Source organism: uncultured Cyclobacterium sp., assembly GCF_963977555.1.
GTDB lineage: Bacteria > Bacteroidota > Bacteroidia > Cytophagales > Cyclobacteriaceae > Cyclobacterium.
Window position 1 is genome coordinate 57,672 of sequence record NZ_CAXBPD010000013.1, and the last position, 57,671, is coordinate 115,342.

Sequence of the window (57,671 nt, forward strand, 5' to 3'; positions counted from 1 at the left end):
TCCTTTCTCCCTTCTTTGATCTTGTCTACTATTTCTGGATCCAGTAAAGTGGAAGTATCTCCTAAACTGTCCATATTGCCTTCAGCAATTTTTCTCAGTATCCTTCTCATTATTTTACCCGAACGTGTTTTAGGAAGTCCCGGTACAATCTGAATCTTATCTGGTTTTGCTATCGGACCTATCATATTGGTAACAGATGCCTTGATCTCATTGACAAGGTTGGCTTCCGTTCTATTGGACATGTCACAGATAACATAAGCATAGATACCTTGACCTTTGACTGAGTGTGGATAACCTACTACAGCAGATTCCACTACCAATGGATGTTCGTTGATGGCATTTTCTACTTCAGCTGTTCCCATTCTATGCCCGGAAACGTTGATCACATCATCTACACGTCCCAAGATACGGTAATAACCATCATGGTCCCTTTTTACACCATCACCTGTAAAGTACATCCCCTTATAGGTAGCAAAATAGGTTTGTTTACACCTTTCATGGTCACCATAGGTAGTACGGATCATTCCTGGCCATGGAAATTTGATGCAAAGGTTCCCCTCAACAGAGTTTCCTTTAAGTTCTTTGCCTTCTGGATCCATTATGGCCAATTGAACACCTGGCAAAGGTAGTGTGGCAAATGCGGGCTTATTAGGGGTGATGCCTGCCAAAGGCGACACCATAATTCCACCTGTTTCAGTTTGCCACCAGGTATCTACTATTGGGCATCTCGTCTTGCCAATATGGGTATGGTACCAATGCCAGGCTTCTTCATTGATAGGCTCACCTACTGATCCCAGAACTTTAAGAGAATCAAGTTTATAAGGTGCGATAGGCTCAGTACCATGCACTTGCAATGCACGTATGGCTGTAGGGGCCGTATAAAATTGATTTACTTTGTACTTGTCCACAATTTCCCAGAATCTTCCAGGATTAGGATAAGTAGGTACACCTTCAAACATTATCGTCGTGGCTCCTGTCAATAAAGGGCCATATACGATATAGGAATGACCAGTAATCCACCCAACATCAGCAGTACACCAGTAAACATCACCAGGAGTATATTGGAAAACGTTCTCGAAAGTATACTTAGAGTAAACCATATAGCCGCCGCAAGTATGGACCACACCCTTAGGTTTTCCTGTGGAACCTGAGGTATATAGAATGAATAGCTCATCTTCGCTGTCCATTTCCATGGCTTCATGGCTGCTGCTTTTTCCTTCAATGGCTTCATGCCACCAAAAGTCCCTACCAGCTTTCATGGTTACTTCCTGACCAGTCCTTTGGAATACGATCATGGTTTGAATCAGATCTGTACTTTCCAAAGCCTCATCTACTACCGATTTTACAGGAATCTTTTTCTTACCTCTGAAATTTCCATCTGAAGTAAGCACCACCTTGGCTTTGCAATCTTCAATCCTGTCTGCCAATGCATTGCTAGAGAATCCAGCAAAAACAACTGAGTGAACGGCACCTACACGAGCACAAGCAAGCATTGCGATGGCTGCCTCAGGAACCATCGGCATATAAATAATGACTTTATCGCCTTTTTCTACACCCTTTTCAACCAATACATTTGAAAATCGACATACTTCCTCATGCAATTCCTTGAAAGTAAGTATCCTGTTTGGATCTCCAGGCTCATTTGGCTCCCATATGATGGCGGGCTTATCACCCATGGTATACAAATGTCTTTCTAAGATATTTTCGGTAATGTTAAGTTTACCGTTTAAAAACCACTTGACATCTGGTCCTTCAAAATCCCACTCCAGGGTCTTGTCCCAGCGTTTTTTCCAATGAAAAGAATCTGCAATTCTAGCCCAGAAGTTTTCTGGATCTGCAACACTTTTTTGGTACTCGTGGAAATAACCGCTTAGCGTATGAATTCTATCGCTCATATTATCGATATTTTAGGTTGTATTAAACGTAAAGTTAATTAAACATACAAAGGATTTAATGTCTCATAAAACCTTTGCATTCATTGATTTAGTGTTCTTGGGCTTCACCAGCTCCTCGAGGGATCCTGATTTCTTGAATCATTGCTTGCACATCTGCAGGTGGTGCTGGTGTAAGTTTGGAAACAACATAGCAAACCACAAAATTGATAACCATACCTATGGTACCAATTCCTTCAGGAGAAATGCCAAACAACCAATTGTCCATGGAATTGGCTTCAGGGGCAATAAATTTGAAATATATAATATAGGCCAAGGTAAAAACAAGCCCTGAAACCATACCGGCAATAGCACCTTCCTTATTCATCCGAGTAGAAAATATACCCATAATAATTACAGGAAAAAAGGAGGCTGCTGCCAAGCCAAAGGCAAACGCAACTACCTCTGCTACAAATCCTGGCGGGTTGATACCAAAATATCCCGCAATAATTACTGCAAATGCCGCTGAAACCCTTGCGATGATTAATTCCGTTTTTTCTGTCATTGAAGGTACAAAGGTTCGGAACAAATCCCTGGAAACAGATGTGGAAATTACCAATAACAATCCAGCTGCTGTGGATAAAGCAGCAGCCATACCTCCGGCAGCCACAAGTCCAACCACCCAGTTGGGCAATTCCGCGATCTCAGGGGCAGCTAAAACCATGATGTCCTTGTCTATATTAAGTTCATTGGTTTCAGGATTTGGCGTATATTGAACTACACCATCATTGTTTATGTCTTCAACTACTATTAGATTGGTTTTTTCCCAGTTCTCTACCCACACAGGCAATTCATCTACTGGTTTGTCTGCCACAGTATCTATGGCATTGTATATTCCAAAGGCCGCAATCGCTGGAGCAGTGGTGTATAAGATGGCGATAAAAATCAAGGCATAACCAGCAGAAAGTCTTGCGTCTTTAACCCTAGGCACAGTAAAAAACCGCACAATAACGTGTGGTAATCCTGCAGTCCCAACCATTAAAGCCAAAGTGATGGCAAAAATATCCGCCATTGACTTTCTACCAGAAGTATATTCCTGAAATCCCATGTCCAATAAGACCCCATCCAATTTATCCAATAGATAGGTGCCATCCTGTACAGTTCCACCTAAACCCAATTGAGGAATAGGATTTCCGGTTAACTGGATAGAAATAAATATCGCAGGCACCATAAAAGCAAAAATCAGCACACAATATTGCGCTACTTGGGTATAGGTGATCCCTTTCATGCCACCCAATACTGCATAGAAAAACACAATCGTCATCCCTATTAAAACACCAGTTTCGATGTCCACTTCCAGGTACCTTGAGAAAACGATACCGACACCACGCATTTGACCTGCCACATAGGTAAAGGAAATAAAGAGGGCGCAAAATACGGCTACTACACGAGCTTTGTTACTGTAATACCTGTCTCCTACAAAGTCTGGAACGGTGAATTTCCCGAATTTACGAAGGTAAGGAGCTAATAAAAGGGCCAAAAGTACATATCCACCGGTCCAACCCATAAGGTATACCGATCCATCGTAGCCAGAAAAGGCGATTATTCCGGCCATGGAGATAAAAGAGGCTGCAGACATCCAATCAGCAGCCGTTGCCATACCGTTTGCTAGCGGAGAAACACCCCCGCCAGCCGTGTAAAATTCTTTAGTTGATCCTGCTCTGGTGTATATGGCGATACCGATATACAAGGCAAAGGACAGGCCTACTAAAATGTAGGTCCAGGTTAAAATATCCATATTGTGGTGATTATTTAAAAGGGTTATTTTTCGTTGACATCAAATTCTTCATCCAGCTTGTTCATCCGATAAACGTAAACGAAAATCAATATAACGAATGAAAATATAGAGCCCTGCTGTGCAAACCAAAAGCCCAATTTATACCCGCCAATTTTAATGGCATTGAGGGGCTCTACAAGCAAAATTCCGAAGCCAAAAGAGACAATAAACCAAACCGCCAGAAGCATCAATAAGGTTCTAATATTGCGCTTCCAGTATTGTTTCATTTTTTGTTTATGGTTATCCATATGATAATATGTTTGAGTTTATTGGTTAAAATAATCCTGAAATTATTTAAAAATTCCGTAACTATCAGCAAGATTTCGTTAATCTACCAAAAAAAAGACAGTTTCGGCGTGAGCAATAGATGATTGGTTTAATTGGTAAAATAAAATTGGAGCGAATTCATAAAAATTTCTTTTGATCAAAAGACTTCTCAATAAATTCAATGGCTGTTTTCAAGCGATGTTCTTCCCCTCCAGATATGATTTTCCATGGCAAACCTGAGGTACGCACCTCATTTTTATAAACCTCCATAAAATACCTCCTCATGGCCGGATCCGAATGCTCACGCTGTGGATCCTCCCTCCATGGAATGTCTATTGCTGCAAGCAAGTACATGGCATATTCCCGAGTTTGAATTTGCTGTTTTATCCAGTCATGGGTCTCTTTAAACTTATGCTCACTCCATACTTTTATGACTCGCAAATCTGTATCACAAAACAATTTATTTTCAGCCTTTTCAGCCTTTTCATCTTCTAGTATTACCTGGCCCCTGGCGATGGCTTCTAAGTCTTCATAAGTATAAGGCCGATCCAATTGCTCAATGTATTCCCTGGCATATTCCGGTACCCAGGGTTCTCCATAATGCGCCGCCAATTGCTGGCTTAAGGTACTCTTACCTGTTGACTCTGGCCCAATGATTACGATCTTATCCATTGTCCTCCTTATAATTCTTGGCAGCCCTGATCCAGGCGATTAGTCCTATGGTGGCTAACACAGTAAAAATGAAAAACTGAAAAGAGGTTAGCACCAATCCTTTATAGAAATAAAGTGGAATGGAGACCAAATCTGTAACAATCCAGGCAATCCAATTTTCCACTTTCTTTTTTGCCATCAGCCACATTCCTACAAATGCAGAGGAAGTGGTAAAGGAATCCCAATACGGAACGTCACTGTCTGTAAAGCTAATTAAAACATAATACAAGGCCAGGTAAGAGAAAATCCATAATGCCAAGGATTGGAAAATTCCTGATCTTGTCAGCCAGGTAATAGGAACTACCATCTTGCCAGGCTTTGGGTTAGACCAGATGTACCAACCATAAATGGACATCGAAAAATAATAGGCATTGATACCCATATCCGCATACAGTTTAACCTGCAGACAAATCCAAACATAAATCAATGTACTGACGATTCCTGTAGGGAACACCAATATATTTTCCTTTATAGAATAGTAGACTGAGCCAAGGCCAAATACAACAGCTATGCCTTCTAACCAGCTCATCGCTGCAATCCCACTTTCTATACCTTCTATTATATATTTCCAGTCCACAGGCCGAAATTGCGATATATTTTTAACATAAAAAAAATCAGCACCGAAGTTTAATCTAAAACTCCAGTGCTGATCTGATTGGCAGATAAGATAATTATTAACCTATATTTTTCTTTTTCAACTGATCTACGATGTATTCAGAAGTTCGGATAGAAAGGGCCAAGATGGTCCATGTTGGGTTTTTATCTGCCTGAGATACAAATGGGCCTGCATCTACTACAAACAGGTTGTCACATTCATGGGCTTGAGAATATTTATTCAAAACGGAAGTTTTTGGATCATCTCCCATTCTGGTAGTACCTACTTCGTGTATGATACGGCCAGGAGCCTCTAAGCCATATTTGGTATCTGCTCCTGGTTTTTTGCCCATTACTTTGGCACCCATGGAATCAAACATTTCTTCAAAGGTCTCTTGCATGTGTTTGGCTTGCTTCACCTCATGTTCGGTCCAGTTGTAATTGAATCGAAGCACAGGAATACCAAATTTATCAACGACAGTAGGGTCAATTTCACAGTAATTGTCATACTGAGGAACAGATTCTCCTCTACCTGCGATACCCACTGTGGCACCATATATATTTCTTATGTCTCTTTTTAGTCCTTCTCCATAACCACCATTTGGACGAGGTTTCCCAAATTCATCCTGCATGTATTTACGCATGGACTCCATTCCAAAACCAAAACCATAATTGGGTTGACGCATACCGCCTCCAAATTCAAGGTGATACCCTCTTGGGAAATCCAGTTTTTTGTTGTCCAACCACCATGGGGTGTAAACGTGCAAGGAGCCTACGCCATCTTCATTGTATTTGTCTCTTGCTATGAAATCGGTCATCAATGCAGACCTGCTTGCACCAGTAGAGTCATGCAGGTACCTGCCTAGTGTTCCGCTGCTATTGGACAGTCCATTAGGATGTTTGGTAGAGGCAGAGTTCATCATGATCCTTGCCGTTTCACCTGCAGAAGCACCCAATACTACCACCCTAGCATTCAGCTTGTATTCCTGCATGTCTACCTTGCTCACATAAGAAACACCCGTAGCTTCTCCTTTTTCATTGGTGGTAACTTTACGCACCATTGCATAGGTATACAAGTCTACATTTCCTTTTTTGATTGCAGGTTTTACCAATACAGTACCTGCAGAGAAATCGCCATAAACCTGGCAACCTCTGTTACACTGGGCACAGAAAAAACAAGCACCTCTTTCGTTATTCACCGGACGGGTCAAAACTGAAACCCTGGAAGGCAATACAGGTAGGTTGATTTTCTTTCCTGCCTTGGTGAAGGCGGCTTCGTGCAATCTTGGCTTCGGCGGAGGAAGAAAGTTTCCATCAGGTTCATTTCTCATGCCCTCTTTAGAACCGAAGACACCTATCATTTTATCTACCCTATCATAAAAAGGTTTTACGTCCTCATAGCCTATCGGCCAATCATCCCCTAAACCATCAATACTTCTTCTTTTAAAATCGTCAGGCCCAAAACGTAGCGAAATTCTTCCCCAGTGATTGGTTCTACCCCCGACCATTCTGGAACGAAACCAGTCAAATTCAGTTCCGTCTTTTCGGGTGTAAGGTTCTCCGTCTATTTCCCAACCTCCATAGGCCGCATCAAAATCACCAAAAGCCCGCACAGTATTGGCGCCTCTTCTCGGAGATTCCCAAGGAAATCGCAATTGGGTCCTGTACTCTTCCTTTGCAGGATCAAAGTCACTTCCCGCTTCTACTACTGCTACGCTTAATCCGGCTTCGGATAGAATTTTACTTGCCATTCCACCTCCGGCGCCTGATCCTACAATGATTACATCGTAGGTATCCATGGATGATTTTATTTCAAAGCTCATTGATATATTTTTTGAGTTTATTTTTAATTCACCCCCCAAAATAGGAGTTTAAAGCTGATAATTCATCATTTCCAAAATCAGCCATTAGCCGATTCCTCTCATTATTCTCATTTAGTCAAAATATAATTCGACCTATTACATATTTACCAATTAAATCACGGAATTATTAGCACTTTTCTAAGAAATTCCAATGAATATTTTTATCATTAATTTCATTGGAAAGGCTGTTTATACCAATATTCATTTAAAGCAACTTGCAAAAGAGGTTTTTAGATGTTTAAATTTTATTTTGCCCAAACATTCACTATTCTTATACTTTGAATTGAATAGAAAGTACTACCCTTGCCGGGTGAAGCACTTTTTTGTTTTAAAAATAAAACCCAAAAAATGGAGAAAAAGGAAAGAAGAAGCCAAGGCTGGTTCGGAAAAACTGGCAAGGATGGTCTTATTTATAGGTCATGGTTTAAGAAACAAGGTATCCCTACACATGAACTAGGCGGCAAACCAATCATTGGTATATGCAATACCTGGTCTGAGTTAACCCCATGCAATTCTCACTTTAGAGAATTGGCAGAATTTGTAAAAAAGGGCGTGATAGAAGCAGGGGGTTATCCGGTAGAATTTCCGGTAATGTCATTAGGTGAAACTGTGATGAAACCTACAGCCATGCTTTACAGAAACCTGGCCAGCATGGACACAGAGGAGTCCATTCGTGCCAATCCATTGGATGGGGTAGTGCTTCTTTGTGGTTGCGACAAAACCACTCCCTCCCTTGTCATGGGAGCGGCAAGTGTAAATTTGCCAACCATTGTGGTTTCTGGTGGCCCAATGCTCACTGGAAGATACAGAGGTGCAGAAATCAGCACCAGTGACATTTGGCGGTTTAGTGAAAGTGCCAGGGCGGGAGAAATTAATCAGGCCGAACTGTATATCGCAGAATCTGGCCTATGCCGAAGTGACGGCCATTGTGGCGTAATGGGCACTGCTTCCACTATGGCCTGTATGGTAGAAGCCCTCGGATTGTCCCTCCCCGGAAATGCTGCTATTCCTGCCCCAGATACAGGCCGAAAAGTGATGGCCCATATGTCAGGAATGGAAATCGTGAAAATGGTTGAGAATGACCTGAAACTATCTGACATCCTTACCCGAGAGGCTTTTGAAAATGCCATTATGGTAAATGCTGCTATAGGCGGTTCTACCAACTTTGTAATTCACCTCTTGGCCATTGCTGGGAGAATAGGAATTGAACTAAATCTTGAGGATTTCGATAAATACTCTGCCAATATCCCCCTCCTGGCCAACCTTCAGCCTTCCGGAAAATATTTTATGGAAGACTTTTACTACGCAGGTGGATTGCCTCCCGTTATTCGTCAGTTGAAAGACCGACTGCACAATGAGGCCCTTACGGTAACCGGTCAAAGCATTGGAAAGAACAACGAGAAATTTGAAAATTACAACAAAGAGGTAATTGCTGCCATCGATGAACCTTTTAATCCTTTGTCTGGCATAGTGGTGCTTAAGGGTAACCTTTGCGAAACAGGCTCCATTATCAAACCTTCCGCTGCCAGTCCTGAATTGCTGAAACATACAGGCAAAGCAGTTGTCTTTGAAGACATCGATGATTATAAGAACAATATAGATGATCCCGATTTGGACATCGACGAGAACTCCATCATGGTGCTTAAAAATGTAGGTCCTAAGGGTTATCCAGGCATGCCTGAAGTGGGCAATATGGGCCTTCCTACAAAAGTACTTGCCAAAGGCATCAAAGACATGATTCGAATTTCTGATGGCAGAATGAGCGGAACTGGTTTTGGTACAGTGATCTTGCACGCCACGCCTGAAGCAGCAGAAGGCGGAAATTTTGCCGTCGTGCAAACTGGAGATGAAATAGAGCTTGATGTAGAAGCCAGAAAACTGAACTTATTGGTTTCAGACGATGAACTGACGAGTAGAAAAGCCGCATGGAAAAAACCTCCTACTGTAACAGAAAGAGGTTATGTAAGCCTTTATGTGAAGACCGTTGAACAAGCCAATTTAGGTGCCGATCTGGATTTCTTAAAAGGCAATTCAGGAAGTGAAGTCACCAAAGACTCTCATTAATTCCTTACCATTATTACCGGAAAACAGTGCTGTTTTCCGGTAATTTTTTAACTTTACTAAACCCAATGAAAATTACCAACACGGAAGCTGCTCCAGTAGCCTTAGTCACAGGAGCTGCTGTGGGAATCGGCTTTGAGATCGTGTTTCTGCTGGCTTCCAAAGGATACAAGGTCATGTTGAATGACTTGGATGAAGTACTTACCACAAAGGCCTGTGAAAAGATAAATGACTCCTTTCCGCAGTCATGTAGCGGAATTTCCGGAGATGTTTCCGAAACCCGTTTTATCGAACAAATGGTGCAACACACCGTTGAAGCATTCGGTGCAATAGACGTAGCAGTAGCCAACGCAGGCATCACTTTATTTGGTGATTTCCTCACTTACAAAGAGGCTGATTTCCATAAAGTAATGCAGCTTAACCTGGCAGGCAGCTTTTTCTTGGCCCAGCAGGTTTCCTTGCAAATGATCAGACAGCAAAAAGGGGGTAGCCTTCTTTTTATGTCTTCCGTCACCGGCCATCAAGCCCACAAAAACCTGGCGGCCTATGGCATGAGCAAAGCTGCTTTAGAAATGCTCGCCAAAACCTTGGTTGTAGAACTTTCCCCCTATAAAATCAATGTAAATGCAGTGGCTCCCGGTGCCACCATGACCGAACGTACCGCTTCGGAAGAAGGCTATGAAAAAACCTGGTCAGAAATAACCCCCATGGGAAGGCCTGCATTCCCTAAAGACATTGCCGAGGCCGTAGCCTTTCTGGTTTCCCCGGCTGCAAGACATATCACAGGCCAGAGTTTGGTCATAGATGGAGGGTGGACTTCTACCAGTCCCTCGCCTTATCGGTAGGGATAATAAATCCAGACCCATAAGGTTTTTAAAACCTTATGGGTCTATGTTCTAAAATGTAACAACTATGAAAGGGCTAGTAAAATTTGAACCGAGTAGCTACTATCATGTCGTAAACCATGCGGTAGGTAGCGAAAACCTTTTCAGATCTGATGAAAACTACCGGTATTTTCTACGAAAATATGCGCAGTACATGCCTTCGGTGGCCAGTACCATCTGTTACTGCCTTATGCCCAATCACATTCATTTTTTAATCCGAACCATGGAGGATGAAGCTGCTCAAACCCATCCAAAATTCAAGGGCGACTTCCATAAGTTGGTTATGCAAGAATTGAGCAATCTATTAAATGCCTATGCAAAAGCTTACAATAAAAAATATGGACGAAGAGGAGCGCTTTGGATAGACTATACGAAGCGATTTAAAATTGAATCAGACAGTTACCTTACTTCGGTCATTAATTACATTCACCAAAACCCTGTAAAACATAGATTTACAAAAGATTTACGAGATTGGACTTACAGTTCATACGGGTCTCTTCTTTCCGAAAAAACTACATTGCTCGCAAGAAAGGAAGTAATAAGATGGTTTGGGGGAGCAAAAGAATACGCTAATTTTCATACCTCCAACATTGCGAAATTGCTCGAAGAATGGGAATATTAAACCCGAAGCAGAAGCCGACCGCTCTGTGTAGCGAATTTATGACTTGACGCCAAAAGAGATCGTAATATTTAACAACTCACCTTCCACAGGCTCAGGGTGCGGGAACACCAACGAATTATTGACAGCATTTTGAGAATTAGTCTTATTTGACGATAATGGTATGAAAAAGCAGCTGATTAGAAAAATAAATTCTCGAAATTTGGAAGGTGATATTACTTTCTACGAAGAATCAAGATTTAGTTACTACCTATTATGATCAGTAAATCTCCTGTCGAGAATCAAATTCTCTACGTCACTAATTTTCAAGACTTTCTTTCCACGCCTTTTCATGGAAATAGCAATGCGATTTGTTGGTCGCGTAAGCTAAATGGTGATTTTTCTGAGATTGTGAATCAGGTAGCGCTTAATGAAAATATGGCCGAACTTCATCCGGATGAGCTTCTTGAACTTCAATTGAGTGAACAAGGGCAGTTTGCGCGGGAAATGCTTCTACATGATTTGAAGGTCTTGAAAGCACATGGTGCCTCTCCCACACTTAATGTGATTCAGTCTTATGAAAGGGATGATAGCTTCCCGTTTTTCCCAACTGATGTTTATTCCTTTCATGTAGATCGCGCGCCTATACCAGTCGACACCTTTTTATGCACTTACTATGGAGCGTCAAGTGAAATATTGCCCAATTCACAAGCCGAACGAAAAGTGCTTGTTCCCGAAATCCGAGAAGAACTTAAAAAATTATATGATGGGGATGAGGATTATTTTGAATACTTTTTAAGTGAACAGTTCTTTGACCTCCACTACCTAGCCAAAGCCAATGCACAACCAATAAGCTTAGGCCTTGGGCATTTATGCAGGTTGGCCACGGATCACCCTAATCGTAAAGTTCCTCCTTGTATTCATCGTGCCCCACAGGAAAAAAATAGACAGAAGAGGTTATTGTTAATCTGTTAATCCTAGCTTAGAGGGAACCTAGAGAATAATGTGTTGCCCAATTAAGCCCCTTCGACAGGCTCAAGGAACATGCTCTTGGCCTATCCTAGATGAATTATTGAAGTTTGCGGTGAATTTAGGCTGCAGTTTTATTTTGACCTTTACCAATAAATTAGGTGTTGGCTCAGCTGGTTTTTTCACCCTAAATCCTTAAATTGTTAATTAAAAAGAATTTATAAACACCTGGTACATAACCTGTGTGAAACCTGAATAAAAACATAGGGCCTACAGATGCTATGCGTAATTCACAAAACAATACACCCTAACCACGATAGATTATGAAAGTTAATGGATATGCTGCCTCTGAACCAAAAGCAAAACTCACACCTTATTCCTATGACTTAGGAGAGATCGGTACTGAACAAGTTGATATTAAAGTTCACTATTGTGGCATATGCCATTCTGATTTGAGCATGATAAACAATGATTGGGGAATGACTCAATATCCACTTGTTCCTGGTCATGAAATAATTGGTGAAGTAATCGCGATAGGTAATGCTGTTAAAAATGTAAATGTCGGTGACAAGGTAGGCTTGGGCTGGATGTCGGCATCTTGCATGAGTTGTGAACAGTGCATGGATGGTGAACACCATCTTTGCGCGCAAAGCGAGGCGACTATTGTAGGGCGAGATGGTGGATTTGCCGAAAAGGTTCGTGGACATTGGTCATGGGCCATACCACTTCCAGAAGGCATTGACATGAGCAAAGCCGGACCTCTACTGTGTGGAGGGATAACCGTTTTCAATCCTATCATTATAGCTGGCGTTAAACCTACAGACAAGGTTGGTGTCATTGGGATAGGAGGCCTTGGACATATGGCGCTTAAATTTTTAAAACACTGGGGATGTGAAGTGATTGCTTTTAGCTCAAACCCTGCTAAAAAGGATGCCATATTGAATATGGGTGCCAGTAGCGTGATTGATTCCACCTCTCCCGAAGAATTGGAAAGTATCCGTGGAAAATTAAATTTCATACTGAATACAACCAATGTATCCTTGGATTGGAATTCCTATTTGACTGCATTGGCACCAAAAGGAAGATTTCATACAGTAGGAGCTGTTTTGGAACCGATGGCCATTCCTGCCTTTAGTTTAATAATGGGAGAAAAGTCGGTAGGAGGAAGCCCCATAGGCAGTCCTGCATTGACCAAAACAATGCTTGATTTTTGTGTAAGACACAATATTTATCCAGACGTTGAGGAATTCCCCATGGAAAAAGTAAATGAAGCAATTGAACACCTTGAAAATGGCAAAGCACGATTTAGGATCGTATTGAAAAATAAATAGGTACTTTCAATACTGACTACAAGAATTTACCTGTTCCTGTCTACTGATGAACATCCTTTGGATTTTTGCGCAGGTGAAGGAGGTTTAAAGTTTCACTTAACTGCTCATAACCTAGACATAGGTCGCCATTCACCTCACCGGATCGCATATGAAAAAGTTTATGATTATCTCATTTCTCTTGATTCCTACCCTGTATTGTAATGGCCAAAAACAGGATAAGATCACTATTGGAGTAATTGACAGTATCTATTCGGAAATTCTCAGTGAGCAACGCAAAGTTTGGATTTACATGCCAGATTCCTATAATTCTCAGGCCGATTTGAGGTACCCAGTTTTATATCTTCTTGATGGTGATGTCTATTTCTATTCACTTTCAGGGATTGTCAAACAATTAAGCTCTTTTGGCAATACTGCATGCCCAGAAGCTTTGATTGTTGCCATCCCAAACACCAATCGAGATAAAGACTTAATGCCCTTTGATCCTAATGATGAAGAATTTGACTCTAGCGGTATTGAACGATTTACCAATTTTATAGAGAAAGAACTTATTCCTTATATTGATGACAAATACCTAACGCTTCAACATAGAACGTTGATTGGTCATTCTTTAGGTGGCTCATTTGTCCTTAATACATTAATCAATCATCAAAGTTTGTTCACCAACTACTTGGCAATCGACCCAGGACTCAAGTTTCATAATTATCGCTTCTTCAATTACGCAATTGAAAAAATCAGAAACAACAACTTTAAAAACAAATCGCTCTTCATGACCGTGGCAAATACAATGCCTGAAGCCATGGATACCCTTACAGTCTTAACAGATACAACCTGGACAACGGCTACTATCCGATCAAACTTAAAGTTCGCAAAGGCAGTTGAAAAATTCACGAGTAATGAATTGGATTATCATTGGAAGTATTATTCTAATGAAAATCATCTAAGTGTTCCGACAATCTCAGAATTTGACGGCCTGAAATACTTTTTTAAATGGAAAGTAATTGACCTTGACAAGATAATAAGGACTAATCCCTACATTTCCGGGGAATCCTTTTTCAATAAAGTGGTAGACCATTACCGGAATGTGACTGAGAAACTAGGATTTAAGACATTGCCGAATCATGAACAAATGGATGATCTGGGAAACTATTACATGCAAAAAGAGGATTTTGATGAGGCGTTTCTTTTCTTTCATTACAACATTGAGAATTACCCCAACAATTCAAAATCTTATGATTCCATGGCCAATTATTTCCTCGCAACAGAACAATCTGACATGGCTACTGAAATGTTCAACAAGGCAATTGAAATCAATGATACTCCTCACGCTACCAAAAACCCGAAGAATTGAAGAAAGGGCCACAAATCGGGTAGACAATCGTAAGTCAAAAGCATTCAGTACTTCTCATAATGTACTACTGAGTTTCCTTAAGACGACCAATAGTATTATCCCTAGCTAAAAAGGCTCGGAACGTTTTCCCATTACCTTAAAAAAATTGCACTTTACCATGATAATTTCTCAAAAGTAATTCAGTATATTACATGAGGTATATAATGAGAAAATTAACAAGTCCATGAAAATTAATAAATCCTACCTCCTATTTTTATTTACATTTTTTAGTTTTTTTTTATTTGCGCAAAATACTAGTGGGAAAATTTTTACAGCTACTTTTCAGTGGAAGCCCGAATATGGTAAAAATGGTTGCGATGCAGCAGTGAACTTAAAACTAAATTATTATTTGAAAAACGACAGGCCTTGGGTTGACATTTCGTATACCATTGAAAAAGGCAATACTGTCTATTTTGAAGGTAAACAATATTCAAGGCAGGAATTAGGAGAAGAAGCTTACGGTCCAATAAGGGTGCAATTCCCAAGGTTTGTAGTTGATGTTTATGAAGGAAGTAATTTTATAACTTCAATTGGCTTCGATAGCAAAGGGAATATGACCTATGGTGGTGATTGGCTAAATATCTTTGAAGGCCATGTATTTGTAGAACACAGCAATAGAACTATTGTAAGTGGAGAGAGGGCCAAAGAAGTTTTTTTAAGCAATTCATTTAACATTAAAAATATACGGCTCACCTATTTGGATGCAGTAAATTTTCACCTCGTTGAAATGTATGCTTTAGGTGAAAAGAGTAGCAGTGGAAACAATACAAATGCTAACGCTACAACCGACACCAACCAGCCAATAACGAGTTCCAACAACTATGGCTACGAAACTTCGTCATCAAACACACCATCCTACCAAAGTAGTACAAGCGCTGCAAATACACATTATCAGGATGCTTTAGCAAGGCAACAAGTTTACACCCAAAATTTAGAAGCCGCAGCTACCCAACTGGTAAATGTCGGTTTAAGTATTGCCAACGATATCCAACAGGCTAGGATTAGGAATGTTAACAGTAAAAATAAAAACATAAGTGAATATCTTGAACAAATTATTCCTTTAGACAAGGAATGCGAAGCGTTATATACAACAGATTATGCAGATTTTCTTGTAAAGGAAAAAACATTACGGCGTTATGAAAACCTAGCCATTGACAACTTGAATTGGCTTATTGATAAGGAAGGTGATGCTAGGTATCAGACACTAAAATCAGAGATTTTTACCAACCAAATAAATAGACTAAAGAAAATATTAGCATACAATACGAATCAGCTATTAAAAAACCAAAATGAACTTAAAAATATGGCGTTAATCAATGAGTTTTATAATGCTTATGTAAATGAACTTAGGGATTTCGCTGGAGATTTATCAACTAATTCAGGTTATTATAATAATAGTGTTCATGGATCAACAGGATATGGCTCCTTTAAATTTTGGAGAAATTTTATTGACGAAGAGAGGAGTGAAAGAACTCGAAAAATGTTAGCCTCTAACGAGACAAATAATTATCTAGATCCCTACCATGAAATATTTTTTTACGCAAGAAATAATTATGTAAGCGACAATTATGACCAAACATCAATTGATTTATTTGTAGCAGCCAATGATCAAACGAAAAAGGCATTACTAAGTGGTGCTATATTTGGAAGAAACTATATTAAAGATTTAGATTGGGGTGAATTGTATAAAAAAGATGATAGACTATTGAAGTTGTTTTTGGAAAGCACAAAAGAAAAGATTTATTATTATGAAATTGAATTCAATGGAGAAAAGGAAATAGAAAAGATGCCATTGTATAAATTTTTGGATTCTAAATATGGCTTTAAAGAATCAAAATCAAACGAGCTAGTAAAAGAATGGATAAAAAGTGATAAAAAATTAACCGGGAAAAATTCGGATGATTTTGTTGAAGAACAATTGGCAAAAGACCAAAAAGAAATCGATCGTAACAATGAAAAAATTGCAATCAATAATACAATTTCAAAATCTCAATTACTGTCCGAAAAGGAAAATTATAATGAAGCACTTGCGCTCCTCCAAAAAGCCAGAGAAAATTTCCCTAGCAACTATGAATTAATAATTTCTGAAGCGAATATTTACCATAAACTTAATAATAATGAGCGCTTTTTAGAACTACTAAAGGAAGGAGTAAAGTTAAATGACACTGACGATAAATTGTTCTTTAACATAGGTGTGCTGGAGCAAGCCAATAAAAATTATAATGAAGCGGTAAACTATTATTTAAAGACAATTGAGATTAATCCTAAAAATGTTGATGCTCATCATAATTTAGGATTTGTCTACAATGAACAAGCAACAGTACTTAAAAATGACATCAATAAATACATAAACCAACCTGAAAAATATGACGAAGTTTATCTTGAAACAATAGAGATTTTTAGAAAATCAATTTTTAACTACGAGACTGCCGTAAAATTAAAAGAATACGATTTCGATACACTATTTGAGATAGGATACACCTGTACTGTTCAAGCAAATGAAATCGGAAAGCAAGCCAATAATAAATTAGATGACCCTAAAAAATACGGATGGCTCTATTTGAAGAGAATGGAAATGTACACTTATTCATTATTCTTCTTTAAAAAAGCACAACAATTAGACAATACCGATGAGGACTTAAATCAAAACATAATAATCCTTCAAAAAGTTGTTGATGATTTTAATGACAAGCTTAAGAAAAAAAGTTAGGCCATTTTTAGAAATTTAAGCTACAGGACAAAAAACAATTGTTCCAAAATAATAGTCTTACTCTAAGCTTTCAATTTCACAATTTAGCATTTCGATTTTTTGCTGATTGGCCTCTATAATTTTTTGTTGCTCCTTAATTGCATTGACCAAAACAGCCATCAAGTCCATGTATTTAAGTTTTAAATGTTGGTTTGATTTATCCACCATAACCAATTCCGGCATAATTGACTGTACATCTTGGGCCATAAATCCCATACGCTTCTCCAATGACTCATCGGATTTATAATTATAAATTTTAGCATCCAGCTGCAATGCTTCGTTTAGCCCGTACTGTAGCATGGCAATATTGTCTTTTAATCGATAATCCGAACTCATACCAATACAGGCATCATCATCCGAGCAATCTCCATCAACGCAGTCTATTTGCCCATCCCCATCATCATCAATACCATTGTCGCATACTTCCACTTTTTTATCGTCATCATTCCCATCTATTGAACATGAAAACACACCGAAACATAAGATTAAAATAAAGGTAAATTGAAAACTAGCTTTCATAATGGTGGACATATTTAATTATCATAAACAATAAGATAAAGGTATACCTTCCTCAATTTAAAAATTTGAAATCAAAAAACACACAATTCATTTAATTTTGCCAAATTTATTTCTGCGATTATTTTCAAACCATGAACCATTGCTAAACAATTAATCGACTTTAACCCTTTATTTTTTTTGGGACAGGAAGACCACTTATCCTTCAAAAAACTAGCTTCAACATCCCCTAAAAACTTCTATAAATAAAACACAAGGTATCTCATTCCGGTTTTCTATGCATTTTTTTCAAAAAATTGACCATTAAACTCTAAAAAGCTAAACTATCCTTTTTGACCGTTATTGCATAGCAAATAACCTATACTTAAGTTTGCAACTATATTTTATATAGTATTCCAAAAAATAAATAATATGAACTTAACAGAAACCTTAAACTGGAGATACACAACCAAAGAATTTGACCCAACAAAAACGATATCCGATTCGGATATGGATCAAGTCAAAGAATTGTTGAGAATGAGTCCTTCGAGTACCAACTTACAACCTTGGCATTTCATTGTTGCAAATACCGAAGAGGGAAAGAGAAGGGTAGCCAAGGGAACGCAAGGTTTTTTTCAATTTAATCAACCAAAGGTATTAAATGCCTCTGCAGTAGTGGTGTTTTGCTCTAGAGTATCCGCAGATGTTGATTATTTAAAGCACCTTTCTGCGACTGAAGAAAAAGATGGCAGATACCCAAATGAGAGCATAAAAAAAGGGGTATTTGGAGCAATGTCAACTTTCTCCAACATTCATAAGTACGATTTAAAGGACCTTAACCATTGGATGGAAAAACAAGTCTATTTAAACATAGGCGGATTTTTATTGGGTGTTGCTAGTTTGGGAATTGATGCAACGCCTATGGAAGGATTAGACATGAAGGCATTGGACGAAGAGTTTGGATTAAGAGAGAAAGGTTTTACAGCCATAACTGTGGTGTCCATAGGATACAGAGCGGCATCAGATTTTAACTCCACAGAGAAAACCCCAAAATCAAGACTGCCTGAAAACGAAATTTTCACCTTGATCTAATTATAAAAGAAAATGAAAGCAATAGGATATAAGGAAAACCTTCCAATAGAAGATGTTAAATCGCTACAGGATATTGAATTGGAAATGCCAAAAGCAACTGGCAAAGATATTCTAGTGGAAATAAAAGCTATTTCTGTAAATCCGGCAGATTATAAAGTTCGTGCAGGTTTGCCCGTTGAAGGTGATCAGTGGAAAGTCATAGGTTGGGATGCAGCAGGAATTGTAAAAGAAGTCGGAGACGAGGTTAGCCATTTTAAAGTTGGAGACGAAGTTTGGTATGCAGGTGATTTTACGCGACAAGGTAGTTATGCCCAGTTTCAAATAGTAGATGAGCGTATTGTAGGCAAAAAACCTTCAAATTTGTCATTTGCTGAAGCGGCTGTCTTACCATTAACCACGCTTACAGCTTGGGAAATGTTGTTTGACAGATTGAATGTGGAAAAGGAGGATACCGGCAAATCAATATTGGTCATAGGAGCAGCAGGTGGAGTAGGCTCTATTTTGGTGCAATTGGCTAAAAAATTGACAAAACTAAATATCATTGGGACAGCATCGCGAGATGAAACAACGGAATGGTTGAAAGAATTAGGAGCAGATTCAGTAATCAATCACAGGAACAAATTAAGTGAGGAGTTCAGGAATAATAAGCTTCCTGCGCCTGATTATGTTGTGAGCCTTAATGCTACCGAACATCATATTGATGAGATAGTGAAGTTAATAAAACCTCAAGGGAAATTCGGTTTTATAGATGACCCAAAATCTTTGAATGTAATGCCTTTTAAAGGAAAAGCAGTTTCTATCCATATAGAATTAATGTTCACCCGTTCCATGTTTCAAACCGAGGACATGATAGCGCAACACAATATTCTAAATAAAGCAGCAGAACTAATTGAAAAGGGAACCATTAAACCACATTAGGTGAAAACTTTGGATCCATTAATGCCAAAAATTTACGCAAGGCACATGCTTTTTTAGAAACAGGTAAAGCAAAAGGAAAAATTGTTTTAAATGGATTTTAATTTAGCTGAAAATGGCCAAAACTCAATCCATAAAATGAACTCAAATTAAAGGCATATGGATAGAACAATTTCATTCTTACAATCAATAAATCAATTCAAATGTTACACTGAATGGTTTAACATTTCGTTCGTGCCTTAGGGTTGACAACTATAATTGAAATTTAGTGCCAAACCCGATAACGTATAATAAAGATGCTATCGTTAAGGCAATGCTTTGGTTAATTCCTTGTCTATAAAATTCATCTTGAGGAAATTTTCATAACGGCTGAGCTCGGCCTCTACATCTGCATTCTTTTCCATGTCGTGAAAATGAATGCTCCCAAGCAAGCTCAAACCTACAAATTGGTTCATTTTATGGAAACCATACAAAGGCCCTTCATCAACTGATTTTTGGTCAAAAAACTCTCCCTTGAGGCAAAAAGCTTCCTCAGGTGCATTCCAGCTGCTGGTAAGTACATACTTTTTACCATGTAAACTACCTCCGGTTCCATAATTTATGGCTGGATTATTTCTACTTCTTCCATCACTATGGTATATACCGCTTTGATGTCCTGCAGTAAACACCCTGTCAATGTATGCTTTCAATCCAAAGGGAACCTGAAACCACCACACAGGAAAGTGGTAAAAAACAATATCTGCCCACTTGAACTTTTCCACTTCTTCAGTCAAATTATATTCTTCTCCAACTTGGGTAGTCTTAACTGCAAATCCCTCTTCCGCTTCGAAGAATTGCTTGGTCTTTTCTAGTAAGGTACGATTAAACCTACCGGGAGAATGAGCAAATTGATGTCCCCCATTAATTACAAAAATATTTTTCATATCAAACCTTTTTTATTTAGGCTACAAATTTACCCCCCCTACTTTAGTATTAAAAAAATAATACATTTTATACCTTTGTATAAAAATATTAATAGATGATAAATTTGGAATGGTACAGGACCTTTGTCGCTATTTTTGAAAACAAGACCCTGACAAAAGCTGCAGAAAAGTTATATTCTTCTCAACCCGGGATGAGTGTCCATCTCAATGCACTGGAAAGTTACATTGGAAAAAAGCTGTTTATTAGAACCTCTAGGAGCATGATCCCTACAGAGGAAGGAAAACACCTTTATAGTTTCATAATTGAATCCATACAGAAACTAGAAAAAGCAGAACAGCATTTTAAGAAAACTTCAAGGAAACGCAAAGCAGTAATCAGTATAGGAATGTGCACAGAAACCTTTCAGGCCATACTAGAACCGGAAGTTCCTACCCTAAAATTTAACCTTGTAGCAAAATTTGGAGACCATAAGGATCTAATAAAAGATTTAAATAATGGTGTACTTGATCTTGTCATTACCCCAAAACCTAGCAATGAAGCATCTTTGGTTGAATATGAGGCATTCACAAAAGAGACCCTCTTGCTGGTAACGGGTAGTCAATCTTCTCTAGCAAGAATTTCTCCATGGATTACTGAAGGAAATTATGCGGAATTAGAGAAATCACTTAAAAAGGAAATATGGTACAGTGCTTCCAACGAGATGGAACATTTCAGAAGGTTTTGGTTTGATAATTTTAAAAACAAACCTGATTTCAATCCCAATTACATTTTACCAAATATCAGCTCAATTATCAGGTGCCTAGAAAATTCAGAGGGCTTTGCTATAGTCCCTGATTTTCTGGTTAAAGAAGCCCAATCAGCTGGTAAAATAATCATTGCATGGGAAGGAGAAAAGGTGGTTTCTAATATCCTGTATTTTGCTACCCGAACAGCCCTTCAAAACAAAAGCGAATTGGATACAATTAAAGAAATTTTTAAAAGGAAAATGATTTCTTATTAGGAGTTAAGCCAAAACAATTTTTTTAATTTCATTGGTTTGAAAAGACAAAAAGAAGGGCTTTATCTCATCTGCAGGTTCAATTTTTAGGTTTATATTCACCATTTATTTTAAACCAATCCAATATTTCCCGCCAACGCTTGCAGGCCTCATTAATTGCAACGAATGGAGACCCAATCAAAAAAGACCAACTTATGAAACAACTTTTTTATACCACCTTATTGGCCTTGGCCTTTGTAAGTTGTTCGAAGCAAACAACCCTGAGCCCACCAGATAAACCAAACATCGTTTTGTTTTTCGTAGATGACATGGGTTGGCAAGATACTTCAGTACCATTTTGGGATAAAAAAACGCCTTTTAACGCGCGCTACCATACACCAAATATGGAAAAATTAGTAGCAGAGGGAATGAAATTCACCCAGGCTTATGCTACACCTGTTTGTTCCCCAACCCGCATCAGCCTCATGACGGGCATGAATGCTGCCCGACATAGGGTTACCAATTGGACATTACACAAAGATGCTTTGCAGCCGATGGAAACCAATCACAAAGATTTGATTTTTCCGGCATGGAATGTAAACGGCATGAGTCCGGAACCCTTGGATCTTGCCGTACATGCAGACGCCCTTCCTTCTCTGCTCCAACTGGCCGGCTACTATACCATTCATGCAGGAAAAGCTCATTTTGGAGCCATCGACACCCCTGCTGAAAACCCAAAAGCCATCGGTTTTGATGTTAACATCGCCGGACATGCCGCTGGTGGACCCGGTAGTTATTTGGGAGAAAAAAATTTCAGTGCCAATTGGCGAGGAGGAAGTGCAGTTTGGGATATTCCAGGCCTTGAAAAATTCCATGGCCAGCAAATTTTCCTGACAGAAGCCTTGACCCTAGAAGCAAAAAACGCAATGGACACCGCATTGAATAATAACAAGCCCTTTTTTATGTATATGTCCCATTATGCAGTGCATGCGCCCATTGAAAAAGACCAACGCTACTATCAAAAATACATCGACAATGGACTTGATGAAAAGGAAGCCAGCTATGCCGCTCTTATAGAAGGCATGGACAAAAGTTTAGGAGATATCATGGATTACCTTGAAGAAAAAGGCATAGCAGACAATACCATCATCCTGTTCATGTCGGACAATGGTGGCCTAAGCGTACACAGTAGAGGAGGTGCTCCACACACCCACAATAAGCCACTTTCCAGTGGTAAAGGATCCATTCATGAGGGAGGCATCCGGGTTCCCATGATCGTAAAATGGCCCGGAGTGACGGTTCCCACCTCAGAAAATGACAACTACTTAATCATTGAAGACTTCTTCCCTAGCATCTTGGAAATGGCCGGGGTGGAAGAATATTCCACGGTTCAAACCATAGATGGAAAAAGTTTCGTTGGCATGTTGGAAAGCAATCCTTCCCAAAAGTCAAATAACCGGCCTTTGTTCTGGCATTACCCCAATGAATGGGGGCCTAAAGGGCCTGGTATAGGTGCTTTTAGTGCTATTCGTAAAGGGGATTTAAAGTTGATTTATTACCATAAAGATGAAAGTTTTGAATTGTTCAATATCCCCGAAGATTTAGGAGAACAAAACAACCTGGCAGCTAAAAAACCCGGCAAAGTAAAAGAGTTGGCCAGTCTTTTGACGGCCCACCTTAAAGAAGTAATGGCACAAATGCCCATTCATAAAGAAAGTGGAAATCCTGTCGCCTATCCTGGTGAGTAGCCTTTAGACAAGAATAATGACGGATATTACGTTTAGACAGATAGAAATAAAAGACCTTTCACTGGTTTTAAATTTATTGAAAGAAGCAGCCGAAAAAATTAATAGGATGCAAATTAACCATTGGCAATATTGGAAGAACCCTCCACGAGAAAAAGTGCTATGGATAGAAGAAGGTATTATAAACCGTGAATTCTTTTTTGTCGATGATCGGGATAAAAACAATATCGGCATGGTGAGGATGCTAAATGAAGACCTACCCTATTGGGGAAAGCAACAAGATAAAGCCATTTACGTGCATTCATTAATTGTCAAGGAAGCCTATAATGGAAAAGGAATTGGACAACGGGTCTTAGAAGAAATTGGACTTAAGGCCAAAAATGAGGATTGTCAATACTTGCGATTAGATTCAGATTCAAAAAACCCTAAGCTTTGCAAGTACTACGAAAACCTAGGGTTTAAAAAAGTAGGGATAATAGACTTGCCTTTATCTCGCTACAATTTATATGAAATAAAAGTACAATAAGCCTCCGATCAATAAAAAGAACGCATAAAAGGCTATGTGTTGAATTATATACGCGGCATCATTCTTCTTTCTTATTTTTTGATTCAATATCATTTATTTCACCCCCATTTAAACCCCTATATATGAGCGCATTAATTGACTTTTAATTTGCCTATTCCAAAATTTTTTATTACTTTGAAGTAAGTTTCCTGTGAACCATACGTCCAATGTCATGCTTCTCACAACCTACCATTTCAACGATTTTTTCCAAATATCATGTGTATGCCCATCCGTCATACAACCGGGTGAAGAACTTAAGATTTTATTAAACATCACGGCTATAAAAACTTTTGAACTTAAAAAAGTTACATGGAATCTTGATGGAATTACCAATAAAACCGTCAAAATAGACATCGAAAACCTAGGGCTAAATCAGGATTTGTTGGAGGGAAAATCACTCGATTACGAATTGATATTTTCTACCGAAGTTGGTAAAGAGGACTTTGGAGAAATAAATATGACTTTGGATTTCTCCACTGTAGATGGTTTAGAAAAAGCTTTCAGCTGGGACTTATGGATTTCCATATTTAAGAAAGTCCTCGCGAACAATAAAAATGCATTGGAGGACGATTTAAGAAAAAGGCTAGTAAATGTAGTCAACGCCAGGACTAGAAATGGGCATATTTTTATGGCGGATCATGTGCGTTTTTTCTCTGAATTCCTCAACGTTGAAGTACCTGCTGAAATCGCAGCCATTTTGACCGATGAGTTGCTACTTGAAGAAGAGGGTTTGCCAGTAAATGAAGAAATTTTCTATGCCATTGTCACAGGGCAAACTCAATTTTACGGAATGGAAAAACTGGAGTTGATCTATGAAGAATATTGTAATGAAAGTGATGACAATTTCGACATAGATGATGCCCGAGAAGTACCAACAAATCCTATTTAATGGAAATTTAAGACCAACCTTAAAGACAAAACGATATGTCGTGGGCAGCAGGATTTAAATTAGCAATAGAAATAAATCAACCCATTATCAATCTTGTGCTAGATAAGTTTTTACAAACTTTACAGGCCCAATTGCTTTACCAGGCAAATCTTGGTAGCATTGGTTCTTTTGAGGCTAAAGTTAAAGATTTGGAAATTCTGGACCTGGAAGATCCAGCCCCACTTGGTGGCGTGGTAACGGATTTACAAGCGCTTGCTGATTTCAAATTAAAGCTTTTTGGAATTCAGCTTGTCAATACAACCATGAAGTTCACGATCAACAATGTTGAACTACAACTTTCAAAGACTTCCGCTGGCCAACCTAAGGGAATTGTCATTAAAATAACTCCTACATTATCCATAAAAATTACTTTTACAGGGGGTCACTTCCTAGCCAAATGGATCCTGAACGGGATCATTGCCCCGCTTGTATCCTTTGGGATATGGATTGCTTTTAGACTTATCAGAAGTGTAGAAATTCTGGTTTGGGATCTCATTGATATATTTGGTGTTTTAGGACTTCGGTATTCCCCCAACAGTCCCTTACTAACTGCCCAGAAAACTGTTCCACCATCTTCTCTTCTTCTGGCTTCAGATTTTAACTTGACCGCTCCAGCCATGGGTATTGGTCAGCAGTTGAAACATTTCAATCCATCAAACACCAGTATTGGAGCCGTTGTGAATGAGAAGGTCATAAGCGCAGCTGTTCAAATCGCATTTGCAAAGGGATGGATACCTTCACAATTCCGTGTTTCACGTTGGAAAATTTACTTGAACTCCATTCATGTAGCTTTAGAACAAGATAAAATTGTAGCTACAGGGTCATTAAAAGCAAAGCGTGGGAAATGTTGGTGCAGAGTAAAAGCAAAAATTTCCTTTCGTGCTGCAGTTACACCAAAGATTACAGGAACACCCAATCAGCCTGCATTAGACTTTACATATGATGCCGATATAAATACACAAATATCAACATCTGGAATGCTAGTCGTATTGGGGGTCATCTTGTTTGCTCCCGTTTTAATGTCATTGACCATCTCCATGTCTTTCCTTATTAATATTGTGCTTAATCAGTTTTTACCTTTTACTACAAGTTGGCAACAAAATGGCCTTCAACTTTATATTGCTGCGAATTCAGTGAATTATGCGGGATTCACCCCATTATCTATGCAGTTTCCCCTCCAGCTAAGTGGCAGCGGATCTTACAATTTAACGAATTTCAGGCAATTTACACTTCCTGCCAATGGCCCAAGCTTTCAAGTTGAGTACACCAACGAAAGCCTATCTATTCAACCTAAAGAAATGAGGCTGGCCATTGATTTAAAGTAAGAAGCTAATTTTTTTACAAGAGTGTGGCTTTTTAATTCCAGCCAATCCATTAGGAAGATGGTAGATCCGGAGAGGGAATAGGACGTTATTTAACTGACTTACTATTAAAAAAGGAATTTAAAAACCTCTTTTCTGAATTAATACTTGTTTGCAAAAAGTAAAATCAGGACATCAAGAGAACACCCACTTTTAAAACCATTCAAAGGTGATTCCCTTGGTGAAAAAATATTGTAACTACTTGTTAAAATCTAATGATTCCTTTAATGAACTAAAAAAAGAAATAACTTTGCAATAAATACTTAACTATGGACACTACTTTTGATGCTGTTGTCGTAGGATCTGGGCCAAATGGTCTTTCAGCGGCAATTGTTTTACAAAAGCATGGGCTAAATGTCTTACTAATTGAGGGTAAAGATACAATTGGTGGTGGCATGCGAACAATGGAACTTACCCTTCCTGGTTTTAAACATGACGTTTGTTCAGCCATCCATCCCATGGCAGCAGCAGGCCCTTTTTTTAAGACATTACCACTCGATCAGTATGGCCTGGAATTTATACACGCTAAAACATTGGCCGGACATCCGCTACCGGATGGGTCTGTAGTTTCCTTGTACCGCTCCCTATTTGAAACCGCAGATCATTTGGGCAAGGACAAAAAAGCCTATATTGATTTGTTAAAACCCCTTTTCGATCATTGGGACACCCTTTCTCCAGACATTTTATCCCCATTAAAATTTCCAAATAATCCGATAAAACTGGGCTTATTTGGACTTAATGCGCTTAAACCCTCCACAATACTTGCACAGAAATTTAAAGAAACCAAAACCAGAGCTCTTTGGGCAGGGATGGCAGCGCATGGTATCCAACCCTTAACCAATATCGCTACTTCAGCTATAGGCATGGTGTTAATGGCAGCTGGTCATCATAGTGGCTGGCCAATGATAAAGGGAGGATCTCAATCACTCGCTGATGCCTTAGCCAATTATTTTCTCGCCATAGGAGGTAAAATTGAAAAAGGGAAAATGATAACTCACCACAGTCAACTTCCTGATGCAAAATTGGTAATGTTTGACCTGAGCCCTAAAAATTTATTAAAGATTGCAGGAGACAAGTTCTCCAAACTGTATCGTTGGCAATTGAGTAAGTATAGGTATGGAATGGGGGTTTATAAAATGGATTTCGCGCTTTCACAACCTATTCCATGGAAATCCGAAGCGCTTAAGGGTGCTGGCACAGTACACCTAGGAGGTACATTGGAAGACATTACAAAATCCGAAAAATTAATTTGGGAAGGTAAATACAGTGAAAACCCCTACGTCCTTCTATCCCAACAAAGCCTATTTGACAACACACGTTCTCCAGAAGGTTATCATACAGCATGGGCATATTGCCATGTACCTGCAGGATCAGAACGCAACATGACATCCACTATTGAAGATCAAATAGAGAAACATGCGCCTGGTTTTAAGGACACGATAATTGGAAAGCATACTTTCAATAGCAAGGAGATCGAAAATTATAACCCCAACTATATTGGTGGGGACATCAATGCTGGAGTACAGGACTGGTCGCAAATATTTACCAGACCTGCTCTAAGGACATCTCCTTATAGAACCTCCTTCAAAAACTATTATATCTGCTCAGCATCCACTCCACCAGGTGGAGGCGTTCATGGAATGGGTGGATTTTATGCTGCAAAAAGAGCTATTAAAGATTTATTCTAAGTTCGATGTTCTATTTTTAAATTTTTATTAAGGAAAACAAGATGAATAACTTCCTGAAGAAATATAAAATTACTTTGGTCTTCTACCTTATCGTCATTTTACTCTTCGTATCGATGGTATTTGCAAGACTAGTTAGAGAGCCATACCCAAGTCTAAACATGCCCGCGTTCACGAGAAGTGGCATTAACAATGACATTTTACCTGCTACTTATTTTGAAGTCATCTACATGAATAATGGAGAAGAAGTATGGAAAGGGAATTTACAGGATATTATTGACCCGGAAAACCTAGTTGAATTTCGAAATAATATGCGCTTTATTTTCTTCAATAATGCAGGGGCAAATATGGAGAAGTCCAAAAATCAAAAGCGAAGGATAATATCTTTAATTCCAGGAGGGGTTAAGATACATGAAACACTTAAAAAATGGACAACGCATGATGTAATAGGAGGAGCAGACAAAATAGCCCCTGAACTCATTTTTAGAAAAAAGCCATTTGATTCTGATGAAGTAACTGGCTTTATTATTAATGAGTACAAAGAATATTACCACTTAGTGGATGGGTTTCAGAACAGGGAAATTGTTAGGCACAAAGAATTTAAATTTGATGACAATACAACTAATTAACGAGAGAATTACCAATTGGCTTTTAAATACATGGAAGCCAACTTTTTTCCAATTAGGCTTAACCAGGATTTTGTTTTGCCTTGGATTTTTTATTATTGGGATTCCACAGTTTATAGGGATTTCAAATCTTGAATTAGCATTCTTTGATCCACCTCCTGGGGTTTCTCAATTAATAGGTCCTATTACTTCAGGTAATTTTTGGTGGACTTTCGATTTGGTTTTGAGAATTATATTCGTCTCAATATTGGTAGGATTTAGAACGAAGGAATCATCCATTATTTTGGGATTGCTTTTACTTTTTGGCTTTACCTATAGCTACAGTTACGGAAAAATTGACCATAACATTTTCCCGGTGATTTTCCCATTGATTATGGCTTTCACCAACTGGGGAGGGGCATTGTCTATAGATTCACTTAGGAATAAAAATACTAAAATTGAGCCTAAAGGCTGGCCATTAACCTATCTTTCATTTTTTCTGGGATGGGGTTATTTTACCGCAGGCTTGCCAAAGTTGATTGGAGGATGGTTAGATCTTTCGTATTCAACCACTGCAGGCTTTATTTTAAGAAGATTTTATTCAGGAGCAGCGCCCTTGTACTTAAATGAAATGTTTGTAAAAATAAACAATTTATTTGTTTACAAATCACTAGACTACAGCACCTTACTGTTCGAGTTAGGATTTATAATTACAATATTTTGGTCAGCCTTGTTTTTGAGAGCGGTGGGAATTGCTGCTCTTTTTCATCTTGGAGTGTTATTAACGGTTAACATACCCTTTACCCTACATATCTTGGTACTACTGCCTTATATTGTTTATTTTTATTTCGAAAATAAACCACAGCTTTCAGAAACAGCTCAACTCTATTTTATCCGAAATAAAAAGGTTTTTTTAACGGCCTTTCTATTATTAGCTGTAGTAATAATCTCCGGTTATTACCCTAGACCATTCCCAATTCACCGCCATGCTATCTTATTTCTGGTTTGTATTCCTTCGATATTTATGATTTTACCAGAATCAGCGCGTCTGTATTTTAATAAAAGGACGAGCCGATTCTTTACCAAATAATTGAATCCGAAATATGCAATAGACCTTTTAATACGAGCTGATTCACTTCCTTCCTATTTTTAATTTACTCGATACTGTATCTGGGGAAACGGTTTCACTGCCCGAAGTAAAATTGGATACCCCAACAATGATCATTATTGATTGCAATCATTGTTCAACCAATCGGCTTCTTGGTTTTGAAGGAATTACCTCTCCAAATAGATTGTCTATTGGATATTTCGACATAAATTTGAAAAATTCTAGGTTTAGTATTAAAGAATGGATCGCTATTATGAAAAAACTTATCACACTTGGTCTCATTTTGATTCTTGTAGGCTGTGGATCAACAAAAGATTTCAATGGGATTGCAGGCAAAAAGGCCTTAAAGGGTGAATGGCAAGTTGATCAACTGGAATTTTTTGGAGCAGAAGGCACTTATAAGGCATTCATGTTCGATATGGCAGACTCCTATTGCTTTAAAAACAGTACATGGATGTTCATCCCAAACAATTATACTGGGAAGTTTACTTTAGCATCAAATTCCTCCGATTGCGAATCAACAACAGCCCGAATACGATGGTCATTTTTTGATACGGATACACAACGCTACATTCAGTTCAAATATACTGATGACAAAAACAAATCGCTTGACCCAATGAATGGTGGCTATCGAATGAAAGTTAAAAGTTTAAGTCAAGAAAATATGAAACTTGAATTGGAGGTAGCACATCAAGGTAAACCATTTACTGTGGAAATGAGTATGTCCAAGATCTCCGACAACGTAGTACTTTAATAAATCCAATTTCAAAACTAAAGCCTAGACATGAAAGGAAAAATGAGATCGACGATAGCAATTGCTTTAGCTTTGCTATTATTTAACTGCAATTCGGTGAAAAATGCAAATAACACGCAAAAAGGCGCAGGTATTGGTGCCGTTACAGGTGCTATTGCAGGTGGAATCATTCAGGGAAATCTAAAAGGAGCACTCATTGGGGCTGCAATTGGTGGTGCCAGCGGAGGCGTAATTGGAAATGTAATGGACAAGCAAGCCAGAAAAATAGAAGAGGCAATTCCAGGAGCAGAAGTAGAACGTGTAGGTGAAGGAATTCATGTGATTTTTGGTGAAAATAGTGGTGTTAACTTTGCAACAAACAAATCAGAATTAACAGCTACATCGAAAGAGAATTTAGAGGGTGTTGCCAAAATCCTATTGGAGTTTCCAGATACTAATATTTCTATCCAAGGTCATACAGACAATACTGGAAAAGAAGATTATAATCTACAGTTATCAAGGAAAAGGGCGGATTCTGTAGCTAAATTTTTAAGCGATAAGGGTGTATCCTATTCGCGTTTTAATATTGAAGCATTTGGGCAAAGCGCTCCAAGATTTGACAATACCACATCTGAAGGACGGGCACAGAATAGAAGAGTGGAAATGGCAATCAGTGCCAATCAAGAAATGATTGAAGATGCCCAAGCAAAAAGTCAAAATTAATAATAGCCATGCATTTACGGCATCCGGCAAGCAATTCTTTGCAAAGGATTTTCGAAATTCAAAGACCTGCACATTTCATTAAACGTATTCTACCTTACTAATGCAATAGCAATCATTTTTAATAGGGTCATGCCTTCTTGATTCTTTAAATGATTAATTTTTTTCTTTGAATACAAGAAAAATATTTATCTTTTAGTTTTAACCGCTTGTACCTTTTGAAAGCCTTTTTTGCTACAAACCAAAAAAGAAAAGTAAACTTCAAACAATAAGCAGTTTAGCGTCTGGTAAAAAACATGCTTTCAGAAAGGCGAGGGCTTATAAAAGCTAAAGCGTATCCTTTACCAATCAGCAATAGCTAATTACCTTTACTTTCCCTACACGTTAAAATCCTTGTTAAATAATGATTAATTAAAAACAATAAATTCTTATCATTGTCTGATTTTATTGGTAAAAAGTAGGGCTTAATTGTTTTATGGAAGGGAAAAATATAGTTTTTCGTCCAAATTCTGCTTAGAAAATAGGCAATCTTCTATTCAAACAGCATAGAACAGGACAGTTAAATTCTTTCAATCAAGTATATTCGCTAAAATTAAAAAAAAGAATTCTAATTTATTTATACAAAATATGGCAATTACAAAAGACACTTTTAAGCACGTAGATTATCTATGGGATGATGAAAAAGCGAAAGCTTTAGGAGACGATCAGGTAGCACTATTGCTTTATCGCTCTAATATTTTGGGAGCAGATCTGAGAATCACCAATTACGGAGGTGGAAACACCAGCTGTAAAACCATTGAAAAAGACCCACTTACAAAAGAAGACACCGAAATAATGTGGATCAAAGGTTCAGGTGGAGACATCGGAACATTGAAAAGAAGCGGACTTGCTGGATTGTACATGGACAAATTGCTTGCACTTAAAAATGTGTACAGAGGTTTGGAATTTGAAGATGAAATGGTGGCTTTGTTCAACCATTGCATCTATGACTTGGACTCCAAAGCCCCTTCCATAGATACTCCTTTACATGCTGTATTGCCTTTCAAACACATTGATCACCTACACCCTGATTCCGCTATTGCCATTGCTGCAGCTAAGGATGGAGAAAAGATCACCAACGAATTATTTGGAGGCCAAATTGCTTGGGTTCCATGGCAAAGGCCAGGCTTCGACTTGGCATTACAACTAGACAAAGCACTTAAAGCCAATCCTGGCATCCGAGGCATTATGCTTGGAGGACATGGTCTTTTCACTTGGGGAGATACTGCATACGAATGCTATATCAATAGCCTTCAGGTAATTGACAAAGCTTCTCAATATTTGGAAGACAACTATGGCAAAGATCGTCCTGTATTTGGTGGCCAGAAAGTTTCTTCATTACCAGCTGAGGACAGAAAAGAACAAGCTTCTATTATTGCTCCTCACTTAAGAGGTCTTGCTTCAGGCTTTAATCGTATGGTTGGCCATTTTTCTGATGACGAAAGGGTATTAGAGTTCATCAATAGCAATGACCTTGAAAAGCTAGCCCCACTTGGAACAAGCTGTCCTGATCATTTCTTAAGAACCAAAATCAGACCTTTAGTACTAGAGATAGCTGCTGACACGGATCTTTCAGACATGACAGAGATAAAAGCTTATCTCGAAAAAGAATTTGAAGAATACAGACAGTATTATTCCAAATATTACAATGACCACAAACGCGACAACAGTCCTGGTATAAGGGATTCCAACCCAGTGGTTATCTTATGGCCTGGAGTAGGTATGTTCTCTTATGCCAAAAACAAACAGACAGCAAGAGTAGCTAGTGAATTTTACACCAATGCCATCAATGTGATGAAAGGTGCAGAAGCTGTTTCTTCCTATGTTTCCTTGCCTTTGCAAGAAGCTTTTGACATTGAGTATTGGTTATTGGAAGAAGCCAAGCTACAAAGAATGCCTAAAGAGCAACCACTTTCCAGAAAAGTAGCTTTTGTAACAGGAGGAGCTGGTGGAATTGGTAAAGCGATTGCTGATAAAATGGCCCAAGAAGGTGCATGTGTATTCATCACAGACATCAACAAAGACAACCTGGACACGGCACTTGCAACTTACAGCAAAGACACAGGCTCAGGAGCATTGATGGATGTAACCAAAATGGAAGACATAGAAGTAGCGCTAAAAGCGGCTTGTCTTAAATTTGGTGGCGTTGACATCATTGTAAACTGTGCAGGTCTTGCCATCTCTAAACCTATCGCCCAAACCACTGAAAAAGATTGGGACATACTTCAATCTGTATTGGTAAAAGGACAATTTGCCGTTTCTAAGGCAGCTGTAGCAATATTAAGGGCTCAGGATAAAGGTGGAGACATTGTTAATATCGCCAGTAAAAACGCCTTGGTTTCAGGACCAAATAACGTAGGCTATGGTACCGCTAAAGCAGCTCAGGTACACATGAGTAGATTGCTTGCTGCTGAGCTAGGACCAGACAAGATTCGAGTGAATGTAGTCAATCCTGATGCAGTGATTGAAGGCAGTAAAATATGGGAAGGCGAATGGGCCAAAGGCAGGGCCAAGGCTTACGGAATCAGCGTAGAAGAGCTACCATCCTTTTACGCCAAGCGTACGATCATGAATGAAATTATATCGGTAGATGACATCGCCAATGGCGTCTTTGCTTTCGTAGGTGGTCATTTGAGTAAGAGTACCGGAAATATTTTAAACGTGGATGGAGGAGTTGCTGCTGCCTTTGTCAGATAATGCATTACCATGAGAATTGATAAAAATCAAATCAATACATTGAATAACAGAGCTCTCCCGGATCACCGGGAGAGTTTTGAGTATCTAAGCAATAAATTAACCACCAAAGGACTGGATCCCGATCAACTCATTGAAAAGATTCAGAATTTTCAAATTGCCATACCTAGCTGGGCCCTCGGGACTGGAGGAACGCGATTTGGTAGATTTCCCGGAGGAGGTGAACCCAGATCGCTAGAAGAAAAAATTGATGATGTAGGCTTAATTCATGCATTGAATGCTGGATCTGGTGCTATTTCTCTTCATATCCCCTGGGACATTCCTGGTGATATTGAAGCGGTCAAATCCCATGCGGCTTCGCACAATTTACTTTTTGACGCAGTCAATTCCAATACTTTCCAAGATCAACCTGATCAGGAGCTTTCTTATAAATTTGGGTCCTTGTGCCACACAGATGCCAAAGTAAGGCAACAGGCTGTTGACCATAACTTGGAAGTGATTAAATATGGAGACCAACTAGGATCCAAAGCTTTAACGGTATGGCTAGCAGATGGGTCTTCTTTCCCTGGACAGATGAATTTCCGGAAAGCACTCCAAAATACAATGGACTCTCTAAAAGCCATTTATCAGGGACTTCCGTCAGACTGGAAAATGTTTGTAGAGTACAAACCTTATGAGCCTAACTTTTACCATACGGTAATTCAGGATTGGGGAACCTCTCATTTATTGGCTTCCCAGCTAGGCGACAGGGCCTTTACTTTGGTAGATTTAGGTCACCACCTGCCCAACACCAATATTGAGCAAATTGTAGCGACCTTAATGATGCAAGGCAAACTGGGCGGGTTTCACTTCAATGATTCCAAATTTGGAGACGATGACCTGACTGCTGGTGCCATGAAGCCTTACCAGTTGTTTTTGATATTTAACGAATTGGTAGAAGGCATGGAAGACAAGGAATCTAAAAACCCTCCTCCTGCCTGGATGATAGATGCAAGTCACAACCTGAAGGATCCAATGGAAGACTTGCTCCAATCAGTAGAAGCCATTCAAATGGCCTATGCGCAAGCATTGTGCGTAGACCGGGTTGCATTGGAAAATGCAAGAGAAGCAAATGATGCGGTACTGGCCCAGGAAATCTTGCAAAATGCCTTTCGAACGGATTTAAGGCCATTGATTGCAGAAGCCAGGCTTCAAGCCAATGCTGCCCTGTCACCAGTAGAGGTATTTCGAGACTTGGCAGTCAGAAAACAACTGATCCAAGAAAGGGGAGCAAAAACACTTGCCACCGGTTTATAAGTTAAATCAATTCATTCAATAAAATAAAATAATAAAATGCCCATTCCGGTAACCGCCATTTTTGATATAGGAAAAACGAATAAGAAATTTTTTCTCTTTGATGAAAATCTGAAAGAGATAAAAGAAGAATACGTACAATTTCCAACTATCAAAGATGACGATGGCTTTGAGTGTGATGATTTAGAAAAAATCACCACATGGGCAAAGGAAACAGTGGAGAAATTGTGCCAGGATCCTCAATATGAGATCAAAGCATTGAATTTCTCCACTTATGGGGCCACCTTCGTTTCTATTGGGGAAGATGGCAAGCCTGTTACTCCTATTTACAACTACCTCAAAGATTTTCCTGAGGATGTCCACCAGGAATTTTACGAGAAATACCCAGAAGAAAGCATCAATCAAACGACTGCTTCTCCTACTCTTGGCATGCTCAATTCTGGCTTGCAATTGTATTGGCTCAAAAGAAAAAAGCCTGAGGTATTCAAAAAAATTAAATACTCCTTACACCTCCCTCAATACATTTCTTACCTCTTTACTGGTGAAGCTGTCACCGAACCCACTTCTATTGGCTGTCACACAAAAATGTGGGATTTTCCGAAGGGAGATTACCATGAATGGGTGTATGAAGAAGGAATAGCTGAAAAGTTACCTCGCCAAGTACCAACAAACCATAGTTTTGAGAAAGAAATCTGTGGTCAAAAAGTAAAAATAGGCGTTGGCATCCATGACTCTTCCTCTGCTTTGGCCTCTTATTTAATAAAAATTAAGGAGCCGTTTCTATTGATTTCTACAGGCACCTGGAGCATTTCTCTTAACCCTTTCCCACAAAGGGAGCTGACCTTCAAAGAACTACAAAATGACTGTCTGAATTTTTTATCGATTCATGGCAAGACTGTTAAGGCCAGTCGCTTTTTCCTTGGCTATGAACTGGACCTTCAACTGAACAAAATGAACAAGGCTTTCGACAAAGAGCCAAAATATTACAAAAACATAATGCCCAATGAGGCCTTAGTAAATCAGCTCTTAAGTGGTGAGGTATCAGGTACATTTTACCCTGAAGCAATCGAAAGAACGCCACTGGTAGCCGAGATTTTTCCTGAAAATAAGTGGGACATTGCTTCCTTTTCTGATTTTGATCAAGCCTATCACCACTTGATATTTGGCTTGGTGAGGATGCAGGTAGCTTCATTGATGCTTGCTAAGGGTGCAACACCTATAAAAAAAGTGTATATTGATGGCGGTTTTGTCCACAATAAGGTGTTTATCCGTTTTCTAAATGCGTTATTGGAAGGATATGAACTTGAATTTTCTGATTTTCCGTTAGGTTCTGCCTATGGGGCAGGCCTGATGCTAAATGCATTTAAATAAATAAACCATACCCAATCAATGAACCAGCTTTTTCTAGTTTTTAGTTTCGTTTTCATAATGGGATCGTTAAATGCCCAAAACCAGCCACTTGTAATGGATATTTATCCGGGAGAAATACCATTTAAAAAAATCACTCAGGTTAGGGAAGTAGCAAAGGTTGATGGCATTATTCGTATCAGTAATGTTCAAACCCCTCAAATAGAAGTTTTTTTACCTTCTAAAAGTTCAGCCAACGGACAAGCAGTTATCATCTGCCCTGGAGGAGGCTATGGTATTTTGGCCTATGATTGGGAAGGTACTGATATTGCCAAATGGCTAAACAGTCACGGCATTGCTGGTATCGTTTTGAAATACAGGTTGCCCTCAGCTGAAACCCAGACTAGCCCTCACCTGGTACCAATGTCCGATGGACAACAGGCCATCAGAATGGTAAGACTTAACGCTGAGGAATGGAACATAGATCCAGACAAGATTGGTATTATGGGCTTTTCAGCTGGTGGACATTTGGCTTCCACTTTAGGCACTCATTTTGACTCGGGTAACCCAGGATCAGACGACCCGATTTTACAGCAATCCTGCCGTCCCGATTTCATGATCTTAGGTTATCCAGTAATCTCATTTAACGAGCAATTTACACACATTGGCTCTAGAAATAGTTTGATAGGAACAACGCCTGAGCCCAAGTGGGTGAAATATTTCAGCAATGAACTACAAATAAGAGCAGATTCACCTCCTACCTTTCTTTTTCATTCCCAAGACGACACAGGAGTCCCTGTCAAGCACAGCTTAATGTTTTACGAAGGTTTGGTTGCCAAAAATATTCCTGCAGAGATGCACTTGTACCCGACAGGACAGCATGGTTATTCCCTCTCTCTTAACAAAGAAGGTACTCAAAAAGGATGGCCCAATAGCTGCATTAATTGGATGCAACATTTGAAATGAACACAAATCTGTCTGCCCTTAAGATTGGAGAAAATGGACGCTTCCTGACCTATCAGAACGGTGAGCCTTTCTTCTGGTTAGGAGATACAGCCTGGGAGCTTATCCATAGGTTATCCTTGGCGGATACCCGAGTCTATTTTCAAAATAGGGTTGACAAGGGATTTACCATTATTCAAACGGTGATATTGGCAGAATTGGACGGCCTTACCGTACCAAATGCCAATGGCGATCTACCCTTAAAAAATTTAGATCCCAGCCAACCAAATGAAGCATATTTCAGCCATTTAGATCAGGTCATAGCCTTGGCCAAAGAAATGGGCCTTTACCTTGCCCTCCTTCCTACCTGGGGAGATAAGTTCAATAAAAAATGGGGTACTGGCCCTGAAGTTTTTACGCCAGAAAACGCCAAAGCTTTTGGTGCTGATTTGGCCAAACGCTACGCAAAGCATCAACACCTTGTCTGGGTTCTTGGCGGAGACAGGATCCCTGAAGACAAGGAAGACGAAGCCATAATTGAACAAATGGCTCAAGGAATTCGAGCATTTGACAAGAATAGCCTTATCACTTACCACCCCAACGGCGGCATAATAGCCAGTGACATCTTTGGTAAATCCGCATGGTTACAAGTCGACATGTTCCAATCCAGGCACCAGAAAAAATTCCGGGAATACAATTTTGTGAACAAGGCAAAAAGCAAGAGACCTGTGAGGCCGGTCATCAATGGTGAACCAGGATATGAAAACATTCCTAATTTATTAAATAAGTGGAATTTCCAACGGCTGGATGCTTCCGACATTAGATTGTCTGCATATTGGAGTATGCTGTCTGGTGCTGCCGGATATACTTATGGCTCCAATGAGGTTTGGCAAATGCATTCAACCAATACCATCCCATTATTTGGTGCCCACCTTTCTTGGCAAAAAGCCCTTGACCTCCCCGGAGCAAGGCAGATGAAAATTTTACGACAGGTTTTCGAAAGTTTGCCTTGGCAAGAAATGCTTACCTCTCGAAAAATATTCTCAGGAATAAACTGGCCATTTACCCAGAAGAAAATGGCCCTAACCACTGCCGACCAAAGCTGTATATTAGTGTACCAACCTACAGGCAGTAAAATAAAGTTAAGCCTAAATAAGGCAATTTTAAAAGATGCTTCGTCCTATTGGATCAACCCTCATGACGGTGAAGTAATTGCCCATGAAGGCAAACCCTCTAACACCTTTAAGACTCCAAACAGGCTACAAGATTGGCTCCTTTTAATTTTATCAAGTGGTCAGAATGAACAGTGGCAATACCCAAGATCTTGAATTTTAATCAGTTGCAATTTTTAGTGGATAAAATTGTGGATAAAGTAATAAAAAGCCGTTTTCTAAGTACTTTTTATTAAAATTATCCTTCTCCCATCGCAGTTAGCACTAAACTCCGCTCCCCGCCATGGTTTCGAAATTCCCCAAGGTAAATCCCTTGCCATGTGCCAAGGTTCAACCTCCCTCTAGTAATAGGAACCTGCACTGAAACACCAAAAATGCTTGATTTTAGGTGCGCAGGCATGTCATCAGGCCCTTCCATGGTATGGACAAAATGGGGATAATCCTCAGGAACAAGGTAGTTGGTAAAGGTTTCGAAGTCCACTCTTACAGAGGGATCTGCATTTTCATTGATCGTTAACCCAGCGGAAGTATGCTTTATCCACACCTGCAGCCATCCTTTTTCAATTTTTTTCAATTCCTGGAAGTTATCCACAATATACCTGGTTATGAGGTGAAAACCCCTTTTATAGGCAGGTAATTTGATTTCTTTTTGGTAGGTTTTCATAAATTAACTCAGCTTTATATCCATTAGCAAATATAAAAAATTTAAGATTTGCAGTTTATTAATTATATTTAAGATTAAACATTTAGAACCTAATTCCCCAACGATGCAGAAGCTAACATTATCAATTTTAATATTGTTATTCACCGTAGTAAGTTATTCTGCGAGCGCACAACAAACCAGCAGAGTACTGTCACTAAAAGATGCCCAAACAATAGCTGATGCTGCAGAAGCAAAAGCCAAGGCAAACGATTGGACGGTCGTTATTTCCATAGTTGATGCTGGTGGAGATTTAGTGCTACTAAAAAGAATGGATGGTACCCAGTCAGGAAGCATTGACGTCGCATTAGAAAAGAGTGAAACCGCCATAAAATTTAAAAGATCAACCAAAGAGTTTGAAGACATGGTAGCGGCAGGAAGGTTAAACATCCTAAGCCTGCCTGGAGTCCTGGCAATGGAAGGTGGACTGCCAATAATTTCAGGTGACCAGGTAATTGGTGCCATTGGCGTGAGTGGTGCAGCCCCTCCGGAAGATGGAATTATTGCTGAAGCAGGAGTTGCTGCTTTTAAATAAACTTGGAATTTCCAGTCCAAAATAATTACTGATGGACTTCTAATAATTATGACAAAAGGAAAGAATTTACCTTCAAAATTACCTTATGTTGGCACTACCATTTTTACGGTAATGTCCAAACTGGCTACAGATGAGGGGGCATATAATTTATCTCAAGGCTTTCCAAGTTTCGATTGTTCTCCGAAACTTAGTGAACTGGTTTGTCACTATTTAAAAAATGGCTATAACCAATATGCACCTATGTCTGGGGCACCCGTTTTCAGGGAAAGCATAGCGGAAAAAACAGCCAGGGTTTATGGCATTTCTTATGACCCTGAAACAGAAGTGACGGTTACTTCAGGAGCCACTGAGGCTATATTCTGCGCTATCACTGCCGTAGTATATCCAGGAGATGAGGTGATCGTACTTGAGCCGGCCTATGACAGTTATGTTCCCGCCATTGATCTTAATGGCGGCATCCCAGTATTCGTTACCTTGGATGCGCCCAATTTTAAAATCGATTGGGAAAAAGTTAAGGACAAAGTATCTCCAAAAACAAAGGCAATAATTGTCAATTCACCGCACAATCCTGTGGGAACAGTTTTTAGCAAGGAGGACCTCGACAGTCTGGCGGAAATTGTTCGCAACAAAGACATTTATATTATAAGTGATGAGGTTTACGAGCACATTGTTTTTGATGGAGAAGTCCATCATTCCATGATGAGCCATCCTGAATTAAAAGAGAAATCCTTTATTTGTAATTCGGTAGGCAAGACCTACCATGTCACAGGATGGAAAATTGGCTATTGCCTGGCTCCAGCAGCCCTGACGAAAGAGTTCCAACGCATACACCAATACATAACTTTCTGTACGGTATCACCAATGCAGTACGCGCTGGCAGACTTCCTGAGGCTACCGGAACATTACGAACAGTTGTCCGATTTCTATCAGCGGAAAAGAGATCGATTCAATGATGCCTTGAGTGGATCCAGGTTTACGTTGAAACCTTCTAAAGGAAGCTTTTTTCAAATTGCTTCTTACGAAAGGATTACCGAGGAATACGATTACGATTTGGCCATTCGACTGACCAAGGAGATAAAGGTTGCATCTGTACCCATTTCGGTTTTTTATAAAGAAAAAAGAGATGATAAATTGTTGCGGTTTTGCTTTGCCAAGGATGATGACATTCTGGACAAAGCCGCAGCATTATTGTGTAAATTATAAACCATTTATAAACGAATGCTTGAATTAGGTTTTGTAAGCGCCATTTTGGCTGAAAAAAGTTTTGAAGATGTAATTGATTTTGCTGCCAAAGAACAATTCTCTTGTGTAGAAATCATGTGTTGGCCAAAAGGCAAAGCAGAGCGACGTTATGCTGGTGTGACCCATATTGATGTAGCCAATTTGGATGAAAAGGCGGTTCAGCATATAAAAAATTATCAGAAAGATAAAAAGGTATATGTTTCTGGACTGGGCTTTTACCCCAATCCCTTGGATCCCGATGAAAAGGTAGCTGAAAATGCCTTGTCTCATATCATGGATGTAATTGATGGTGCGGAAAAATTAGGCATACCTGTAGTCAATACTTTCATTGGTAGGAATCCTTCTTTAAATGTTTCGGACAACTTAATGCTTTTTGAAGAGCGATTCCCTCAAATCGTTCATCACGCCTCTTCCAAAGGCATAAAAATAGCAATTGAAAATTGCCCCATGTTATTTACCGATGATGAATGGCCTGGAGGAAAGAACCTTGCCATCTCTCCAACCATTTGGGACAAGATGTTTACCATTATTCCAGATGAAAACTTTGGGTTAAACTATGATCCATCCCATCTAGTATGGATGCAGATGGACCCTGTACAACCCATTTATGATTACAAAGATAGACTTCATCACATTCACCTAAAGGATGTAAAAGTATATCAGGACAAATTAAATAGAGTAGGCATCCTTGCCAATCCTTTGGAATACCACTCCCCTAAAATACCTGGCTTGGGAGATGTTCCTTGGGGCCGCTTTTTTGCAGCACTCACCGATGTGGGCTACAGAGGTCCTTGTTGCATAGAAGTAGAAGACAAAGCCTACGAAAAATCTGAAGCCGATGTCAATATGGCGATATTAACCTCTCGAAATTATTTGAGACAGTTTATTCCATTTAGAGAAGCATAGCGTTCAGCCCTCCGAGGTTTTGAAAACCTCGGAGGGCTGCCATCTATTCATTTATAGCTTACTATTCTTTTTTCGTAGATGTTCACTATGAATTTTTAGTAACCAGAAGCGAAGGCCCTTGGGAAAAACAATGAGCACAACACGATTTTACTTTGCCAATTATCTTTATTAGATGGTCAAAATATTTGGATTGGCTTTTCCTATGGTTTCTTCTGTCCAGTTTTTTTCATCTTTGTCAAGCGCTTCTTCTTTATCTTCCTGACCATTATCAGCCTTCAGTTTCAACCTTATAAACATAGGGAAATGATCCGAGGATATAGAAGGGAGTCTTTTTATTTCTCGTAAAACGAAATCCTCTGAGTGAAAAATATGATCTAGAGGCCATCGAAAAGGGAGGTGTTTTGCATTGTAGGTATTAAAAAAGCCTCTTCCTTTTCTTGGGTCTAAAAGCCCGCTAATTTTTTGAAAAAGGCGTGTTGTTCTTGACCATGCCACATCATTGAGGTCTCCAAAAACCAATGTTGGCAGTTCTGCATCCTTAACATTCTTGCCAACAATCAGCAATTCAGCATCCCTTGGAAGCGAAGTATCACTCTCTGTTGGGCTTGGTGGTTCTGGATGAATGCAGTGGATTTGTATAGGTTTTCCAGAAGGAAGAATCACCGATGTGTGAATAGAAGGGATATCATCTTCTACTAAATAATGAACCTTGGTATCCTTCAATTCCAAATTAGAATACAAGTGCATTCCGTAAAGGTTGTCTAAAGGTATTTTGACTTGGCACTTGTAATCTTCTTCCAAAACAGACATTTGCTCCTCCCACCACTTATCGGATTCTAAAGTAAGCACCAAGTTGGGTTGGTGCTTCTTTACCAGACTAATTAACTTTTCAACATGTCGATTTGGAGTAAGAACATTACTTACCAATATGGCAATTTCATTATCTGGGTTACTGGTCTTATCGTGATATACTTCTTTTCCAGCCACTACGGTGTAGGGGAAAATTTTTCTGGCCTGATAAAACCAGGAAAAAACCACCAAGGTCAAAAGGCCAAGATTAAAATTATTAAACTCAGAATAAGGCATTAGAAAAAGCACTATTGCCAAGGTCGCCATCAATAGCAACTGAATCCTTGGAAAATCAAACACTCGTACCCACCAGTTACTTACCTTTAGCTTTGAAGCTATTACAGCCAAAATACTGATAATACTTAAGCTTATTTTTAAAATATTTAATACCAGATCCATTGCCACGTGAAGTTAATTTAATACTTATCAAGTATTTTAGTTTTGCCAATAATTTACAATATATACGAAAGCGATAAAATTATTAATAATTTTAGGTATCAATTTAACAAACAATTTACCTCATGTCATTTTTAAAATCGTTTTTTCGTCAGGAATTTGAAGCCAAAGGCTTGGACATGACCAATGAGCCCTTTATCCAAGCCCTTGAAATTGCTTTGCACACTAATAAGTCACTTTTCCTAACAGGCAGGGCGGGAACCGGTAAAACAACATTTCTACATACCCTGAGAAAATTTAACCCCACCAAAAATATGGTGGTGGTTGCACCAACAGGAGTTGCGGCCATAAATGCTAAAGGAAAAACCATTCATAGCTTCTTTAAAATTGATCCTCGACAAATTTTTCTCCCAGATGATCCGCGGCTCCATGCCAATCGTTCCAAACAAAATATCTTTGACACCTTCAAATATACCAACAGTCGTTTGACAGTAATACGACAACTGGACCTACTCGTAATTGATGAAATCTCCATGGTCCGCGTGGAGATATTGGATATTATAGATCAAATTTTACGTGTCTTTAGAAGGAAAACGCACCTGCCTTTTGGTGGCGTCCAACTGGTTTTGATAGGAGACCCTTTCCAATTACCTCCCATTGTCAAAGACAGAGACTGGTCCCTATTGGCCACCAAATATGAGACACGCTTTTTCTTTAGTTCGTATGGTTTTAGAGAATTAATGCCTTACCATATTGAGCTCCAAAAAATATACAGACAAAAAGACACTGTCTTCAAAGACCTTTTAAACAGAATAAGAGAAAGCAAACATACCTATGACGACATCAATTTTTTGAACAAGCGGGCAGCCGACTATCATTTTGACCTTTTGGACCAAGGCTATATTATACTGGGGACCCATAATTTCAATATTCATAAAATAAACAAGCAGAAATTAGAACTCATAAATAGCGAGGAAAAAAATTTCAAGGCAGATATTGAGGATGATTTCCCTCCATCTATGGCACCATTTGATCCCATAGACATCACACTTAAAGTTGGGGCCCAGGTAATATTTATGCGCAACAATCCCGAAAAAAAATACTACAATGGCATGATTGGGAAAGTAGTAGAGATGCATAAAAATAAAATCCTTGTAGAAGCAAATAATGGGACATTTTATGAAGTTGAAAGAGAGGTTTGGGAAAACGTAGACTTTCAATACAATGAGCAGGAGAAAAAAGTAGATGCAAAGGTTATTGGTAGGTTTACGCAGTTTCCTCTGAAGCTTGCCTGGGCCATCACAGTACATAAAAGTCAAGGACTTACCTTTGAGAAATGTATAGTGGAAATAGACAGGTCCTTCGAAGCAGGTCAAGTCTATGTAGCCCTTAGCCGATGTACTGATCTAGCGGGTTTGGTGTTAAAAAAAGCCATCGGCATGCAAAGCGTCTTGGTAAGTCAAGACAGTTTGAATTTTAGTTTACAGCGGCAAGGAGAGTTGCAGGTGGAAGAAGACCTAAAGGTTCAAAGAGCCTATGCTTCTTTACCTTATGCATTTGATGCCTACCGAAAAGGGGATTTAAACAAGGCCAAGGCCATTTTCGACGAAGTTCAAAGCATCCAGGACATCACCTATTATGCAAAATTCAAGCAATTTATGATGCTAAAACCTTACCTAGATCACAAAAATAAACACAGATAAATGAGTTTTAAATAACTTTTTTAGCATTTTATAAAAAATAAATGCCTGATTCCCTTGCCTTTTAATCCCAAATACATAAATTTGTATTTAACAGCAGATTAAAAGCATTTCAATTTAATTATTTTTCAAATGCAGGGGATATTGAGAGGAGTAAAACGGAACGGAAACTATTTTAACAGCATAGTTTTATCCATAATTTTGATTCTAGTTATTTCAGGGCAAAGCTTTGGTCAATTGGCATGTACCAATACCGAACCGGTAACTTATACAAAGCCATGGCAAAATGGCTGGCAGAATGGTTATCCAACCAATGTCTGGAATGCCTATGTTTATCAATTAACAGGGGACTATAATCCAAATGGAGCTAATGCAGGCCATAACGAACCTGCAGAATTTAAAAAAACCTATGGCGGTGTAGGAGGCCAATACAAAGGAATGCTATTAAGAGATGGCGCTAATTTCCTACCTGTTTCTGGTGTCAATTTTGATACTCGCTTTAGTGATCCAAATCCTGGCAATGGCTATCTTTCCGATAACCTGTTTTTTCAAACTGGTATCAGCCCTACCACTTCAGGTGGATGTGACACTCAACTCAACCAATTCGGTGTTCATATGCGTGGAAGGTATGTCCCTAACCAAAATGGGATTTACCGAATACGCATAGGTAGTGATGATGGTTCCTATTTCAAAATGTTTTCAGATCTTGGTAATGAAAGCGGAAGTATTGGACAAGATGTCAATGGAGATAATTTGATTCATAACAATTGGGCAAAAAATGAATCGGACACCTTACTGTATGATGGCGTTGATAATTTTGTATACGAGAACAACATCAGAAATTACTATGTAGAATTAGAAGCCGCTCAGGAATGGTTCATGAAATTGAACTATTATGAAAAAGACGGAGCCAACAGATTTGCATTTGAAATTGAATTGTATTTCGGCCCTGGCGAGATAAAAATGGGAACAGATGCTTCAGGATCAGTTGCTTTTTGTGGTATAAATCCAGATCCTACTATCATCAGCTCAAAAGGCCCTGCCGTATTTGAAGATGGAGAAGTGACTGATTATTTTTGGCAATATGCCACTTCGAATGATGAGTCTGCCACTTGGAACACCATTTCCGGAGCTACTGAAAAAGATTATAAAATCCCAGCTTATGAGGACGACAATTGGACCGGGTCTAGGTATTATAGAAGAGGGGCAACCAATACAATTGCAGTAAATGACTCTACAAGTACCGATGTTGATGTATTTACCAATGTATTGGAAGTAATCATGAATCCAATCGCCGATTTAGATCGTACTGAATTTGGCGTCAATGAGTGGATAGGTCATACTTATGATGCACCTAGAAATTTTGCTACTTCCAATTACTCTGGAAGGGTTTTTCAAGATTCCGTATTTACTCAAAACTTTCCAGCTGGTGTAGGATGTAATTCTCAAAAAAATAACTTTACGGTGCAATATAGAATGCGATTAGACGTCGAACCAGGCACCTATGACTTTAACGTCAATGGAGATGACGGATATAGATTATCAATCAATGGTACCACTGTGATTAACGAATGGGGAAAATCGGGCGGTAAAAAAGCAACTGCTGATACTTACCAGATGGAAATTATAGAGGAAGGCGTTTTAGAATTGATTTTGGATTATTATGAACTAGGTGGTGATCAATCGATTATTTTTGGATACGACGAATCATTGCTAGTACTTCCTCTGGAATGGGGCGATTTTATTGGGCAGGCTTGCGGGGAGAACAATTGCCTTAAATGGAGCACTCTACAAGAAAAAAACACCAGCCATTTTGTCCTAGAAAGATCCAATGATGGATTCAACTGGAAAGAATTTGGTGAAGAAATAGCCGCTCAGGGAAATAGCAACAGTGAAGTACATTATCAGTATTCAGATGATTCTTTTGATAACACTTATACTTTCTACAGGATAAAGCAAGTTGACTTGGATGATACTTTCAGCTATTCTGATGTAATAAGGGTTGAAAACAACTCGCTTAGCAATAAGTTGATGCCTTTTCCAAATCCTACTATGGACTTACTTTTTGTTGACTCCGAAGAAGGAATTTTGAATGTTGAACTTATTAGTCAGGACCAAAGGATAAGGGCTCAGCCTCTGCTTGAGAAGGTTGGAGACAAAAGATACCAAATTGATATGCGTCAATTTCCTAGCAACCATTATTTGGTAACGATAAGGACAAGCAAATCGAAAAAAACTTATAAGATAATGAAAAGATAAAAGGGCAAAAAAAGCCATCATATGCTCGCAAGACCTATGAAACTTAAATAGCAGCAAGCGATATCAAAGGCAGACAGTCAACTATATGACTGTCTGCCTTTTTTTTTCAATGACATTTTACCATTTATAGGTTTGGGTTGGTATCTTTGCATGTTATGGGTAGTACTACTGTCAAAAAAAGCACATCTCTCGAAGACCTGGATCCGAAATCTTTTATCATAATAAAGAATGCCCGGGTCAATAATCTTAAAAGTCTAAGCCTAGCCATTCCAAGGAATAAGCTGATAATCATTACAGGCTTATCAGGTTCGGGAAAATCTTCCCTTGCTTTCGACACTCTTTTTGCAGAAGGACAGCGGATGTATGTAGAAAGCTTAAGCTCCTACGCCAGACAATTCCTCGGCCGAATGGAGAAGCCCGAGGTAGAGTACATCAAAGGGGTATCACCAGCAATTGCCATACAGCAAGGTGTAAACACAAAAAATCCTCGATCCACGGTAGGCACTACTACTGAAATTTACGATTACCTTAAGCTTTTATTTAGCCGGATAGGCAGGACTATCTCCCCCATAAGTGGAGAGGAAGTAAAACACCATACAGTCACCGACGTAGTAGCTTATATCCATGGTTTCGAAGAAGGTGATAAGGTCATGATAAGTTGCCCCCTACACTTCAGTCCAGAAAGAGCCAGAGAAAAGGAATTGGAAGTTTTGTTACAAAAAGGCTTTACCCGTGTGCTGGTAGATGGAGAGGTATCTTTTGTAGAAGACCTGTTAGAAATAGAAAAACTGCCGGAGGGCACCTTCGAAATTCTTATTGATAGGGTATCGGTAATGAAAGAGGACGAAGGAAATCAATTTAGAATTGCAGACAGTATTCAGACTGCATTCTTTGAAGGCTTGGGAGAATGCAAGATTGTTGTGCCCGACAAAGCCGTAAGAACTTTCAGTGATAAATTTGAGCTGGATGGAATTCATTTCGAATTGCCTACAGTGAATTTTTTTAGTTTTAATAATCCCTACGGTGCTTGCAGAACCTGCGAAGGCTTTGGTTCTGTTTTGGGAATAGACCCCGACTTGGTGATTCCTGATAAGACCATTTCTATATTTGAAGGAGCCATAGCACCTTGGCGTGGAGAAACGAGTAGAAAATGGTTGGAGCCGCTTTTAAAGGATGGAATAAAATTCGATTTCCCCATCCACAGACCGTACGAAGACCTTGATGAGAAAGACAAGGCCATCCTCTGGACTGGCAATAAGTATTTTAAAGGCATCAATGATTTTTTTGCTTTCTTAGAAAGCAAACTCCATAAAATCCAGTATCGTGTAATGCTTTCCAGGTTTAGGGGACGAACTGCCTGCCCAGATTGTAAGGGAACAAGGATAAGAAAAGATGCTTCCTACGTTAAAATAGCCAATAAATCCATTACGGATATGGTGTTACTGCCAATAGACAAGGCACTGCCCTTCTTTGAAAACTTAGAACTTACTGAGACGGAGAAAAATGTATCCAAAAGATTGCTGCAAGAAATCATTAACCGACTTGAATACCTGGATCAGGTAGGCCTTGGTTATTTAACCCTTAACAGGTTAACCTCCTCCTTGTCAGGTGGAGAGTTTCAACGAATAAAGCTGGCTACATCATTGGGCAGCGCCTTGGTCGGGTCCATGTACATTCTGGATGAACCTAGCATAGGCTTGCATCCCAGAGATACGGAACGGTTAATTAGAGTATTGAAGGCACTGCGGGACTTAGGCAATACTGTAATCGTAGTGGAGCATGAGGAGAAAATCATCCTTACAGCTGACCAGATAATTGATATCGGACCAGATGCAGGAGTTCATGGCGGCGAACTGGTTTTCCAAGGTTCACTGAAAGAACTAATGGCAGCAGGAAATACACATACCTCAAGGTACCTGAGTGGTGAAGAATCTATAAGTACCAAAATCCAAAACAGAAAATGGTCAGAGCACATCTTAATTAAAGGCGCATCAGAAAATAACCTGAAAAATTTAACAGTTAAAATTCCTTTAGAGATTTTAACTGTAGTGACGGGCGTTAGTGGTTCAGGAAAATCTACCTTGGTCAAAAAAGTACTTTACCCTGCCATCGGAAAGATCCTTGGAACCGTAAATGAGGAATCAGGACGATTTGACAAAATTGAAGGGCATTATAGAAATATCAACAGGGTAGAATTCGTAGATCAAAATCCAATAGGCAAATCCTCCAGGTCCAACCCTGTAACCTATGTAAAAGCATATGATGGCATTCGGGCACTTTATTCTGATCTCCCCATTTCCAAACAAAGGGGCTACAAACCTGCCTTCTTTAGTTTCAATGTAGATGGAGGCAGGTGTGAGGCTTGCCAGGGAGAGGGCACACAGAAAATCGAGATGCAGTTTATGGCAGACATCTACCTTACTTGTGAATCATGCAAAGGGAAGCGTTTTAAAAATGAAATATTGGATGCCAAATACAATGGAAAAGACATTTCGGAAGTGTTGGACCTAACCATTGATGAAGCGATGGAATTTTTCAGCGAAAAGCAGGCAATTATCCAGAAGTTGAGGCCACTTCAAGAAGTAGGCCTTGGTTATATTGGTCTTGGACAATCCTCCAACACCCTTAGTGGTGGTGAAGCTCAAAGGGTGAAATTAGCCTCCTTCTTAGGGAAAAATGATACCAAAAAACAGGAGAAAATATTGTTCATTTTCGATGAACCAACTACCGGTTTACACTTCCATGATATAAAGAAATTGCTCTTCTCGATCAATTCGCTGATAGATCAGGGTCACACGGTTATTATCATTGAGCACAATACGGAAGTTATCATGGCTGCGGATTGGGTAATCGACTTAGGACCAGAAGGAGGCGAAAAAGGGGGATATGTCGTTTTTGAAGGCGTTCCAGAAAATTTAATGAATGAGTCAAATAATTTTACAGGAAAATATCTTTTAGAGCTAAAGAAGGGATAAAATGCAATTAATTATAAGAATAAATTTATTTTTTTCTGTCAAACAGTAAAAAAAATGATTTTTATATATAGTTTTGTGCTATATAAGTTTTAGTCATTGGTAGTAATTGAGTTACAGCCAGACTAAATCAAGCATTGTAAAACTACCTAATTACATCTCCTTTCATGTTATTCAATTCCATTGAATTCCTGATTTTCCTACCACTAGTATTTTTAATATATTGGTTCGTCTTTAATAAAAACATTAAGCTTCAAAATTCGTGGATATTGATTGCGAGCTATGTTTTTTATGGCTGGTGGGATTACCGCTTTCTTTCCTTAATATTTTTCAGCTCACTGGTTGATTTCATTATTGGTTTACAGCTCGATAAGCGAAAAAATAGGTCTCATCGAAAATGGCTGCTATTTATCAGTTTATGTGTCAACATTGGGTTTTTAGGCTTTTTTAAATATTACAATTTCTTCGCAGAGAGCTTTGCAGAAGCCTTCACCTTATTTGGAAATTCTATGGACCCTGCGAGGCTAAATATTATATTGCCTGTAGGGATTAGTTTTTACACCTTTCAGACGATGAGCTACACCATCGATGTATACCGTAAAAAGATGGCCCCTGTAGCTGAACCAATAGCCTTTTTCGCTTATGTAAGTTTTTTCCCTCAGCTAGTGGCTGGGCCAATAGAGAGGGCAACAAATTTATTGCCACAATTCTTCAAAAACAGAGAATTTAGCTATGCAAAAGCCAGTGACGGCTTGCGTCAAATGCTTTGGGGTTTATTCAAAAAAATCGTCATAGCAGACAATTGTGCCATTTATGTAAATGACATTTTTAATGATTACCAGTCCTTTTCAGGCTTTACGTTATTGCTTGGAGGGGTATTGTTTGCTTTTCAGATATACGGTGATTTTTCAGGCTATTCAGACATTGCCATAGGCGCTTCTAGGTTATTTGGCTTTGACTTAAAACGAAACTTTGCCTTCCCCTATTTTTCAAGGGACATTGCTGAATTTTGGCGAAGATGGCATATTTCCCTTTCCACCTGGTTTAGGGATTATTTGTACATACCACTGGGGGGAAGTAAAGGGGGACATGCGATAAGAAACATCTTTATTATTTTCATTGTCAGTGGATTTTGGCATGGGGCCAATTGGACTTTTATATTTTGGGGAGCCTTAAATGCGGTTTTTTACTTGCCCCTGTTGTTAACAAAAAAGAACAGAAAACACACAACGGATACAGTTGCAGCGGGAAAATACCTGCCAAGCCTCAAAGAATTCTTTCAAATGGGCATCACTTTCCTTTTAACTGTATTTGCCTGGATCTTTTTTAGAGCAGACAACCTGGCCATGGCCTTTGACTATATTTCTATCATCTTTTCATTAAAATTCTTCGTGCTACCAATTCAAGATTTTTGGAGTATGAATACGGGAAACCATTTGATCTATCTTTTCATTTTGCTAATCGGCTTCATTATTGTTGAGTGGTTACAAAGAGAAAAAAGTCATGGTTTAGAACTAAACCCTCTTAGAACCCCAAAAGCCGTTAGATGGTCATTTTACTATGCTATAATCATCTTCTGTTTCATTATGAATGGGGTGCAACAAGAGTTCATCTATTTTCAATTTTAAGTGTCATGAAAAGATTCATAGGGAATAGTCTGTATTTTGTAATTCCTTTTGTTGTATACAGCCTAATTATAGCATTTATTGATCCTTTTAACTATTTAGACGGTTTTAGTATAACCAGCGAAGAAAAGAGAGAGACGATCGCCAAGGACATTGAACCCCATCTATACAAGATTATTGCATTTGAAAATGACCCCAAAAAAAATTGGGTGTTGGGAGATTCCAGAAGTAATGGGCTTTACGACGCCATGGATCAGGATCAATGGGCCAGTTTATCCTATGGCGGAGCAAGTTTAAAAGAAATGATCCAGTCTTTTTGGTGGGCTACGGAGATTGTAAAACCAGATACCGTTTTGATAGGAATAAACCTTAATTTATACAACAAGTTTAACAGGCGTTTTTGGGTGGAAGAAACCCTTTCAAGAAAAGGAAATTATTTCACGTATGCCTTCAACAAATACACTTTCAATGCAACAGTAGCATTAACAAAATCATTAATAACCCCCGAGAAGGAACCAGAACCCGAAACAGAGGTGGATGATCCAGAAGCTAAAAAATATTACTGGCAGAAGAAGCTCAAAGAAACGGATAAGTTTTACAAAAACATTACCTACCCAGATCAATACAAAAAACAGCTCACTGAAATTGCTGAATATTGTAAAAAAGAAGATATTAAATTAATATTTTGGATTCCCCCATTGCACAAAGATTACCACGATGTACTCGAACAATATGACTTAAAGGAATATACGGAAAGATTCCGCAGTGATATGCGTGCATTTGGAGACGTTTTTGATTTCAATTACGATTCCAAATTAATCATAGATTCGCAGAACTTCCGAGATCCTGTCCATTTCAATGCCGAGATTGCCAGGGAGATTGAGAAGGAAATAAGAAATTACGCACCATCTCACTCTAAGCTATACAGGCATTAATTTACTCTTGGCAAAGAAGGAAAATCGGTTGGTAGAAAGGTATTAAAAGATAGGTTTTGTTTCCCTTTTAATAATAATCCTGGGGAACCACATGTACCTCTTGTCTATTAGTTTGTTTCTAAAATTAACTATTTGCAAAGGTGTTGTTCTCAGTAACAGACTTTTTAATTTGTCATATAGGGAGATGATAAATCACATTGAGATGAATATGCTTCAAATCAGTCTCTTTCCATACCATTCACCTGTGTTTCATACTGGGTTAATAAGATGAGTCTACCGTCCCACTAATAGAAACTTTCAATATTTAAAAAATTAAGGTAATTTAAGCATTCAATTATTTTATATTAAAAATTGAAGTAAATTACTAATAGTTAATTAAAAGAATACCTAAGCCTAATCCATGTTAAAATTATTAAAAAGAACTTTGTTTGTGAGTTCTGTTTCATCCGTCTTGTTTATAGCAAGTGCCTATCATTTCAATAAGTCCTTTGAGCCCTATTCACAAGAGATTCCTGGAACAGGTCTCTCGTTTGATATGGTACCTATACCTGAAGGAAGCTTTAAAATGGGCAGTAACAATGGTGCTGCAGATGAAACGCCAATACACGAGGTTAATGTCGATCCGTTTTGGATGGCCTCCCATGAAGTCACTTGGGATCTTTACGAATTATTTTTAGACAAGAGTTTTGAAGCCTCCTCTAGTGAAGGTCCACTAAGCCCTAAAATAGATGGCTTAACAAGGCCTTCAATCCCTTACTTGGACATGACCTTCGGAATGGGAAAAGAGCATAAACCCGCGATTGCGATGACCCAATATGGTGCCATCCAATTTTGCAGGTGGCTGTACCTTAAAACAGGTGTCTTTTTTAGATTGCCTACAGAGGCTGAATGGGAATATGCCGCCAGGGCAGGAACTAACACGAAATATTTTTTCGGAGATGATCCTTCTAAACTAGGCGAATATGCCTGGTATGGCGAAAATAGTGATGGAACTACCCAGAAAATAGGTCAAAAAAAGGCAAACCCCTGGGGGCTTTATGACATCCTTGGCAATGTAAATGAATGGACCATGGATCATTATGAAGAAGGTGCTTACGCCAGCAGAGGTGCCTCCACAGACAATCCACTAAATTTATCTGAAGACCTGTACCCTAAAGTAATCAGGGGAGGAAGTTATGATAGTAGTCCTGAAGAAATGACCAGCAGCAAACGTGCCGCCAGTACTCCGGAATGGAAAAGAATAGACCCACAAATCCCTAAAAGTCAATGGTGGTTTCCTGAGGCACCATTTTTAGGAATGAGAGTGATAAGACCGCTAACCACGCCAAGTCCAGAATTCATAGAAAAATATTACGGCAACGAGCCGATGGAAGATTATTAATAATAAACTCAACGGATAATGAAAGAAAATAATAGTAACGAAAGAAGAAATTTCATTAAAACTTCGGCATTAATAACTGGCGGCGCCATGTTAAGCCCTTTCACACTCCCTGGGGCACATGCTGCAGGAGATGACGCCATTAAGATAGCCGTCATTGGTTGTGGTGGTAGAGGTACTGGAGCAGTCTTCCAGGCCTTTGAAACTGGACAAAACATCAAATTGGTTGCAATGGCCGATGCTTTCAAAGATCGTTTGGATCAAAGCCATGAGCGTATCCTAAAAAAATATGGTAAAGATAAAGTAGTTGTTCCAGAGGAAAAGAAATTTGTAGGTTTCGATGGTTACAAACATGCCATGAAAGATGCCGACGTGGTAATTATCGCTACACCTCCAGGCTTCAGGCCTGACCATTTTGAAGAAGCAGTCCGACTGGAAAAGCAGATTTTTATGGAAAAACCTGTCGCTACAGATGCCATTGGTATCCGTAGGATTTTAGCAGCTGCAAAAACTGCTAAAGCCAAGAAACTAAACGTAGTGGTAGGCCTACAGCGTCACTATCAAGACAATTATATCCAAACCATAGACTGTATCCATAACGGTGAAATAGGTGACATCATTGGTGGACAGGTATTCTGGAATGACGGTGGTGTATGGGTAAGAGAGCGTCAGCCAGGTCAAACTGAGATGGAATACCAAATGAGAAACTGGTACTATTTCAACTGGCTCTGTGGTGACCATATCACAGAACAGCACGTTCACAACCTGGATGTTGCCAACTGGGTTAAGAATGGCTACCCAGTAAAAGCTGAGGGGACAGGTGGAAGAACCGTTAGAAGGGGTAAAGAAAATGGAGAGATTTTTGACCACCACGTTGTCTTGTTTACCTATGAGGATGGCACAGTCATCCATAGTGAATGCCGACATTTCCCAGGTGCCCACAACAGAGTAGATGAAAGCTTCCAAGGCACAAAAGGAAAAGCATACCTGAATGCCGGACATACAGGTAAATTGACTGACCTGAAAGGAAACAGCCTGTATGACCATGATGGAACAAACAATGCAAACCCTTATCAAGTGGAGCATGACATGTTATTTGATGCGGTTGTAAAAGGAGAATACAAGTTTGCTGATGCAGAAAATGCTGCAAAAAGTACCATGACCTCTATTTTAGGCCGTTATGCAACTTATTCCGGAAAACCAGTCACTTGGGACGAAGGAATTAATTCAGATGTAAACCTTAAGCCAGATACATTGGCATGGGATGCTTTGCCAAAAGTACTTCCAAATGAAGATGGTTTTTATCCTTATGCAATTCCTGGTCAAACAAAAGTAGTCTAAACTCATGGAAAGAAGAAAATTTATAAGAAACGTATCCCTGGGAACCGCTGCAGCTGGTATAGCTGGGGTTAGTACCAGTAAGGCTGCTCAGGCAAACAATTTTGAAGCAGATGCTACTTTCAACCTGGACTATGCCCCACATTTTGGCATGTTTAAAAATCTAGCCGGGGAAGATCTTCTGGACCAGATTACTTTCATGCACGAAAGAGGCTTTAGAAGTCTGGAAGACAATGGGATGATGAAAAGAACTCCTGAAATGCAGGAGAAGATCGGTAATCACCTGGCAAAGCTAGGAATGACCATGGGCGTTTTTGTTCTTGATAAAGGAGGAAATGGTGCCAACACCCTGGCTGCTGGAAAGCAAGAATATGTGGATATTTTCTTGGCAGGATGTAAAAAGGCAGTAGAAACATCTAAACGTGTTAATGCAAAGTGGACTACTGTAGTTCCAGGAGATTTTCAGAGGGATTTACCCCTTGATATCCAAACTGCCAATGTGATAGAAGCCCTACGAAAAGGGGCAGAAATACTTGAGCCACATGGACTAACAATGGTATTGGAGCCTCTTAGTGACAATCCAAACCTTTACTTAAGGTATTCCCCTCAAACTTACCTTGTTTGTAAGGGAGTTGATAGCCCCAGCTGTAAAATTTTGTATGACATCTATCACCAACAAAAAAATGAAGGTCACCTCATTACTTTGATGGAAATGTGCTGGGAAGAGATTGCTTATATACAAATTGGCGACAATCCAGGAAGAAAAGAACCTGGAACCGGTGAGATCAACTTCAAAAATGTGTTTAAATACATTTACGAAAAAGGATTCAAAGGAGTTTGTGGCATGGAACATGGAAATTTCGGTTCCGGCAAGGAAGGTGAAGAAGCAGTAATTCAAGCTTATAGAGAAGCTGATAGTTTCCGCTAAGCCAAGAATACCTCAATAGACTTAAAAAGGGCAGATATGTTGAATATCTGCCCTTTTTATTATCGGAGGTTTTATAGCAGTCTTATGCTAAAAATCCTTTGCGTTTCAATATTGTCTCAACAAATTTTACTTCGTTTTGGGTGTTGAAGATTTTAAACGGAAGATGAATAAACTGAGCCTTAGACAATACAAGAATATAGGCATCGTCTTTTACCTGGGCCTCTTTTATCATTTCCCATTTAATGGGCATACCCTGTTTGCTGTTGATTTTCATAAGTACCTGACGACTGTCAATTTCATAAGAAAGCCGCTCAAACATAACCTTATTCTGTTCCATCTGGGTAACACCTGCAAACTGAATTACCCAAAAAAGCCAGTACAATGTGTAAGCCAATAAGGCCATGCTAATCCACCACCATGAGGGTATCCAAAAATACCCACAAGCAATGGCTATAGCGATCAATACCACCCACCACTGTTGTTTTAAAATGTTTTTTAATCCCTGTTTGATATAAGTACCTGTTTCCAGTTTATATTTTTTTGTTTTTACGATCATTATCAAATATTCATTTTGCTGCGCAAATATCTTACCTTATCCATTAGATAGCAAGTTTATTTCCTATCCCTTTCTATTTTTTTATAATTTTCACTACCATTAAAGCCCTATCCAATGTCACCAAGACAATTTTCCTCCATTTTGTACCCTAGTAGGTATTAAATAACCATTTTAATCCAGGTAGAAACAATTCAAAAAATCAATAGTAAAGCTTACAAATACATGTTCAATGTATCCCATTTCATAAGGAGAAGGAGATAATTAACCCCAATCCGCCTGTATTTAGCAATAAAGCTTTCTTATTTTTAAGGCTTCAAGCAAGTATTCAACATGCCGAATTGTTATGAAAAACACTGCTTGGAAGGCACTTTTATTCAACTGATAAGCCATTGAACCGAATTAAACCTCCCCCCTACGAGTTGATATATTCAAATTATTATTGTAACTTATTGGTTAAACATTCGATATGATGAATAGCCTGGTGATAGATTTGATTTTATGTGGTGTAGCCTACGTGGTATTGATATACTTTGTAGCCACACTTACTAAGTCTAAAATCAAAAGAAACCGGAAAAACAACGATGAAGATGGTGACGGAGGAGTAGAAGACAATACGCCACCTGTAATAGATTTACCACCAGGAATCGTTTGGCCTACAGAGGAGAAAGAAAAGAATCCAATCGCCTTTTAATTTTTTATTTGCACTTATTGCAAATCCCCTGAATCAATAAATTCATTTCCCTTAGCTCATAACCTTTCGGCAGGGAAACTTTAGGGAGGGAAATTTCATCCAAACAACTTGTATTCCCACACTTCTCACATTTGAAATGTACATGCTCGTGATCATGATGTGGGACTGCTGAACTATGATTGCAAAGCGCATATTTGGCTG

48 protein-coding genes (2 of these 48 cut by a window edge) are annotated in these 57,671 nt (G+C 39.1%); 36 read left to right on the forward strand and 12 right to left on the reverse strand.

What is annotated here, in order from left to right:
* The 6 genes from acs to AAC073_RS16165 all read right to left on the reverse strand — a co-directional run.
* Window positions 1–1,895, reverse strand: partial view of an acetate--CoA ligase gene (gene acs / locus AAC073_RS16140; protein WP_339924825.1) — the 5' portion only. 4 nt of this gene lie to the left of the window's left edge; the window shows 1,895 of its 1,899 coding nt (coding positions 1–1,895); its start codon is at window positions 1,893–1,895; its stop codon lies off the left edge, out of view.
* Between the two features lie 88 nt (window positions 1,896–1,983).
* On the reverse strand, window positions 1,984–3,669 hold the full coding sequence (locus AAC073_RS16145; RefSeq protein ID WP_339924826.1) for a sodium:solute symporter family protein: 1,686 nt from the start codon (window positions 3,667–3,669) through the stop codon (window positions 1,984–1,986).
* Window positions 3,670–3,692: 23 nt separating this feature from the next.
* A complete protein-coding gene (locus AAC073_RS16150; protein ID WP_339924827.1) occupies window positions 3,693–3,956 on the reverse strand; it encodes a DUF4212 domain-containing protein in 264 nt (87 codons plus the stop codon).
* A gap of 157 nt (window positions 3,957–4,113) precedes the next feature.
* Window positions 4,114–4,647 carry an ATP-binding protein gene (locus AAC073_RS16155; RefSeq protein WP_339924828.1) on the reverse strand — a complete coding sequence of 178 codons (534 nt, stop codon included), beginning with the start codon at window positions 4,645–4,647 and terminating at the stop codon, window positions 4,114–4,116.
* Window positions 4,640–5,263 carry a nicotinamide riboside transporter PnuC gene (gene pnuC / locus AAC073_RS16160; protein ID WP_339924829.1) on the reverse strand — a complete coding sequence of 208 codons (624 nt, stop codon included), beginning with the start codon at window positions 5,261–5,263 and terminating at the stop codon, window positions 4,640–4,642. The genes AAC073_RS16155 and pnuC overlap by 8 nt, the downstream gene beginning before the upstream one ends.
* Before the next feature lie 97 nt (window positions 5,264–5,360).
* Window positions 5,361–7,103, reverse strand: coding sequence for a GMC family oxidoreductase (locus AAC073_RS16165; RefSeq protein ID WP_339924830.1), 1,743 nt, complete (start codon window positions 7,101–7,103; stop codon window positions 5,361–5,363).
* 387 nt (window positions 7,104–7,490) lie between these two features.
* Here AAC073_RS16165 and AAC073_RS16170 point away from each other — a divergent pair, with 387 nt between their 5' ends.
* The 7 genes from AAC073_RS16170 to AAC073_RS16200 all read left to right on the forward strand — a co-directional run bounded on the left by AAC073_RS16170 (window position 7,491) and on the right by AAC073_RS16200 (window position 17,082).
* Window positions 7,491–9,206: an IlvD/Edd family dehydratase gene (locus AAC073_RS16170; protein ID WP_339924831.1), complete on the forward strand. Its 1,716-nt coding sequence runs from the start codon at window positions 7,491–7,493 to the stop codon at window positions 9,204–9,206.
* Between the two features lie 65 nt (window positions 9,207–9,271).
* Window positions 9,272–10,048, forward strand: a complete 777-nt coding sequence (locus AAC073_RS16175) for an SDR family oxidoreductase (protein ID WP_339924832.1) — start codon at window positions 9,272–9,274, stop codon at window positions 10,046–10,048.
* Window positions 10,049–10,115: 67 nt separating this feature from the next.
* Window positions 10,116–10,709 carry a hypothetical protein gene (locus AAC073_RS16180; RefSeq protein WP_339924833.1) on the forward strand — a complete coding sequence of 198 codons (594 nt, stop codon included), beginning with the start codon at window positions 10,116–10,118 and terminating at the stop codon, window positions 10,707–10,709.
* A gap of 252 nt (window positions 10,710–10,961) precedes the next feature.
* Window positions 10,962–11,660, forward strand: coding sequence for a hypothetical protein (locus AAC073_RS16185; RefSeq protein ID WP_339924834.1), 699 nt, complete (start codon window positions 10,962–10,964; stop codon window positions 11,658–11,660).
* 317 nt (window positions 11,661–11,977) lie between these two features.
* Window positions 11,978–12,985 carry an NAD(P)-dependent alcohol dehydrogenase gene (locus AAC073_RS16190; protein ID WP_339924835.1) on the forward strand — a complete coding sequence of 336 codons (1,008 nt, stop codon included), beginning with the start codon at window positions 11,978–11,980 and terminating at the stop codon, window positions 12,983–12,985.
* Between the two features lie 148 nt (window positions 12,986–13,133).
* The gene (locus tag AAC073_RS16195) at window positions 13,134–14,333 is read left to right on the forward strand and encodes an alpha/beta hydrolase-fold protein (protein ID WP_339924836.1); all 1,200 of its coding nucleotides are present in this window, start codon (window positions 13,134–13,136) and stop codon (window positions 14,331–14,333) included.
* A gap of 223 nt (window positions 14,334–14,556) precedes the next feature.
* Window positions 14,557–17,082 carry a tetratricopeptide repeat protein gene (locus tag AAC073_RS16200; protein WP_339924837.1) on the forward strand — a complete coding sequence of 842 codons (2,526 nt, stop codon included), beginning with the start codon at window positions 14,557–14,559 and terminating at the stop codon, window positions 17,080–17,082.
* A gap of 57 nt (window positions 17,083–17,139) precedes the next feature.
* Here AAC073_RS16200 and AAC073_RS16205 read toward each other — a convergent pair whose 3' ends face one another.
* The gene (locus AAC073_RS16205) at window positions 17,140–17,640 is read right to left on the reverse strand and encodes a tail fiber domain-containing protein (RefSeq protein ID WP_339924838.1); all 501 of its coding nucleotides are present in this window, start codon (window positions 17,638–17,640) and stop codon (window positions 17,140–17,142) included.
* Window positions 17,641–18,048: 408 nt separating this feature from the next.
* Here AAC073_RS16205 and nfsB point away from each other — a divergent pair, with 408 nt between their 5' ends.
* A complete protein-coding gene (nfsB, locus tag AAC073_RS16210; RefSeq protein ID WP_339924839.1) occupies window positions 18,049–18,708 on the forward strand; it encodes an oxygen-insensitive NAD(P)H nitroreductase in 660 nt (219 codons plus the stop codon).
* Window positions 18,709–18,720: 12 nt separating this feature from the next.
* Entirely contained in the window at window positions 18,721–19,626 is a 906-nt protein-coding gene (locus AAC073_RS16215) for a zinc-binding alcohol dehydrogenase family protein (protein WP_339924840.1), read from the forward strand.
* Window positions 19,627–19,928: 302 nt separating this feature from the next.
* On the opposite strand, the gene AAC073_RS16220 is transcribed toward AAC073_RS16215, so the two are convergent.
* Window positions 19,929–20,546, reverse strand: coding sequence for an NAD(P)H-dependent oxidoreductase (locus AAC073_RS16220; RefSeq protein WP_339924841.1), 618 nt, complete (start codon window positions 20,544–20,546; stop codon window positions 19,929–19,931).
* A 95-nt stretch (window positions 20,547–20,641) separates the two neighbouring features.
* On the opposite strand from AAC073_RS16220, the gene AAC073_RS16225 reads away from it, so the two are divergent.
* The 15 genes from AAC073_RS16225 (at window position 20,642) to AAC073_RS16295 (ending at window position 38,616) form a co-directional block, all read left to right on the forward strand.
* Window positions 20,642–21,547 (forward strand): LysR family transcriptional regulator, encoded by a 906-nt coding sequence (locus AAC073_RS16225; protein ID WP_339924842.1) that lies wholly within the window; start codon window positions 20,642–20,644, stop codon window positions 21,545–21,547.
* A 191-nt stretch (window positions 21,548–21,738) separates the two neighbouring features.
* The gene (locus AAC073_RS16230; protein WP_339924843.1) at window positions 21,739–23,271 is read left to right on the forward strand and encodes a sulfatase; all 1,533 of its coding nucleotides are present in this window, start codon (window positions 21,739–21,741) and stop codon (window positions 23,269–23,271) included.
* A 16-nt stretch (window positions 23,272–23,287) separates the two neighbouring features.
* Window positions 23,288–23,794 carry a GNAT family N-acetyltransferase gene (locus tag AAC073_RS16235; RefSeq protein WP_339924844.1) on the forward strand — a complete coding sequence of 169 codons (507 nt, stop codon included), beginning with the start codon at window positions 23,288–23,290 and terminating at the stop codon, window positions 23,792–23,794.
* Between the two features lie 211 nt (window positions 23,795–24,005).
* Window positions 24,006–24,722 (forward strand): hypothetical protein, encoded by a 717-nt coding sequence (locus AAC073_RS16240; protein ID WP_339924845.1) that lies wholly within the window; start codon window positions 24,006–24,008, stop codon window positions 24,720–24,722.
* Between the two features lie 35 nt (window positions 24,723–24,757).
* Window positions 24,758–26,086 (forward strand): hypothetical protein, encoded by a 1,329-nt coding sequence (locus AAC073_RS16245; protein ID WP_339924846.1) that lies wholly within the window; start codon window positions 24,758–24,760, stop codon window positions 26,084–26,086.
* Window positions 26,087–26,391: 305 nt separating this feature from the next.
* A complete protein-coding gene (locus tag AAC073_RS16250) occupies window positions 26,392–27,810 on the forward strand; it encodes an NAD(P)/FAD-dependent oxidoreductase (protein ID WP_339924847.1) in 1,419 nt (472 codons plus the stop codon).
* Window positions 27,811–27,851: 41 nt separating this feature from the next.
* Window positions 27,852–28,436: a hypothetical protein gene (locus AAC073_RS16255; protein ID WP_339924848.1), complete on the forward strand. Its 585-nt coding sequence runs from the start codon at window positions 27,852–27,854 to the stop codon at window positions 28,434–28,436.
* Entirely contained in the window at window positions 28,417–29,502 is a 1,086-nt protein-coding gene (locus AAC073_RS16260; RefSeq protein ID WP_339924849.1) for a restriction endonuclease subunit S, read from the forward strand. Before AAC073_RS16255 ends, AAC073_RS16260 begins: the two co-directional genes overlap by 20 nt.
* Before the next feature lie 271 nt (window positions 29,503–29,773).
* Window positions 29,774–30,274: a hypothetical protein gene (locus tag AAC073_RS16265; RefSeq protein ID WP_339924850.1), complete on the forward strand. Its 501-nt coding sequence runs from the start codon at window positions 29,774–29,776 to the stop codon at window positions 30,272–30,274.
* A 96-nt stretch (window positions 30,275–30,370) separates the two neighbouring features.
* Window positions 30,371–30,976 (forward strand): OmpA family protein, encoded by a 606-nt coding sequence (locus AAC073_RS16270; RefSeq protein ID WP_339924851.1) that lies wholly within the window; start codon window positions 30,371–30,373, stop codon window positions 30,974–30,976.
* 624 nt (window positions 30,977–31,600) lie between these two features.
* A complete protein-coding gene (locus AAC073_RS16275; RefSeq protein WP_339924852.1) occupies window positions 31,601–33,709 on the forward strand; it encodes a bifunctional aldolase/short-chain dehydrogenase in 2,109 nt (702 codons plus the stop codon).
* Between the two features lie 9 nt (window positions 33,710–33,718).
* Complete coding sequence (locus AAC073_RS16280; protein WP_339924853.1) at window positions 33,719–35,002, forward strand: sugar isomerase; 1,284 nt, start codon at window positions 33,719–33,721, stop codon at window positions 35,000–35,002.
* 36 nt (window positions 35,003–35,038) lie between these two features.
* Complete coding sequence (locus AAC073_RS16285; protein WP_339924854.1) at window positions 35,039–36,370, forward strand: FGGY family carbohydrate kinase; 1,332 nt, start codon at window positions 35,039–35,041, stop codon at window positions 36,368–36,370.
* A gap of 18 nt (window positions 36,371–36,388) precedes the next feature.
* Window positions 36,389–37,312, forward strand: a complete 924-nt coding sequence (locus AAC073_RS16290; protein ID WP_339924855.1) for an alpha/beta hydrolase — start codon at window positions 36,389–36,391, stop codon at window positions 37,310–37,312.
* Window positions 37,309–38,616 carry a DUF4038 domain-containing protein gene (locus AAC073_RS16295; RefSeq protein WP_339924856.1) on the forward strand — a complete coding sequence of 436 codons (1,308 nt, stop codon included), beginning with the start codon at window positions 37,309–37,311 and terminating at the stop codon, window positions 38,614–38,616. The genes AAC073_RS16290 and AAC073_RS16295 overlap by 4 nt, the downstream gene beginning before the upstream one ends.
* Before the next feature lie 82 nt (window positions 38,617–38,698).
* On the opposite strand, the gene AAC073_RS16300 is transcribed toward AAC073_RS16295, so the two are convergent.
* On the reverse strand, window positions 38,699–39,124 hold the full coding sequence (locus tag AAC073_RS16300; RefSeq protein WP_339924857.1) for a secondary thiamine-phosphate synthase enzyme YjbQ: 426 nt from the start codon (window positions 39,122–39,124) through the stop codon (window positions 38,699–38,701).
* Window positions 39,125–39,227: 103 nt separating this feature from the next.
* On the opposite strand from AAC073_RS16300, the gene AAC073_RS16305 reads away from it, so the two are divergent.
* The 3 genes from AAC073_RS16305 to AAC073_RS16315 are packed head-to-tail and all read left to right on the forward strand — an operon-like array spanning window position 39,228 to window position 41,843.
* Window positions 39,228–39,695, forward strand: a complete 468-nt coding sequence (locus AAC073_RS16305; RefSeq protein WP_339924858.1) for a heme-binding protein — start codon at window positions 39,228–39,230, stop codon at window positions 39,693–39,695.
* A 48-nt stretch (window positions 39,696–39,743) separates the two neighbouring features.
* Window positions 39,744–40,898 carry a methionine aminotransferase gene (locus AAC073_RS16310; RefSeq protein WP_339924859.1) on the forward strand — a complete coding sequence of 385 codons (1,155 nt, stop codon included), beginning with the start codon at window positions 39,744–39,746 and terminating at the stop codon, window positions 40,896–40,898.
* Window positions 40,899–40,913: 15 nt separating this feature from the next.
* On the forward strand, window positions 40,914–41,843 hold the full coding sequence (locus AAC073_RS16315) for a sugar phosphate isomerase/epimerase (protein ID WP_339924860.1): 930 nt from the start codon (window positions 40,914–40,916) through the stop codon (window positions 41,841–41,843).
* Window positions 41,844–42,011: 168 nt separating this feature from the next.
* Here the strand turns inward: AAC073_RS16315 and AAC073_RS16320 are convergent, their stop codons facing one another.
* Window positions 42,012–43,091, reverse strand: a complete 1,080-nt coding sequence (locus AAC073_RS16320; RefSeq protein ID WP_339924861.1) for an endonuclease/exonuclease/phosphatase family protein — start codon at window positions 43,089–43,091, stop codon at window positions 42,012–42,014.
* A gap of 122 nt (window positions 43,092–43,213) precedes the next feature.
* Here AAC073_RS16320 and AAC073_RS16325 point away from each other — a divergent pair, with 122 nt between their 5' ends.
* The 8 genes from AAC073_RS16325 to AAC073_RS16360 all read left to right on the forward strand — a co-directional run bounded on the left by AAC073_RS16325 (window position 43,214) and on the right by AAC073_RS16360 (window position 56,223).
* Window positions 43,214–44,791: an AAA family ATPase gene (locus AAC073_RS16325; RefSeq protein WP_339924862.1), complete on the forward strand. Its 1,578-nt coding sequence runs from the start codon at window positions 43,214–43,216 to the stop codon at window positions 44,789–44,791.
* A 129-nt stretch (window positions 44,792–44,920) separates the two neighbouring features.
* Window positions 44,921–47,047: a PA14 domain-containing protein gene (locus AAC073_RS16330; protein WP_339924863.1), complete on the forward strand. Its 2,127-nt coding sequence runs from the start codon at window positions 44,921–44,923 to the stop codon at window positions 47,045–47,047.
* Window positions 47,048–47,202: 155 nt separating this feature from the next.
* Window positions 47,203–50,022, forward strand: a complete 2,820-nt coding sequence (gene uvrA / locus AAC073_RS16335; RefSeq protein WP_339924864.1) for an excinuclease ABC subunit UvrA — start codon at window positions 47,203–47,205, stop codon at window positions 50,020–50,022.
* A gap of 164 nt (window positions 50,023–50,186) precedes the next feature.
* Entirely contained in the window at window positions 50,187–51,647 is a 1,461-nt protein-coding gene (locus AAC073_RS16340) for an MBOAT family O-acyltransferase (RefSeq protein WP_339924865.1), read from the forward strand.
* Between the two features lie 5 nt (window positions 51,648–51,652).
* Window positions 51,653–52,579, forward strand: coding sequence for a hypothetical protein (locus AAC073_RS16345; protein ID WP_339924866.1), 927 nt, complete (start codon window positions 51,653–51,655; stop codon window positions 52,577–52,579).
* A 400-nt stretch (window positions 52,580–52,979) separates the two neighbouring features.
* Entirely contained in the window at window positions 52,980–53,960 is a 981-nt protein-coding gene (locus AAC073_RS16350; RefSeq protein WP_339924867.1) for an SUMF1/EgtB/PvdO family nonheme iron enzyme, read from the forward strand.
* Window positions 53,961–53,978: 18 nt separating this feature from the next.
* Window positions 53,979–55,298 (forward strand): Gfo/Idh/MocA family oxidoreductase, encoded by a 1,320-nt coding sequence (locus tag AAC073_RS16355; RefSeq protein ID WP_339924868.1) that lies wholly within the window; start codon window positions 53,979–53,981, stop codon window positions 55,296–55,298.
* 4 nt (window positions 55,299–55,302) lie between these two features.
* Window positions 55,303–56,223, forward strand: coding sequence for a TIM barrel protein (locus AAC073_RS16360; RefSeq protein ID WP_339924869.1), 921 nt, complete (start codon window positions 55,303–55,305; stop codon window positions 56,221–56,223).
* Between the two features lie 82 nt (window positions 56,224–56,305).
* Here the strand turns inward: AAC073_RS16360 and AAC073_RS16365 are convergent, their stop codons facing one another.
* Window positions 56,306–56,779 (reverse strand): YcxB family protein, encoded by a 474-nt coding sequence (locus tag AAC073_RS16365; protein ID WP_339924870.1) that lies wholly within the window; start codon window positions 56,777–56,779, stop codon window positions 56,306–56,308.
* Between the two features lie 469 nt (window positions 56,780–57,248).
* On the opposite strand from AAC073_RS16365, the gene AAC073_RS16370 reads away from it, so the two are divergent.
* Complete coding sequence (locus tag AAC073_RS16370) at window positions 57,249–57,470, forward strand: hypothetical protein (protein WP_339924932.1); 222 nt, start codon at window positions 57,249–57,251, stop codon at window positions 57,468–57,470.
* A 4-nt stretch (window positions 57,471–57,474) separates the two neighbouring features.
* Here the strand turns inward: AAC073_RS16370 and AAC073_RS16375 are convergent, their stop codons facing one another.
* On the reverse strand, window positions 57,475–57,671 hold the 3' portion of the coding sequence (locus AAC073_RS16375; RefSeq protein ID WP_339924871.1) for a transcriptional repressor. It continues 220 nt past the right edge of the window; the window shows 197 of its 417 coding nt (coding positions 221–417); its start codon lies off the right edge, out of view — the gene reads right to left on this strand; the stop codon is at window positions 57,475–57,477.

What these genes read in the sequence shown, in the direction of transcription:
- AAC073_RS16145 (WP_339924826.1), bottom strand. Translation starts at nt 3,669, where the DNA reads ATGGATATTTTAACCTGGACCTACATTTTAGTAGGCCTGTCCTTTGCC.
- AAC073_RS16150 (WP_339924827.1), bottom strand. Translation starts at nt 3,956, where the DNA reads ATGGATAACCATAAACAAAAAATGAAACAATACTGGAAGCGCAATATT.
- AAC073_RS16155 (WP_339924828.1), bottom strand. Translation starts at nt 4,647, where the DNA reads ATGGATAAGATCGTAATCATTGGGCCAGAGTCAACAGGTAAGAGTACC.
- AAC073_RS16165 (WP_339924830.1), bottom strand. Translation starts at nt 7,103, where the DNA reads ATGAGCTTTGAAATAAAATCATCCATGGATACCTACGATGTAATCATT.
- AAC073_RS16170 (WP_339924831.1), top strand. Translation starts at nt 7,491, where the DNA reads ATGGAGAAAAAGGAAAGAAGAAGCCAAGGCTGGTTCGGAAAAACTGGC.
- AAC073_RS16175 (WP_339924832.1), top strand. Translation starts at nt 9,272, where the DNA reads ATGAAAATTACCAACACGGAAGCTGCTCCAGTAGCCTTAGTCACAGGA.
- AAC073_RS16180 (WP_339924833.1), top strand. Translation starts at nt 10,116, where the DNA reads ATGAAAGGGCTAGTAAAATTTGAACCGAGTAGCTACTATCATGTCGTA.
- AAC073_RS16185 (WP_339924834.1), top strand. Translation starts at nt 10,962, where the DNA reads ATGATCAGTAAATCTCCTGTCGAGAATCAAATTCTCTACGTCACTAAT.
- AAC073_RS16190 (WP_339924835.1), top strand. Translation starts at nt 11,978, where the DNA reads ATGAAAGTTAATGGATATGCTGCCTCTGAACCAAAAGCAAAACTCACA.
- AAC073_RS16195 (WP_339924836.1), top strand. Translation starts at nt 13,134, where the DNA reads ATGAAAAAGTTTATGATTATCTCATTTCTCTTGATTCCTACCCTGTAT.
- AAC073_RS16200 (WP_339924837.1), top strand. Translation starts at nt 14,557, where the DNA reads ATGAAAATTAATAAATCCTACCTCCTATTTTTATTTACATTTTTTAGT.
- AAC073_RS16205 (WP_339924838.1), bottom strand. Translation starts at nt 17,640, where the DNA reads ATGAAAGCTAGTTTTCAATTTACCTTTATTTTAATCTTATGTTTCGGT.
- nfsB (WP_339924839.1), top strand. Translation starts at nt 18,049, where the DNA reads ATGAACTTAACAGAAACCTTAAACTGGAGATACACAACCAAAGAATTT.
- AAC073_RS16215 (WP_339924840.1), top strand. Translation starts at nt 18,721, where the DNA reads ATGAAAGCAATAGGATATAAGGAAAACCTTCCAATAGAAGATGTTAAA.
- AAC073_RS16220 (WP_339924841.1), bottom strand. Translation starts at nt 20,546, where the DNA reads ATGAAAAATATTTTTGTAATTAATGGGGGACATCAATTTGCTCATTCT.
- AAC073_RS16225 (WP_339924842.1), top strand. Translation starts at nt 20,642, where the DNA reads ATGATAAATTTGGAATGGTACAGGACCTTTGTCGCTATTTTTGAAAAC.
- AAC073_RS16230 (WP_339924843.1), top strand. Translation starts at nt 21,739, where the DNA reads ATGAAACAACTTTTTTATACCACCTTATTGGCCTTGGCCTTTGTAAGT.
- AAC073_RS16235 (WP_339924844.1), top strand. Translation starts at nt 23,288, where the DNA reads ATGACGGATATTACGTTTAGACAGATAGAAATAAAAGACCTTTCACTG.
- AAC073_RS16240 (WP_339924845.1), top strand. Translation starts at nt 24,006, where the DNA reads ATGCTTCTCACAACCTACCATTTCAACGATTTTTTCCAAATATCATGT.
- AAC073_RS16245 (WP_339924846.1), top strand. Translation starts at nt 24,758, where the DNA reads ATGTCGTGGGCAGCAGGATTTAAATTAGCAATAGAAATAAATCAACCC.
- AAC073_RS16250 (WP_339924847.1), top strand. Translation starts at nt 26,392, where the DNA reads ATGGACACTACTTTTGATGCTGTTGTCGTAGGATCTGGGCCAAATGGT.
- AAC073_RS16255 (WP_339924848.1), top strand. Translation starts at nt 27,852, where the DNA reads ATGAATAACTTCCTGAAGAAATATAAAATTACTTTGGTCTTCTACCTT.
- AAC073_RS16260 (WP_339924849.1), top strand. Translation starts at nt 28,417, where the DNA reads ATGACAATACAACTAATTAACGAGAGAATTACCAATTGGCTTTTAAAT.
- AAC073_RS16265 (WP_339924850.1), top strand. Translation starts at nt 29,774, where the DNA reads ATGAAAAAACTTATCACACTTGGTCTCATTTTGATTCTTGTAGGCTGT.
- AAC073_RS16275 (WP_339924852.1), top strand. Translation starts at nt 31,601, where the DNA reads ATGGCAATTACAAAAGACACTTTTAAGCACGTAGATTATCTATGGGAT.
- AAC073_RS16280 (WP_339924853.1), top strand. Translation starts at nt 33,719, where the DNA reads ATGAGAATTGATAAAAATCAAATCAATACATTGAATAACAGAGCTCTC.
- AAC073_RS16285 (WP_339924854.1), top strand. Translation starts at nt 35,039, where the DNA reads ATGCCCATTCCGGTAACCGCCATTTTTGATATAGGAAAAACGAATAAG.
- AAC073_RS16290 (WP_339924855.1), top strand. Translation starts at nt 36,389, where the DNA reads ATGAACCAGCTTTTTCTAGTTTTTAGTTTCGTTTTCATAATGGGATCG.
- AAC073_RS16295 (WP_339924856.1), top strand. Translation starts at nt 37,309, where the DNA reads ATGAACACAAATCTGTCTGCCCTTAAGATTGGAGAAAATGGACGCTTC.
- AAC073_RS16300 (WP_339924857.1), bottom strand. Translation starts at nt 39,124, where the DNA reads ATGAAAACCTACCAAAAAGAAATCAAATTACCTGCCTATAAAAGGGGT.
- AAC073_RS16305 (WP_339924858.1), top strand. Translation starts at nt 39,228, where the DNA reads ATGCAGAAGCTAACATTATCAATTTTAATATTGTTATTCACCGTAGTA.
- AAC073_RS16310 (WP_339924859.1), top strand. Translation starts at nt 39,744, where the DNA reads ATGACAAAAGGAAAGAATTTACCTTCAAAATTACCTTATGTTGGCACT.
- AAC073_RS16315 (WP_339924860.1), top strand. Translation starts at nt 40,914, where the DNA reads ATGCTTGAATTAGGTTTTGTAAGCGCCATTTTGGCTGAAAAAAGTTTT.
- AAC073_RS16320 (WP_339924861.1), bottom strand. Translation starts at nt 43,091, where the DNA reads ATGGATCTGGTATTAAATATTTTAAAAATAAGCTTAAGTATTATCAGT.
- AAC073_RS16325 (WP_339924862.1), top strand. Translation starts at nt 43,214, where the DNA reads ATGTCATTTTTAAAATCGTTTTTTCGTCAGGAATTTGAAGCCAAAGGC.
- AAC073_RS16330 (WP_339924863.1), top strand. Translation starts at nt 44,921, where the DNA reads ATGCAGGGGATATTGAGAGGAGTAAAACGGAACGGAAACTATTTTAAC.
- uvrA (WP_339924864.1), top strand. Translation starts at nt 47,203, where the DNA reads ATGGGTAGTACTACTGTCAAAAAAAGCACATCTCTCGAAGACCTGGAT.
- AAC073_RS16340 (WP_339924865.1), top strand. Translation starts at nt 50,187, where the DNA reads ATGTTATTCAATTCCATTGAATTCCTGATTTTCCTACCACTAGTATTT.
- AAC073_RS16345 (WP_339924866.1), top strand. Translation starts at nt 51,653, where the DNA reads ATGAAAAGATTCATAGGGAATAGTCTGTATTTTGTAATTCCTTTTGTT.
- AAC073_RS16350 (WP_339924867.1), top strand. Translation starts at nt 52,980, where the DNA reads ATGTTAAAATTATTAAAAAGAACTTTGTTTGTGAGTTCTGTTTCATCC.
- AAC073_RS16355 (WP_339924868.1), top strand. Translation starts at nt 53,979, where the DNA reads ATGAAAGAAAATAATAGTAACGAAAGAAGAAATTTCATTAAAACTTCG.
- AAC073_RS16360 (WP_339924869.1), top strand. Translation starts at nt 55,303, where the DNA reads ATGGAAAGAAGAAAATTTATAAGAAACGTATCCCTGGGAACCGCTGCA.
- AAC073_RS16365 (WP_339924870.1), bottom strand. Translation starts at nt 56,779, where the DNA reads ATGATCGTAAAAACAAAAAAATATAAACTGGAAACAGGTACTTATATC.
- AAC073_RS16370 (WP_339924932.1), top strand. Translation starts at nt 57,249, where the DNA reads ATGAATAGCCTGGTGATAGATTTGATTTTATGTGGTGTAGCCTACGTG.